This window comes from Marinobacter sp. Hex_13, from assembly GCF_001566815.1.
Taxonomy (GTDB): Bacteria; Pseudomonadota; Gammaproteobacteria; order Pseudomonadales; family Oleiphilaceae; genus Marinobacter; species Marinobacter salarius.
In genome coordinates this window covers 1-57,671 of the sequence record NZ_LSMM01000049.1, presented here as the reverse complement: position 1 = coordinate 57,671, position 57,671 = coordinate 1, and the positions used below count along the sequence as shown (strand labels likewise).

At 56.6% G+C, this 57,671-nt stretch carries 47 protein-coding genes and 4 tRNA genes; 17 read left to right on the top strand and 34 right to left on the bottom strand.

What is annotated here, in order from left to right:
* Positions 1-16: 16 nt before the first annotated feature.
* From AXW11_RS12785 to AXW11_RS12775, 3 genes are all read left to right on the top strand, one after another.
* Positions 17-1,225: an acyl-CoA dehydrogenase family protein gene (locus AXW11_RS12785; RefSeq protein WP_081899226.1), complete on the top strand. Its 1,209-nt coding sequence runs from the start codon at positions 17-19 to the stop codon at positions 1,223-1,225.
* Between the two features lie 224 nt (positions 1,226-1,449).
* Positions 1,450-2,457 carry a hypothetical protein gene (locus AXW11_RS12780; protein WP_091641039.1) on the top strand — a complete coding sequence of 336 codons (1,008 nt, stop codon included), beginning with the start codon at positions 1,450-1,452 and terminating at the stop codon, positions 2,455-2,457.
* Positions 2,458-2,487: 30 nt separating this feature from the next.
* The gene (locus tag AXW11_RS12775) at positions 2,488-3,969 is read left to right on the top strand and encodes an amidase (protein ID WP_091641035.1); all 1,482 of its coding nucleotides are present in this window, start codon (positions 2,488-2,490) and stop codon (positions 3,967-3,969) included.
* Here AXW11_RS12775 and nhaD read toward each other — a convergent pair.
* The 7 genes from nhaD to AXW11_RS12740 form a co-directional block, all read right to left on the bottom strand.
* Positions 3,959-5,374, bottom strand: a complete 1,416-nt coding sequence (gene nhaD, locus AXW11_RS12770; RefSeq protein WP_036204762.1) for a sodium:proton antiporter NhaD — start codon at positions 5,372-5,374, stop codon at positions 3,959-3,961. The genes AXW11_RS12775 and nhaD overlap by 11 nt on opposite strands.
* A gap of 59 nt (positions 5,375-5,433) precedes the next feature.
* Positions 5,434-7,230 (bottom strand): sodium-extruding oxaloacetate decarboxylase subunit alpha, encoded by a 1,797-nt coding sequence (gene oadA / locus AXW11_RS12765; protein ID WP_091641031.1) that lies wholly within the window; start codon positions 7,228-7,230, stop codon positions 5,434-5,436.
* Between the two features lie 20 nt (positions 7,231-7,250).
* Positions 7,251-8,672: an acetyl-CoA carboxylase biotin carboxylase subunit gene (locus AXW11_RS12760; protein WP_036204758.1), complete on the bottom strand. Its 1,422-nt coding sequence runs from the start codon at positions 8,670-8,672 to the stop codon at positions 7,251-7,253.
* A gap of 77 nt (positions 8,673-8,749) precedes the next feature.
* A complete protein-coding gene (locus AXW11_RS12755; protein WP_091641029.1) occupies positions 8,750-9,352 on the bottom strand; it encodes a CBS domain-containing protein in 603 nt (200 codons plus the stop codon).
* Between the two features lie 82 nt (positions 9,353-9,434).
* The gene (locus tag AXW11_RS12750; RefSeq protein ID WP_091641026.1) at positions 9,435-9,767 is read right to left on the bottom strand and encodes a hypothetical protein; all 333 of its coding nucleotides are present in this window, start codon (positions 9,765-9,767) and stop codon (positions 9,435-9,437) included.
* Between the two features lie 153 nt (positions 9,768-9,920).
* A tRNA-Met gene (locus AXW11_RS12745) sits at positions 9,921-9,997 on the bottom strand.
* Between the two features lie 101 nt (positions 9,998-10,098).
* Positions 10,099-11,436, bottom strand: a complete 1,338-nt coding sequence (locus AXW11_RS12740) for an acetyl-CoA C-acetyltransferase (RefSeq protein ID WP_075196447.1) — start codon at positions 11,434-11,436, stop codon at positions 10,099-10,101.
* A gap of 166 nt (positions 11,437-11,602) precedes the next feature.
* Here AXW11_RS12740 and AXW11_RS12735 point away from each other — a divergent pair, with 166 nt between their 5' ends.
* On the top strand, positions 11,603-13,009 hold the full coding sequence (locus tag AXW11_RS12735; RefSeq protein WP_091641023.1) for a 3-oxoacyl-ACP reductase: 1,407 nt from the start codon (positions 11,603-11,605) through the stop codon (positions 13,007-13,009).
* Positions 13,010-13,021: 12 nt separating this feature from the next.
* Here AXW11_RS12735 and AXW11_RS12730 read toward each other — a convergent pair.
* The 5 genes from AXW11_RS12730 to AXW11_RS12710 all read right to left on the bottom strand — a co-directional run bounded on the left by AXW11_RS12730 (position 13,022) and on the right by AXW11_RS12710 (position 15,841).
* Positions 13,022-13,097 (bottom strand) — tRNA-Val (locus tag AXW11_RS12730).
* 20 nt (positions 13,098-13,117) lie between these two features.
* Positions 13,118-13,194 (bottom strand) — tRNA-Asp (locus tag AXW11_RS12725).
* Between the two features lie 69 nt (positions 13,195-13,263).
* Positions 13,264-13,339: transfer RNA gene (locus tag AXW11_RS12720), tRNA-Val, on the bottom strand.
* A gap of 506 nt (positions 13,340-13,845) precedes the next feature.
* The gene (locus AXW11_RS12715) at positions 13,846-14,724 is read right to left on the bottom strand and encodes a DUF2846 domain-containing protein (RefSeq protein ID WP_036210128.1); all 879 of its coding nucleotides are present in this window, start codon (positions 14,722-14,724) and stop codon (positions 13,846-13,848) included.
* Between the two features lie 157 nt (positions 14,725-14,881).
* The gene (locus AXW11_RS12710; RefSeq protein WP_091641020.1) at positions 14,882-15,841 is read right to left on the bottom strand and encodes a hypothetical protein; all 960 of its coding nucleotides are present in this window, start codon (positions 15,839-15,841) and stop codon (positions 14,882-14,884) included.
* 179 nt (positions 15,842-16,020) lie between these two features.
* Here AXW11_RS12710 and purE point away from each other — a divergent pair, with 179 nt between their 5' ends.
* From purE to AXW11_RS12680, 6 genes are all read left to right on the top strand, one after another.
* Positions 16,021-16,512 (top strand): 5-(carboxyamino)imidazole ribonucleotide mutase, encoded by a 492-nt coding sequence (gene purE / locus AXW11_RS12705; protein WP_036210119.1) that lies wholly within the window; start codon positions 16,021-16,023, stop codon positions 16,510-16,512.
* 181 nt (positions 16,513-16,693) lie between these two features.
* On the top strand, positions 16,694-17,809 hold the full coding sequence (locus AXW11_RS12700; protein WP_041332467.1) for a 5-(carboxyamino)imidazole ribonucleotide synthase: 1,116 nt from the start codon (positions 16,694-16,696) through the stop codon (positions 17,807-17,809).
* Positions 17,810-17,907: 98 nt separating this feature from the next.
* Positions 17,908-18,486, top strand: a complete 579-nt coding sequence (gene sodB, locus AXW11_RS12695; protein ID WP_036210113.1) for a superoxide dismutase [Fe] — start codon at positions 17,908-17,910, stop codon at positions 18,484-18,486.
* A 258-nt stretch (positions 18,487-18,744) separates the two neighbouring features.
* Positions 18,745-20,805 (top strand): putative bifunctional diguanylate cyclase/phosphodiesterase, encoded by a 2,061-nt coding sequence (locus tag AXW11_RS12690; RefSeq protein ID WP_075196563.1) that lies wholly within the window; start codon positions 18,745-18,747, stop codon positions 20,803-20,805.
* A 38-nt stretch (positions 20,806-20,843) separates the two neighbouring features.
* Positions 20,844-21,431 carry a LemA family protein gene (locus tag AXW11_RS12685; RefSeq protein WP_041332466.1) on the top strand — a complete coding sequence of 196 codons (588 nt, stop codon included), beginning with the start codon at positions 20,844-20,846 and terminating at the stop codon, positions 21,429-21,431.
* Between the two features lie 11 nt (positions 21,432-21,442).
* Positions 21,443-23,419 carry a M48 family metallopeptidase gene (locus tag AXW11_RS12680; RefSeq protein ID WP_075196450.1) on the top strand — a complete coding sequence of 659 codons (1,977 nt, stop codon included), beginning with the start codon at positions 21,443-21,445 and terminating at the stop codon, positions 23,417-23,419.
* Positions 23,420-23,437: 18 nt separating this feature from the next.
* On the opposite strand, the gene gspD is transcribed toward AXW11_RS12680, so the two are convergent.
* The 6 genes from gspD to AXW11_RS12650 form a co-directional block, all read right to left on the bottom strand.
* Complete coding sequence (gspD, locus tag AXW11_RS12675) at positions 23,438-25,390, bottom strand: type II secretion system secretin GspD (protein WP_075196451.1); 1,953 nt, start codon at positions 25,388-25,390, stop codon at positions 23,438-23,440.
* A gap of 32 nt (positions 25,391-25,422) precedes the next feature.
* Complete coding sequence (locus AXW11_RS12670; protein ID WP_036210102.1) at positions 25,423-26,274, bottom strand: type II secretion system protein N; 852 nt, start codon at positions 26,272-26,274, stop codon at positions 25,423-25,425.
* A gap of 5 nt (positions 26,275-26,279) precedes the next feature.
* Complete coding sequence (gspN, locus tag AXW11_RS12665) at positions 26,280-27,074, bottom strand: type II secretion system protein N (protein WP_075196452.1); 795 nt, start codon at positions 27,072-27,074, stop codon at positions 26,280-26,282.
* 169 nt (positions 27,075-27,243) lie between these two features.
* Complete coding sequence (gene groL, locus AXW11_RS12660; RefSeq protein ID WP_036210097.1) at positions 27,244-28,896, bottom strand: chaperonin GroEL; 1,653 nt, start codon at positions 28,894-28,896, stop codon at positions 27,244-27,246.
* Positions 28,897-28,961: 65 nt separating this feature from the next.
* The gene (groES, locus tag AXW11_RS12655; protein ID WP_007155569.1) at positions 28,962-29,249 is read right to left on the bottom strand and encodes a co-chaperone GroES; all 288 of its coding nucleotides are present in this window, start codon (positions 29,247-29,249) and stop codon (positions 28,962-28,964) included.
* 162 nt (positions 29,250-29,411) lie between these two features.
* The gene (locus AXW11_RS12650; RefSeq protein ID WP_036210095.1) at positions 29,412-29,999 is read right to left on the bottom strand and encodes an FxsA family protein; all 588 of its coding nucleotides are present in this window, start codon (positions 29,997-29,999) and stop codon (positions 29,412-29,414) included.
* Between the two features lie 97 nt (positions 30,000-30,096).
* On the opposite strand from AXW11_RS12650, the gene AXW11_RS12645 reads away from it, so the two are divergent.
* Complete coding sequence (locus tag AXW11_RS12645) at positions 30,097-30,858, top strand: SDR family oxidoreductase (RefSeq protein ID WP_075196453.1); 762 nt, start codon at positions 30,097-30,099, stop codon at positions 30,856-30,858.
* Between the two features lie 194 nt (positions 30,859-31,052).
* On the opposite strand, the gene AXW11_RS12640 is transcribed toward AXW11_RS12645, so the two are convergent.
* From AXW11_RS12640 to AXW11_RS12630, 3 genes are read right to left on the bottom strand one after another with little or no spacing between them, the layout of a single operon-like run.
* Positions 31,053-31,364, bottom strand: coding sequence for an MGMT family protein (locus AXW11_RS12640; protein WP_075196454.1), 312 nt, complete (start codon positions 31,362-31,364; stop codon positions 31,053-31,055).
* Positions 31,361-32,734, bottom strand: a complete 1,374-nt coding sequence (locus tag AXW11_RS12635) for an AmpG family muropeptide MFS transporter (protein WP_414673591.1) — start codon at positions 32,732-32,734, stop codon at positions 31,361-31,363. The genes AXW11_RS12640 and AXW11_RS12635 overlap by 4 nt, the downstream gene beginning before the upstream one ends.
* A gap of 27 nt (positions 32,735-32,761) precedes the next feature.
* Positions 32,762-33,244 carry a YajQ family cyclic di-GMP-binding protein gene (locus tag AXW11_RS12630; RefSeq protein ID WP_075196455.1) on the bottom strand — a complete coding sequence of 161 codons (483 nt, stop codon included), beginning with the start codon at positions 33,242-33,244 and terminating at the stop codon, positions 32,762-32,764.
* Positions 33,245-33,390: 146 nt separating this feature from the next.
* Between AXW11_RS12630 and AXW11_RS12625 the strand changes: the two genes are divergently transcribed.
* Both AXW11_RS12625 and AXW11_RS12620 read left to right on the top strand, forming a co-directional pair.
* The gene (locus AXW11_RS12625; RefSeq protein WP_007155700.1) at positions 33,391-34,359 is read left to right on the top strand and encodes a response regulator; all 969 of its coding nucleotides are present in this window, start codon (positions 33,391-33,393) and stop codon (positions 34,357-34,359) included.
* A 283-nt stretch (positions 34,360-34,642) separates the two neighbouring features.
* On the top strand, positions 34,643-35,668 hold the full coding sequence (locus tag AXW11_RS12620) for an AraC family transcriptional regulator (protein WP_075196456.1): 1,026 nt from the start codon (positions 34,643-34,645) through the stop codon (positions 35,666-35,668).
* Here AXW11_RS12620 and AXW11_RS12615 read toward each other — a convergent pair.
* The 5 genes from AXW11_RS12615 to AXW11_RS12595 all read right to left on the bottom strand — a co-directional run bounded on the left by AXW11_RS12615 (position 35,665) and on the right by AXW11_RS12595 (position 41,684).
* The gene (locus tag AXW11_RS12615) at positions 35,665-36,876 is read right to left on the bottom strand and encodes an argininosuccinate synthase (protein ID WP_036210071.1); all 1,212 of its coding nucleotides are present in this window, start codon (positions 36,874-36,876) and stop codon (positions 35,665-35,667) included. The two genes, AXW11_RS12620 and AXW11_RS12615, sit on opposite strands and share 4 nt — an antisense overlap.
* A gap of 181 nt (positions 36,877-37,057) precedes the next feature.
* The gene (gene fliS, locus AXW11_RS12610) at positions 37,058-37,459 is read right to left on the bottom strand and encodes a flagellar export chaperone FliS (RefSeq protein WP_007154096.1); all 402 of its coding nucleotides are present in this window, start codon (positions 37,457-37,459) and stop codon (positions 37,058-37,060) included.
* Positions 37,460-37,495: 36 nt separating this feature from the next.
* Entirely contained in the window at positions 37,496-39,487 is a 1,992-nt protein-coding gene (gene fliD, locus AXW11_RS12605) for a flagellar filament capping protein FliD (protein ID WP_075196457.1), read from the bottom strand.
* A gap of 182 nt (positions 39,488-39,669) precedes the next feature.
* On the bottom strand, positions 39,670-40,110 hold the full coding sequence (locus AXW11_RS12600) for a flagellar protein FlaG (RefSeq protein ID WP_041332462.1): 441 nt from the start codon (positions 40,108-40,110) through the stop codon (positions 39,670-39,672).
* 71 nt (positions 40,111-40,181) lie between these two features.
* Complete coding sequence (locus AXW11_RS12595) at positions 40,182-41,684, bottom strand: flagellin N-terminal helical domain-containing protein (protein WP_007154099.1); 1,503 nt, start codon at positions 41,682-41,684, stop codon at positions 40,182-40,184.
* A 381-nt stretch (positions 41,685-42,065) separates the two neighbouring features.
* On the opposite strand from AXW11_RS12595, the gene AXW11_RS12590 reads away from it, so the two are divergent.
* Entirely contained in the window at positions 42,066-43,577 is a 1,512-nt protein-coding gene (locus AXW11_RS12590) for a flagellin N-terminal helical domain-containing protein (RefSeq protein ID WP_075196458.1), read from the top strand.
* A 34-nt stretch (positions 43,578-43,611) separates the two neighbouring features.
* Positions 43,612-45,609 (top strand): tetratricopeptide repeat protein, encoded by a 1,998-nt coding sequence (locus AXW11_RS12585; RefSeq protein ID WP_075196459.1) that lies wholly within the window; start codon positions 43,612-43,614, stop codon positions 45,607-45,609.
* On the opposite strand, the gene sbcB is transcribed toward AXW11_RS12585, so the two are convergent.
* Together sbcB and AXW11_RS12575 are read right to left on the bottom strand one after the other, a co-directional pair.
* Positions 45,606-47,051 carry an exodeoxyribonuclease I gene (sbcB, locus tag AXW11_RS12580; protein ID WP_075196460.1) on the bottom strand — a complete coding sequence of 482 codons (1,446 nt, stop codon included), beginning with the start codon at positions 47,049-47,051 and terminating at the stop codon, positions 45,606-45,608. The genes AXW11_RS12585 and sbcB overlap by 4 nt on opposite strands.
* Positions 47,052-47,100: 49 nt before the next feature.
* Entirely contained in the window at positions 47,101-47,961 is an 861-nt protein-coding gene (locus tag AXW11_RS12575) for a hypothetical protein (RefSeq protein ID WP_036210042.1), read from the bottom strand.
* Between the two features lie 146 nt (positions 47,962-48,107).
* On the opposite strand from AXW11_RS12575, the gene AXW11_RS12570 reads away from it, so the two are divergent.
* Complete coding sequence (locus tag AXW11_RS12570; RefSeq protein WP_041332458.1) at positions 48,108-49,136, top strand: response regulator; 1,029 nt, start codon at positions 48,108-48,110, stop codon at positions 49,134-49,136.
* Positions 49,137-49,138: 2 nt separating this feature from the next.
* Positions 49,139-50,104, top strand: coding sequence for a sensor domain-containing diguanylate cyclase (locus tag AXW11_RS12565; RefSeq protein WP_075196461.1), 966 nt, complete (start codon positions 49,139-49,141; stop codon positions 50,102-50,104).
* A 49-nt stretch (positions 50,105-50,153) separates the two neighbouring features.
* On the opposite strand, the gene AXW11_RS12560 is transcribed toward AXW11_RS12565, so the two are convergent.
* The 6 genes from AXW11_RS12560 to AXW11_RS12535 all read right to left on the bottom strand — a co-directional run.
* Positions 50,154-50,522: a histone-like nucleoid-structuring protein, MvaT/MvaU family gene (locus AXW11_RS12560; RefSeq protein WP_007154106.1), complete on the bottom strand. Its 369-nt coding sequence runs from the start codon at positions 50,520-50,522 to the stop codon at positions 50,154-50,156.
* Between the two features lie 241 nt (positions 50,523-50,763).
* Positions 50,764-52,026: a Vi polysaccharide biosynthesis UDP-N-acetylglucosamine C-6 dehydrogenase TviB gene (tviB, locus tag AXW11_RS12555; protein WP_075196462.1), complete on the bottom strand. Its 1,263-nt coding sequence runs from the start codon at positions 52,024-52,026 to the stop codon at positions 50,764-50,766.
* A 34-nt stretch (positions 52,027-52,060) separates the two neighbouring features.
* Positions 52,061-53,458: an MBL fold metallo-hydrolase RNA specificity domain-containing protein gene (locus tag AXW11_RS12550; RefSeq protein WP_075196463.1), complete on the bottom strand. Its 1,398-nt coding sequence runs from the start codon at positions 53,456-53,458 to the stop codon at positions 52,061-52,063.
* Positions 53,459-53,513: 55 nt separating this feature from the next.
* Complete coding sequence (locus AXW11_RS12545) at positions 53,514-55,283, bottom strand: SLC13 family permease (protein WP_075196464.1); 1,770 nt, start codon at positions 55,281-55,283, stop codon at positions 53,514-53,516.
* Positions 55,284-55,289: 6 nt separating this feature from the next.
* On the bottom strand, positions 55,290-55,910 hold the full coding sequence (gene cysC, locus AXW11_RS12540; protein ID WP_075196465.1) for an adenylyl-sulfate kinase: 621 nt from the start codon (positions 55,908-55,910) through the stop codon (positions 55,290-55,292).
* Between the two features lie 33 nt (positions 55,911-55,943).
* Positions 55,944-57,671, bottom strand: a 1,728-nt coding sequence (locus AXW11_RS12535; RefSeq protein ID WP_286792340.1) for a polysaccharide biosynthesis protein, incomplete at its 5' end; no start/stop codon positions are given.

Sequence of the window (57,671 nt, the reverse complement as noted above, 5' to 3'; positions counted from 1 at the left end):
CGTAAGGACACCTCTGATGAATCTCGAGATACCGAAGAAATTTTCGCCTCTGATCAATCAGGCACAACAAGTGGCCCGGGAGGTGTTTCGCCCAATATCCCGCAAATACGATCGGGCGGAACACGAATACCCCAAAGAACTCGACCTGTTTGCCTCCATCATGGACGGCATGAACGACGGCGCGGCCGACGGTGGCACCGGCGCCGGAAAACTGGCCCGCTCCGAAAGCAACGGCGGGGGCGGTAATCGTAACGGCACCAACATGAAAACCGTTCTGGGGCTGACCGAACTGTGCTGGGGCGACGTCGGCCTGGCCCTGTCCATCCCCCGACAGGGCCTCGGCAACTCAGCCATTGCCGCCGTTGCCAACGAAGAACAACTCGCCCGACTGGGCAACACCTGGGCCGCCATGGCCATCACCGAACCCGGCGCCGGCTCCGACTCCGCCGCCATCCGCACCACCGCTACCGAAGACGGCGACGGATACATCCTAAACGGCGAAAAAATCTACGTCACCGCCGGAGAACGCGCCGACGCCGTCGTGGTCTGGGCCACCCTTGATCGCAATAAAGGCCGCGCCGCCATCAAATCCTTCGTGGTGGAAAAAGGTACCGCCGGCATGACCGTCGAACGCCTGGAGAAAAAACTCGGCATCCGCGCTTCCGACACCGCCGCCATCCGCTTCGACAACTGCCGCATTCCCAAAGAAAACCTCCTGGGCGACCCCGACGTCAGCGTCGAAAAAGGCTTCGCCGGTGCCATGCAAACCTTCGACAACACCCGCCCCGTCGTCGCCGGCATGGCCATAGGCGTCGCCAGCGCTGCCCTGCAGAAAACCCGCGAACTCATCGCATTAACCGGCACCGACCTGGAATACCACCACCAGACCTGGACCCAACCCGCCGTCACCCGCGAACTGCAACTAATGGAAGCCGAACTCGAAGCAGCCCGGCTCCTAACCCTCCGCGCCGCCTGGATGGCCGACAACGGCCTGCCCAACTCCAAGGAAGCCTCCATCGCCAAAGCCAAAGCTGGCCGCGTGGGCAACATGGTCACCCTGCGCTGCGTCGAACTCTGCGGCAGCCTTGGCTACGGCGAAACTGAACTACTGGAAAAATGGGCCAGGGACTCAAAGATTCTCGACATCTTTGAAGGCACCCAACAGATCCAGCTACTGATCATCGCCAGGAGACTGCTCGGTAAGTCGTCGGCAGAGCTGAAATAAGCTAACCTGTACGAAAGCGTCGAAAAATCAGGCAGGTGCAACCCGTTTTTCTCAACAGGAGGGCGGGCATCTCAGAGCCTGATCGCAGCGGATGTATCGCTTCTCCCCAGACCGTGCATTGCCAAGGATGGCAATGCCGAGCCCCCATGGATGGGTTAACGGCGTGTCTGGGGAGAAGCGATACATCCGCTGCAGACTCCAAACTCGAAGTCCTGGATTGATGAATGCTGAAGATAAACCGAGAAAACCTGAAAACCAGCCACCAACTCATCTGGTTCATCATAGACTTCCTGATGCTAGGCCTGCTTATCATCAACCTGGCCTTCATCATCTTCGACTCCATCTACAACTTCACCGGTGTCCAAAACCTGCTGGCCGAAAATACCCCGGTCATCAAAGAACTCTACCACCCCATCCACGAAAACTTTCTGTTCTACGACCTCATCTTCGTCAGCATCTTCCTGACCGAGTTCGTCGTGCGCTGGGGCTACGCCATCAAGGCCAAAGTCTACGACCGCTGGTACTTCTACCCGTTCATCCACTGGTACGACATCATCGGCTGCATCCCCGTTGGCAGCTTCCGCTTCCTGCGGATACTGCGGGTTATCTCCATCATCTACCGGCTGCACCAGTACAAAGTGATCGACGTCACCCAGACGCGAGCCTTCCAGTTCTTCAACTTCTACTACGAAGCCTTCATGGAAGAGCTCTCCGACCGCATCGTCATCAAAGTGCTCACCGGTGCTCAAGACGAGATTCGCAAGGGCTCACCCTTGTTCGAGCGCATTCAGAACGACATCCTCTACCCAAGGCGGGAAATGCTATCCGACTGGGTATCACAACGGGTTGCGGAAGCAGCCCGGGAAGGGTACATCCCCAATCGCGGCGCCCTGCGAAGCTACCTGGAAACCCGCGTCGACAACGCCCTCAAACAGAACCTGGAGTTGTCGAGGCTGAAGTACCTGCCTGTCGTCGGCCCAACCATCCAGGAAACCCTGGAAGAAGCCGTGGGGGACATCGTCGCCAACGTGATTCACCAGATTCTGGAAGACCTTGCTTCCGCATCCAACCACGCGTTCATCGAAGACATCGTCAACGTATTCCTGCCATCGCCCGATAACGAAGACGAGAACGACGAACACAACGAAGCCCTGATCAACCTGATTGTCGAAGTGCTGGATGCCGTCAAAAGCCAGGTCAGGGTCAAACACTGGCGTAGCGAACTGACCTGAGCTGAACCTGCCAACAACATCGAGGTTTTCATGGAACCACTGCACTACCGTTCTGCCGCCGAATTGATTAGCGACCTTAAAAACGGGGAGCTAACCAGTGTGGACGTCACTCAGGCCTTCCTAAACAGAATTCGCCAGTGCAATGACACCATCAATGCCGTGGTGACGCTCGATGAAGAGAAAGCCCTGGAAAAAGCCCGGCAAGCCGATGAGGTACGGGCACAAGGTGAGACACTGGGCGCTTTGCATGGGCTGCCACTCACCCTGAAAGACACCTGGGAGGTTGCCGGCATGGCCTGTACCGCCGGTGCACCCGCGCTGAAAGACTACATCCCGACAAAACACGCCGACGTGGTCCGGCGCCTGGAAGACGCCGGTGCGATCATCCTGGGGAAGACCAACGTCCCCATTTACGCCACCGACCTCCAGAGCTACAACAAGCTCTTCGGTGTCACCAACAACCCCCACAATCTGGCCCATACCCCCGGCGGCTCATCCGGGGGCGCTGCCGCAGCGCTCGCGGCAGGCATGACACCGTTGGAAGTCGGCAGCGACCTCGCGGGTTCCATCCGCACACCGGCGCATTTCTGCGGCGTTTTCGGGCACAAGCCTTCCCGTGCCCTGGTCTCCTTCCGTGGTCACATTCCAGGGCCACCGGGCACAGAGTCACGGCCAGACCTAGCCGAAGGCGGGCCATTGGCGCGCTCGGCAAAGGATCTGGAACTGCTGCTGAACGTGATTGCCGGCCCCGCAGAGCGGGAACGCAACAGCTGGCAACTGGCCATGGCACCGGCCACCATTCATTCTCTGGAACAGACACGCGTGGGCCTTTGGCTGAAAGACCCGCTGTGCCCCATCGACGACGAATTACTGAACGGCTACCAACAGCTCGGGCGGACACTGGAAAGCAATGGAGCACTGGTTGCCGAAGCCCGGCATCAACTACTCAACCTGGAACACATCCTGCCTGCCTATTTCAACTTACTGGGTAGCCTTCTCAGCACGTCCATGAAACCGGCCCAACGCCGGCAAATGATGTGGATCTCCCGGCTTGAACGCTGGCTACACCTGTTTGGCCCTGTCACGGCCTTCATCGGAGAATACGGCCGCGGCGTGAACCAGCCGGTACACCAGTGGATGGCCTGGAGCGAAATGCGGGAGAAGATGAGGGCCGAAATCACTACCCTGTTCGACGAATTCGATGTGCTATTAACGCCGATCACCCCAACCACGGCCATTCGCCACGATCACAGCAATCCGGTGTTCAAGCGGCAGATCACCGTTGCAGGTCAGCCCAGGGCGTACATGGACCAGTTCTGCTGGATTGCCCTGGCTACCTTGCTCGGGCTGCCCGCTACCTCCGTTCCTATTGGAAAAACAGCGGATGGGTTGCCGTTCAATGTGCAGGTCATCGGTGCGCCGGGGATGGACCTGACGACGATCCGGTTCGCAGAGCTGCTGGAAGCCAGCGGACTTGCCGGCTTCCAGCAGCCGCCGGACCTCAGCCATTGACCAGAAAGTGCACCCAGATACTGGCCCCGTAACCCAGCGCAATCGCCGGTGTCCATTTCAGGTGACTGAGAAACGTATACTGCCCCCTGGCCTGTCCCATCAGTGCGACGCCCGCAGCAGAGCCTATGGACAAGAGGCTGCCACCAACCCCGGCCGTTAGCGTAACCAGCAACCACTGATAATCCGGCATGGCCGGGTTCATGGTCAGCACCGCAAACATCACCGGAATGTTGTCGACCAGCGCAGAGATCACTCCGATCATGACATTAGCAACGGTGGGCCCCAGATCGCCGTACAGCGTGGCCGATATCATGCCGAGATAACCAATGAAGCCCAGGCCGCCGACGGCCATAATCACCCCGTAGAAAAAGAACAGCGTGTCCCACTCCGACCGGGCAATATGGGAAAAAACATCAAAAGCACGACGCCCCTGGGCCCGGTCACCCGAGCTATCTCCCGGTGGGGACTCAAAGCCCTCGTTCCAGTGATATTCCTCATGGCGTTTGAGATAGAACCCAAAAATCTTCAGGTAACCGAGCCCCGTCATCATGCCGAACACCGGTGGAATGTGCAGGAACTGATGAAAACTGATGGCGGTGGCGATGGTCAGCAGGAACAGAGCGCAGATGACGAGCCCGCCCGGGCGAATAACGTTACCGAATGACTCGGGTGATGACGGCTGGCCCTTCGGCAAAGCCAGATGCATCAACGCCGCCGGCACCAGGAAGTTGACGATGGAAGGCAGCAACAGCTGGAAGAAGTCCTGGAACGGGAGTATGCCTTTCTGCCAGACCATCAGTGTGGTGATGTCGCCGAACGGGCTGAACGCCCCGCCCGCGTTGGCGCCCACCACAATATTGATACAGGACAGGGACACAAATTTGGCGCTGTCCCGGCCCACGGCCATCACCACGGCACACATGATCAGTGCCGTGGTCAGGTTGTCCGCGACCGGTGACAGACAGAACGCCAGGATACCGGTGATCCAGAACAGACGCCGGTAACCAAAGCCCTTGCCAAGCAGCCATATCCGCAACTGGTCGAAGACGCCTCGTTCCAGCATGGCGTTGATGTAGGTCATTGCCACCAGGAGGAAGAAGAACAGCTCCGCGTACTCCAGGAAGTTGTGCCGTATGGCCTCTTCGACTTCGCCATTGGCGCCCGCGGCGCGGTATGCCAGGGCCACGAGTATCCAGATCAACCCTGCCGCGATCAGCATCGGCTTGGATTTGGCCAGGTGAATCCGTTCTTCCAGAATGACCAATAGATACGCGACTACGAAAATCGCGATGGCAATGTAGCCCACAGGGTGGGAAATAAGATCCACGGCCCGGTCGGCATTTGCCCACACCGGTCCGGGCGCCAGCGATAACACGGCCGCTAACGACAGCAAGATCGACTTCATTCGAGGGGGTGCTCCCAACTGCGATGGAGTGCCCGGGACGATCGTCCCGGGGGGTTTGGTTATTCGATTTCGATCAGGCTCTCACCAGGCGCTACCCGGTCGCCTTTCGAGATATTCACCGCCTTGACGATACCAGACTTGGTGGCTTTAACCTCGGTTTCCATTTTCATGGCTTCGATGATCAGCACCGCGTCACCGGCGGATACCTCGTCACCCTCGCTCACCAGCACATCAACGATGTTGCCCGGCATGGTGGTGGTCACCTGGCCTTCTCCGGTGGCTCTGGCACGACCACCCTTGCGGGTATTTTCAGAAGCTTCGCCCTGGGATTCCAACTGAATTTCCTCGGGCACGCCGTCCACTGTCATGTAGAACCGGCGCTCGGTCTCGCTCACCGGATTGGCACCGGTCACATGAATATCGTAACTTTCACCGTGCACCGTGATCCGGAATTCGGTGGACACACTGCCGCCGGTCTTACCGTTGGCGATGGGCTCCAGGGCTTCCGGCTGCAAGGTGCCGTCGCGGCGTTGCTCCAGGTACGTGCGGGCCTGGTCCGGGAACATGGCGTAGGTCAGTACGTCTTCCTCGCTCTCGGCGAGATCACCCAGCTCCTTGCGCAGTTCGGAAAACTCCTTGGGAATCAGGTTGGCCGGGCGCTCTTCAATCAACTCTTCCTTGCCCACAGCGCGGCGTTGCAGCTGTGCGTCCACCTCTGCAGGCGCCTTGCCATACCAGCCCTGCATGTATTTCTTCACCTCATTGGTGATGGTGTCGTAACGCTTGCCGCCCAGCACATTGATCACTGCCTGGGTGCCAACGATCTGTGAAGTGGGCGTCACCAGCGGAGGGTATCCCAGGTCTTTACGCACCCGGGGGATTTCCTCGAACACATCCTGAATCCGGTCGAGGGCGCCCTGCTCTTTTAGCTGATTCGCCAGGTTGGACATCATGCCACCGGGCACCTGGGACAGGAGTACGGAAGTATCCACCCCATTGTAGTCACTCTCGAACTGATGGTATTTCTTGCGAACTTCGCGGAAATGGCGGGTGGCCTTGTCCAGCAACTCGAGGTTGAGGCCGGTTTCACAGCCAGCATCATGCAACGCAGCCACCAACGATTCGGTCGGCGGATGGCTGGTCCCGCCCGCAAACGCCGACAGCGCGGTATCGATATGATCCACACCGGCCTCCAATGCCGCCCACTGGCACATGGGCGCCATGCCCGACGTGGCATGGGAGTGCAGGAATACCGGCAGTTTGAGGTTCTTCTTCAGGCCGCTGACCAGCTCGGCGGTCACCGCTGGCGTCAGCAGGCCCGCCATATCCTTGATAGCGATACTGTCAGCACCCATGTCTGCCATGGTCTCGGCCTGAGCCAGGAAGGTTTTCACGTCGTGCACCGGGCTGACCGTGTAGCACAGCGTACCCTGTGCATGCTTGCCGACCTTCTTCACGGCTTTAATGCTGGTCTCCAGATTGCGCACGTCATTCAGCGCATCAAAAATACGGAACACATCGATGCCGTTTTCCGCGGCCTTTTCAACAAACGCCTCCACCACATCGTCGCCGTAGTGGCGGTACCCGAGCAGATTCTGACCGCGCAACAGCATTTGCAGACGGGTGTTGGGCAGAGCCTTACGCAGGGTACGCAGGCGCTCCCATGGGTCTTCCTTAAGGAATCGCACACAGGCATCAAACGTGGCGCCGCCCCAGCATTCCAGTGACCAGTAGCCGGCCTGATCCAGCCACTCACAGGCCGGCAGCATGTCCTCGGTGCGCATACGCGTGGCGATCAGGGACTGATGGGCATCCCGCAGGATGACGTCGGTGATGTGAATTTTTCTCTTACTCATGGTGCTCTCCAATATTCGTGTTACAGGCCAGCCTGGGCTGCGATGGCGGCAGCAACGGCCGTGGCAATGGATTCCGGTCGGGATTTGTCGCTGTACTCCAACAACTGCGGATTGCGCTCCACGAAACCGGTATTAAACGTGCCGGCCTGGAAATCCGGGTGGTTCAGGATCTGCTGGTAGTAAGGAATCGTGGTGTGTACCCCGTAGATAGCCATGTCGCTGAGCGCTCTGCGGGAACGGGCCACCAGTTCCGGCCATTCCCGCGCCCAGACAATCAGCTTGGCGCACATGGAATCGTAGTAAGGGGGAATCTCGTAGCCGGTGTACATGGCGGCATCTGTTCGCACACCCGGGCCGCCGGCGGAATAATAGCGACTGATGCGACCAAAGCTGGGCAGAAACCCGTTTTTCGGGTCTTCCGCGTTAATGCGAAATTGAGCGGCGAAACCGCGATAACTGATGTCGGCCTGGGAAAACTCCAGCGGCTCGCCCGCCGCGATTCGGATCTGCGATTTGATGATGTCGATGCCGGTGATTTCCTCGGTGATCGTGTGCTCCACCTGCACCCGCGTGTTCATCTCCATAAAATAGAAGCTGTCGTCGTGGTCGAGCAGGAACTCTACCGTGCCAGCATTCACGTAACCGCATTGGCGGGTAACCTGGATGGCCAGGTTACCAATAGTTTCTCGCTGCTCCTCACTTAACTGTGGCGATGGTGCCACTTCGATCAGCTTCTGGTTACGGCGCTGGATGGAGCAGTCTCGCTCATACAGGTGCACCACATTGCCGTGATGATCCGCTAATACCTGCACTTCAATATGACGAGGCTCAATGATGCACTTCTCCAGGAAAACCTCGGCACTGCCAAAGGCCTTGGTGGCCTCGGAAATCACTCGCTCGTAGTTCTGCCGCAATTCTTTCTCATTATCGCAACGACGAATGCCCCGGCCACCACCACCGGACGTGGCTTTGAGCATAACCGGGTAGCCAACGTCCTCCGCCTGGCGTACGGCATCTTCGACGTCATCCAGGTTGCCTTCCGAACCTGGTGTAACGGGGACACCTGCTGCAATGGCGGTCTTGCGGGCCTGGGTCTTGTCGCCCATGGCACTGATCGCCTCGGATGACGGGCCGACAAACGTTACCCCCCGCTGCTGGCAGATGGCTGCTAACTCGGCATTCTCGGAAAGAAAGCCGTAACCCGGATGCAGAGCATCACAGCCAGTTTCGACCGCCAGGTTCACGAGATGATGGGGATTCAGGTAACCGCTGAGCGGGTCCTTACTGATCTGATAGGACTCATCCGCTTTCTTGACATGCAAGGAGTACTGGTCCGCCTCTGAATAAACAGCGACAGACCGAATGCCCAACTCCTTGCAGGCCCGCGCAATGCGAACGGCAATTTCGCCGCGATTGGCGATGAGCACTTTTTTAATGGCCATGGAAGCTTCCTTCAAGTAATAGTCATTAACGGAAGAAAGCTGCAACCCGCAACGGCAGGCTGCAGCGTTGCGTTCTTCTACCCGGGGTTTTTCCGCACCGCATGAACGATATCGGAAAAAGATCCCGGGCCGGGATCAGGGGTCACTCGAATACCAAGGCGCCGGCTAAGCTCGTCAGCGGACAGCAGCCCGCAAATGACCTGCTCCTCTGCCCCAACGGCGACAGTGTCCATTACCAAAAGATAGTCCGAATGAAGCCCCTTGAAAATGGTGATTAATTCATCAATTTTCAGGTCCTGAAGCTTACCGAGCTCTATCGTTGGCAAGCGCCATACCGGCCGCATGATGTCCCGCGCAACAATGTCGGCGATGGTACTTCCACGCTGGTTGGCGAGACTCATGGGCCAGGAACCGATCAGATCCTTCAGGGTCAATATTCCGACCACCTCATCATTTCGATTGATAACCACACAAAAGGTTTCTCCGGAAACATCCAGTGTCTTCTTGACCTCCTGGATCTCTCGCGATGACCGGACGATCACCGGGGCTTGCCTGGTGAAGTCCTTCAACAGCTCCGACGCGGCGGCGTCATTGGTGAGGGTGTCCTCGTCTTCCGGTGAAACAAGCCGGTATCTGGCTCCGGCAGACAGGGGCGCTTGAACGCTTGATTGATTGCCCATGGCAATTCTCCTGGCTAAAGACCATTTCTCCAGGCGCGGGGCACCCACGCAGGGGCAGCAGCGCCTGAATCAGTTCGAATGTCTATAGCTGGGAGGGAGGCGCCTGTGACTGGCCTGGGTAACTGAGAATTCTTCTGGGGGGGCCGTCAAAGGCCAACTGGTGAAGGGCGCGGGACGTCAACGCCGACGGTGGATAAACGAATGTGGGCGATAAAGACAACACATCGCCGGGTGACGAGGCCCCTTCTGAGGATTCGGAACTGCCTTGCCAATCGCTCAGCGCGACAGTGGTGGCAACAGGATCATCCAGGGTGGGGAGCGCAACGGTAACCGATGTCCAGACAACAAATATCAGTGCCAGCAACGCAACGAGGTTGCCAGACAGACTGAATGTGTGTTCGGAGCGACGGGGCATCATTTCACCGTGTTAGTAGTTGCCTAACTAATGCAAAGGCGACGGCTAATGATAACCTCAGGGGATGGTGGCAATGCAAGCTTTCGTGGCCGATACGGGAAAAGCGTGTCCTGAAACGAATAAGGGCCGGTCAAAGACCGGCCCTTATTGATATGGTAGCGGGGGCAGGATTCGAACCTACGACCTTCGGGTTATGAGCCCGACGAGCTACCAGACTGCTCCACCCCGCATCAAACTGCTGGTTAACCGGGTAAGGCCCCGATCAACGAGGTGCGCATAGTACGGGGCGTTGATGCGTCTGTCAAAGGGAAAAATGAATTTTTTCGCCAACTTACCGCTCAAGTATGGCAGTCACCCCCTGTCCTCCTGCGGCGCAGATGGAGATCAGGCCACGGCCGCTGCCCTTCTCTTCCAGCAGCTTCGCCAGAGTGGCCACGATACGCCCACCGGTCGCCGCGAAGGGATGGCCGGTGGCCAGACTGCTGCCCTTGACGTTCAGTTTGTTTCGATCAATGCTCCCCAGCGGCTTTTCCAGACCCAACCGGTCCTTGCAGAACGCAGGGTCTTCCCAGGCCTTCAGGGTGGAGAGCACCTGGGCGGCGAACGCTTCATGGATTTCGTAGAAGTCGAAATCCTGCAGCGTCAGCCCGGCTTTTTCCAGCATGCGTGGCACGGCGTAAGCAGGTGCCATCAGCAGGCCCTCCTTCTTGTCGACGAAGTCCACTGCAGCCACCTCGGAGAACGTCAGGTACGCCTTGATCTCCATGTTGTTGGCTTTTGCCCACTCTTCGCTGGCCAGCAGCACACAGGAGGCACCATCCGTCAGCGCAGTGCTGTTGGCGGCGGTCATGGTGCCGTTCTCACGATCAAATACGGGCTTGAGCGTCGCCAGCTTTTCAAGGGTCGTGTCCGGGCGCAGAATGTTGTCTTTCTCCAGGCCTGCCAGTGGAGTCATCAGGTCCTTGAAAAAACCTTCATCATACGCGGATGCCAGTTTCTGATGGCTCTCATAGGCCAGCTTGTCCTGCTCGTCGCGGGGGATGGACCACTCGCGGGCGGTAATCTGACAGTGCCCCCCCATGGACAACCCCGTTCTGGGTTCGCCGTTTTGCGGAATTTCCGGTTTCAGATGGCTCGGACGAAAACGACTGAGCACTTTCAGGCGTTCTCCGGCTGTCTTGGCCCGATTCAGATCCAGAAGAATTTCACGCAGACCCTCGCCTACCCCAATCGGCGCATCCGAGGTGGTATCAGTGCCGCCAGCGATGCCGCACTCGATCTGCCCTAACGCAATCTTGTTGGCCACCAGAATGGCCGCTTCGAGGCCCGTACCGCAGGCCTGCTGGATATCGTAGGCGGGTGTTTCCGGCGCCAGGCCGCTACTCAGCGCGGATTCCCGGGTCAGGTTAAAATCCCTGGAGTGTTTGATAACCGCGCCAGCAACGACCTCTCCAAGGCGCTGCCCCTCCAGCCCGAAGCGATCAACCAGTCCTCGCAGCGCACTGGTCAGCAACTCCTGGTTGCTGACCTTGCTATACGCGGTATTGGAGCGGGCAAAAGGAACCCGGTTGCCACCAATAATGGCAACCCGGCGGATATCGCTTTTAGCGGCCGTGGTCTTCTTTGCCGTCGACGTTTTCTTTTGGGTGCTTTTCGGTGCCTGTGCCATGATGATGTCCTGTTTAAACGAGTGTATCCGTTGCGTTGCAGTCTAGCGCCAACCGGGCCCGGCTCATTGGCATCCCTGACAACCGTAACAGGGCATTGAGTCAATTCAAAAGCGGCCGGATTCTTTAACCTGTACGCCGATATTCGTTTCGCAAAAGGAAAATGCCATGTCTGATCGCTATCTCAAGTTCGTCAATACTCCGTTTGGCAAGACCGCCGCCCAGTCCCTGGGGCTGCCCGCCCCGGTTCCCCTGAAACGCTGGAAGCGCGCGGACCAGCCGTTTATTGAGGGCGACGTGCTGATCGGCGCTGCCAACAGCAGCAAAGCTATCTCGACGATTGGAAAGGTGCTGGGCGCCAGCGCCGCAAAACTCTTTCATGCCAGCGCCATAGACACTCTGAACGATTCTGCCAAAAGCGGCAACAAGGCCGAAGCCTTGCCCCTGAACGCGGACATTGATCGCAAATTCTCCGCCCTGGTGTTTGATGCCACGGGTATGAAAGACACCACCGATCTGAAAGCGGTTTACGATTTCTTTCACCCCACCATCCGCAAGCTGGCGGGCAACGGTCGAGTGCTGGTGATAGGCCAGGACCCAAGCACCTGTCGCCAACCCGCCAAGGCCGCTGCCCATCAGGCACTGGAAGGCTTCGTGCGCAGTGTCGGCAAGGAAGTCGGCAAGAAAGGAGCTACCGCGAACCTACTGTGGATGGCCCCCGGCGCCGAACAGCAACTGGAGTCCAGCATCCGGTTCTTTTTATCGCCCCGATCGGCCTATGTCTCTGGCCAGGTAACCCGCATCAGTAAGGGAGCGACCGCTCACGCCAGCAACCCTGTCGCGCCGCTGGCCGGAAAGATTGCACTGGTAACCGGTGCGTCCCGCGGCATTGGCGCGTCTATTGCCGAAACCCTGTCGCGGGATGGCGCCACGGTCATTGGCCTGGATATCCCACCGGCCCTTGAGGACCTGCAGAAAGTTATGGCCCCCATCAAGGGTAAGGCGATGGCGTGTGATATTACGGATGAGAAAGCGCCAAAACAGATTGCAGACTTTGTGAAGGAACATTTCGAAGGCATTGATCTGGTCATCCACAACGCCGGCATCACCCGTGACAAAACCCTGGGCAACATGCCCGAGCATTTCTGGGATATGACCATTGCCGTGAACCTGACCGCCGAGGAACTGATCGACGAAGAGCTGATGCACCAGGAGCTGCTGCGTGAAAACGGACGCATTGTCTGCATTTCCTCCATCAGCGGCATTGCTGGCAACTTTGGCCAGACCAATTACTCCACCGCCAAGTGCGGCGTGATCGGCTATGTAGAGGCGATGGCAAAACAGGTGAAAAACGGCGTGACCATCAACGCGATAGCGCCCGGGTTCATCGAAACCCAGATGACGGCCGCTATGCCGATTACCATTCGCGAGGCCGGCCGGCGCATGAACAGCTTGTCTCAGGGCGGTTTGCCAGTCGACGTGGCCGAGGCTATTGCGTGGTACTGCAATCCTGCATCAAACGGCGTGAACGGGAACGTTGTTCGGGTTTGCGGGCAATCGTTGATTGGAAAATAACGAGGGGGAAAATGGTGGGTGGTACTGGGATCGAACCAGTGACCCTCGCCTTGTAAGGGCGATGCTCTCCCAGCTGAGCTAACCACCCGGGATCTGGAAACAAAAAAATGGCGGAGCGGACGGGACTCGAACCCGCGACCCCCGGCGTGACAGGCCGGTATTCTAACCAGCTGAACTACCGCTCCGCATCAATCCCGGCCTGATCGGCCTTAGGGACCTGAAACCGGGCGGGGTGGCCCGGTGATGCTGAAAAGTGGTGGGCGGTACTGGGATCGAACCAGTGACCCTCGCCTTGTAAGGGCGATGCTCTCCCAGCTGAGCTAACCGCCCACTTTTACAGCACACTGGTGAGTCAGCGTTGCTGTCTCAACCAAGTGAGACGCGCATTTTAAGCATTTGTCTGGCGGTGTCAAATTTTTTCCGGAGTTTTTCTCAAAAAACCTGCAACTCGTTAAAAAATGTACAATTTTCAATCAAGCCTGTTTATCACTCCCGGTTTTCTTTGCCGCCTTCACAGACTTCAACCGAGTGGCTTTCTGTCCTGCCTTCCTCGCCTTGTGATCAAGTGACAGCTCGTTCACACGCGACTTTCGATCCGCAGGCAATGCCCGCTCCGCCAGCGAGCAATTGAGATGATCAAGACGTTTTCTGAGGCTAGCTATCCGGTGGCCTGCGTTTTCCAGTGCCTCGGGAAGCAATTCTCCGGAAAGCCGGCGAAACGTTAGTTGTAATGAATCTCTCAGCGACATGATCCGGCAACCCTCTGAATACGGACACCTCACAGTCTAGTAACCGAAACCGGAAACAACAATTCGCAGTACACCAGATCGGCGACGTTAGAATATCCACCAACCGCCACCGGATTCTGCCTCTTCCCGACGCTCCCGCTCCTGTTCCAACGCCGCATACTCCCGCTCCAGTTCCCGCAATCGACGATCGCTTTCAAGAGGCACCGTAGGGCCACCGCCAAAGGGCCAGTACCAAGGCGTTTCGTCATACTTCCCCTGTTCTCTCAGGCGCTCGATTTCAGCCGCTCGCTCCTCTTCCAGAAGAACCAGATTGCGCTCGTAGTCTGCGTCCTCATTCACCTCAACAATGGAGGTCGCAGCGTGATTAGGGGCAAGCAAATCACTATTCAGAAAACGCGTGGAGACAATTTCTTTGGCCTGCATGGCGTAGTCACGGGTCACGAGCTGCAAGTCGCCAGACCTCAGGGGGTGGTCCTCGGCGAGTTCCGGATGGTTACTCTCCGGCTCTTGCAACTCGTTATAGCGCAGGTAATACACCCTTCCGGGTTCGACCTTGAGCGTGGCGTCTGCAATCAGGCTCAGGCTGAACGAATTGAGCCCCTCAAGCCCCAGCAGTGGCCGGCGGATGGCGATATGCCGCTCGCCAGGGGCAACTTCAAGCCAGGTAAAACTGTCGTTTCGAATATTGAAATAGTGGTGGTCGTCTATGTAAACGCTTGGCGCCTCGATCTCGTCCGCAGCCCACTGGGAATGGGTGCGGTAGAAATAGAGAACCGCATTGCTGCGATCCCACTCATCATTGCCGATATGAACGAAATCGTGCCCGGATACCGGGTGCAAAAACGAGCCAACGCTTTTACCGATGGACTGGTACACCGTGCAGCCGGCACCAGAAACCAACAGCAAAGCCACAAATACGGCCGCCAGTGGCCGGGGAAAACCGGGAAAAAGAAATCGGGTTGTCATTGTTGTGCACTCTTCATCCTTTCGCGAGTTGTCCCGATCATAACAACTGCAATCTCGCGGAACTGAGAGCTACCGCAAGGGATGAATACAAACTGTTACAAAGCACAGCAGGCCCTGCCTGCCCTGCTGTGCCTGCTTACCCGTTCGCAGCCGCCTTCTATTGGCCGGACATCCGCGAGCGCAGATCATTGACCTCTTCCGACAGGCGAACCAGCCTTGAGGTTAATTGCGCCCGCGAAGAGTCAATCGAAGACACGGTTTCCCTCAGCCCCGCCAGATCTTTGCGAACGGCATCCAGCTGGCTGCCGCTGGACAGGTTATTGGTGGCCTTTTCCAACGCCGCAATACGGCTTTCCAGGCCATCAATGGTGAGGTTTTGCTCTCGCTCGAAACGCAACAGCTGGCGCTCCACCAGCTTGTCCACTCCGGCCAGGGATTCATCCAGCTTCGTCAATTGTGAGGCATTCTCCTGGCCAGTTTCGCGAACGGCGGTAAGCTGCCGCTCAAAGTCCGATTGAACCTTGTCCAGCCTGGAGGACACCGTTGCCTCCAGCTCCTTGACCGAGGCAGACAATGCTTCCCGCTGGCTGTTGCCGCTATCCACATCTGACCTCAAAGATTCCAACCTGGCCTGGTGGTCGTCGAGCCGCTTGCGGTTGCGGTCATTAGCAACCCCCCACAGCTTGGCGATCTCGCTGTCAGCCGTATTGAGGCGTTCCTTGTGGGACGCCAGCGTGTCTTCAATGGATTGCCCTTTCTCCTGCAGGTTCTCGCCGGTCTCGGAAAGCTCCCCCTCAAACCGGGCCAGCGCCAGTTTGCTTTGGCGCGCCCAGTAATCCGCTTCTTCCAGCTGACCTTCCAGTGCCTGTATACGCTGCTCTTGCTGATACCAGCCAGCGCCCGCCGCTCCGGCAACAATCAACAGCGCGATCAACAACACTGCACTGCGGCCCGAACCACCACCGCCAGATGTTTTCCGGCGTTTTCCAGCAGGTTTGCCCGGGCCGCCATTACCGGCCGACTCTGGCACGGGTGCTTGGCGTTTTTTGCGCTCTTCCACTTTATTGCCGGGCACGCCGGTACGTACTTCATCATCATCTGGACGGATTGGTTCCATAACAGCTCCGGTATATGGACGGTAACGTTAATAAAGCACGATAATACCCGTACCTTGCGACTCAGCAAAATGACGGCCAGGAGAGCTGACAGTATGCGCTCCTTGGCCATCGACTGTTTGCATGGCCACGGGGCCTTACATACAATGTCCGGCTTTCTCACATATCAGGACTGTTGCATATGCAGCCGCTTGTAGGACTCATCATGGGCTCGAAGTCTGACTGGCCCACCATGGAACACGCCGCCGAGATGCTGGACAAGCTGGGCGTGCCTTACGAGACGAAGGTTGTCTCTGCCCACCGTACGCCGGATTTGCTGTTTGATTATGCCAAGACTGCCTCTGATCGGGGCCTGAAGGTGATCATTGCAGGCGCGGGCGGTGCTGCTCACCTGCCTGGCATGGTCGCGTCACAAACGTCACTGCCGGTCCTTGGTGTTCCCGTCCAGTCCAAAGCACTCAACGGTCTTGATTCGCTGCTGTCCATCGTACAAATGCCCGGCGGCATTGCGGTTGGCACCCTGGCAATTGGTAAAGCCGGTGCCACTAACGCTGGCCTGCTGGCGGCTCAGATTATCGGTACATTCAAGGACGATGTCCGTATAGCGGTCGATGAGTTTCGCGCTACACAGACACAGACAATCCTGGATAATCCTGATCCCAGCGATCAATAATCAGGCATCGGACTTTGGTGTACGAGCGGGTGGGGGATGCTTTCCAAAACACGCTCCTTGCGGCACATCCATGTGGCGCTTGGGCTCCGCCATCCATGGCTCCACACAGTTTTGGAAAGCATCCCCCACCCACTCCCCGAACTAATGCAGATGCCTACTAATTAAAGGCAGGAGACAACGAATGAGAATTGGTGTTTTAGGGGCCGGTCAGCTTGGCCGGATGTTGGCTCTGGCTGGCTACCCGTTGGCCAAGACGTTTGTTTTCTATGATATGTCCGGTAATCCCAGTGCCGGGCTGGGTGAAGTGATTATTGATCGAGACGGTCAATACCTGGACGACCTCATTTCCCGGGTAGATCGGGTCACCTATGAGTTCGAACACTTGCCGGTGGACGTAGCAGAGCGAATTGCCAAAGAAAAGCCGGTTCACCCCTGCCCCCGAGCGCTGCAGGTTTGCCAGAATCGAGAAGCTGAAAAGACGCTCTTTGGCGAGCTTGGCATTCCCACACCAGAATGGAGAATTGCAGACAGCGCAGAGTCATTGCAGGCCGCTGCCGAAGAACTCGGTTGCCCGGTGGTTGCCAAATCCAACACCGAAGGTTATGACGGCAAGGGACAGGCAGTTCTTCGTTCACCGGAAGACGCAGCAGAGGCCTGGAAATCCATTGGTCATCCGCGTCTGATCGTCGAGAAATTCGTCGAGTTTCGCCGCGAAGTCTCCATTATTGCCGTGCGTGCCGAGGTTGGCGAACTGGCCTTCTATCCGATGGCGGAAAACGCTCATCACGAAGGCATCCTGCGTTATTCCATTGCTCCGGCACCAAAGCTGGAAAAACATGTCCGGGAAGACGCAGAACGTTACATCAAGGCGCTGCTGAACGAACTGAATTACGTCGGCGTACTAACGCTTGAACTCTTTGAAACCGCCGAAGGTCTGGTCGCCAACGAAATGGCACCGCGGGTCCACAACTCTGGGCACTGGACCATCGAGGGTGCCATGACCAGCCAGTTCGAGAACCACATCCGCGCCGTGAGCGGCCACCCCTTGGGAAGCACCGACGCTCGAGGTGTCAGCTGCATGATCAACATTATTGCCGAGCATGGCGACATTGAACGAATCCTTGAACTGCCTTACGCTCATGTACACCTCTACAATAAAGGCGAGCGCCCGGGCCGGAAACTTGGCCATGTGACCGTTCTGGCGGACAGCTACGAAGAATTGGTCTGGCGGGTAAAGAACTGCGCCCAGTTTTTACCCGGTTGTCCAGAGTTTAAGAGCACCCTGTCTGAGCAGTAGGCAGGGTGCACACAAGGGGTTGATATAACTCAAAGCGCCCCTATATTTAATAATGGCTTACATACACATAAACAGAGAGAATCAGGGAGAACGACCTCATGGCATTTGAACTTCCCGCACTGCCCTATGAAAAGAACGCACTGGAACCACACATCTCTCAGGAGACTCTTGAGTACCATTACGGCAAGCACCACAACACTTACGTAACCAAGCTCAACGGTCTGGTCGAAGGCACCGACAACGCCAACAAATCGCTCGAAGACATTATCAAGAGCGCCAGCGGCCCACTGTTCAACAACGCTGCCCAGGTCTGGAACCACACCTTTTACTGGCACTGCCTGAGCCCGAACGGTGGTGGTGAGCCTACGGGAGCGGCCAAGGACGCGATCGAAAAAGCCTTTGGTTCTTTCGAAGACTTCAAGAAAGAATTTAACGACAAGGCCGCCAACAACTTTGGTTCAGGCTGGACCTGGCTGGTGAAGAAGGCCGACGGCAGCGTTGCCATTGTTAATACCAGCAATGCCGAAACGCCGCTGACAACCGCCGACAAGCCGGTACTGACGGTCGACGTCTGGGAACACGCGTACTACATCGACTATCGCAATTCCCGTCCGAATTATCTGGAAGCGTTCTGGAAACTGGTTAACTGGGATTTCGTCAACGAAAACCTGGCATAACAGCGCTTCGGATACCTTGCAGGCCACAACCTGCACGCAAAAACGCCCGCACTTCGCGGGCGTTTTCGTATCTGTGATACAAACGATCTTACAAATTGATACACCCGTAGCCTGAATTATCTGGAAGAATTGCCGATACTGGGTACAGTAGGTAAAAACTGAACCATACTTGAAAAAGAATATGTCAGCCGAGAGCCCCTTTGCCCCAGGTGAGCGATACCGGGTCTCATTCAGTTGGAACGAATCAAACAGGCCTCCATGCAAAATTCTTATGAGGTAGAACATCGCCTGGGGTACCGGGTGCTGCGATGGGTACTCGCCGTGGCGTTAATTAGTGGGGTCATCGTCAGCACCGTGCAGGTCATCCTTGATGCCGGACGGGTATCGCAGTCTCTCGATGATCAGGCGCGGCAAACCATGGCACTGGTCAAGGACGCATCAACCCAGGCCGTTTTCAGTATCGATGCTGACCTTGCCCAACAGGTGGTCGACGGCCTGTTTGCTCAGGAAGCCATGCGTGTCGCACGCATTACCCACCCCGACGGCGAACCTCTCGGCAGCCGTGACCGCCCTTTGAAAGAAAGCGCCTCCCGCCGGATTACGGACCCGATTTTTGAATCTGAACGTTACTATCGCAAAGAGCTTTCCCGGGACACTGGCACCGGCAATGTTTACGGTTACCTTGAACTAAAGTACGACACCGGTCCGGCTGCCCGAACCTGGCTTGAGCGCGCTTCCATCACCTTCGCCTCCGGCATCGCTATTGCCGTCATTCTCGGAATGGTGCTGTTTGTGGTTTTCCATCTACTGCTGACGCGCCCACTGCTACGAATTGTACGCTCAGTTAAACAGGTCAACCCGGATCACCCCGATGACAATCTGATCCACCTGCCTCACGGCCATCAGAAAGATGAATTGGGCCTTTGGGTCAACGCCACCAACAACCTCCTGGTTGCGATTGGCGACAGCCAGACCCGCCACCGGGAAGCAGAAGATCGTGTTACCCGGCTCTCAAGGTACGATCAGCTAACCGGCCTGCCCAGCCGAGACACCTTCATGGAGTTGCTCCAGGCCGATATTGCAGACGCCAGTGATGACAACTTGGTCCTGTCACTGATCTGTTGTGGCATCGATGACTTCAAGTCCATCAACGAGCAGTGCGGTTTCCGCACCGGCGACATGATCCTGCAAACCGTGGCCGATCGCCTTACGCAGAAGCTCGGCGGTACGCGCTTTACCATCGCCCGACTGGGCAGCGACCAGTTTGTTGTGGTGGAGAAGGGATTGAGAGACGGATTTCAGGCCGCCGACACTGCCGACCGTATACTGGCCACCCTAAGCAGCCCGATGATCTTCGATGAGCAGACCATCACCATGACCGCCACCCTCGGCATCGCCCTATTTCCAGGAGACGCGAGTCAAGCCGACAGGTTGCTGCAAAACGCCGAACAAACCATGGCCCTGGCCAAGGAAGGCGGACACAATTATTTCCAGTTCTACGTTGCCAGCGTTGACCAGGAAATTCGTGAACGTAAACAGCTTGAGAAAGATCTCTCCATCGCGCTCCACAACCAGCAGTTCCACTTGGTTTACCAACCACAGATCAACCTGGAAACCCACCGGATTATCGGGGCGGAAGCTCTGATTCGCTGGGAACATCCAGAGAAGGGCCTTGTGCCACCGGATCACTTCATACCGGTGGCCGAGATGAACGGCAGTATCGTGGAAATCGGCCAGTGGGTTCTGGATCAGGCCTGCTGGCAGGCGGCGCGCTGGGCCAGAGACGGCATGCCCCTGCGCATTGCGATCAACCTTTCAGCGGTACAATTACGTCAGAACCACATCGTGGACGAGATTCTGGATACCCTGAAACGCCACAACATCCCCGCCGGACGTCTTGAACTGGAAGTGACCGAAACCAGTTTCATGACCAATCTGGAAGACGCCGTGAAGAAGCTGAAACGCCTGCATAAAGCGGGCATCAGCATAGCGGTGGATGATTTCGGTACCGGTTACTCTTCCCTGACCTACCTCAAGCGCATGCCGGTCCAGCATCTGAAAATCGACAAGCAGTTCATTCATGACCTGCTTGTCAACGAGGAAGACACCCGCATTGCCAACACCATCATCGACCTTGGCAAGAGCCTGAATCTGACGGTGGTGGCTGAAGGCGTTGAGACCGCGGAACAGGAATACTACCTCGCGCAGCGTGGCTGCAAACTGGCCCAGGGCTACTACTTCAGCAAGCCGCTCAAACCCCACGATTTCGAGGTATTTGTTGCTGGCTTTCACAACAAAATTGTCGAGAATAATGTCTGACCACTGAGTCACCCCACCAGGAACGCAAGGAGCCGCCCATGGGAACCACACTGATCGGCCTGATTGTTATTGCAGTCGTTGTTGTCTACATCGTGTTTATCTACAACCGCCTGGTATCCCTGAGAAACCAGTTCAAGAACGGATTTGCCCAGATTGATGTTCAACTCCAGCGCCGCCACGACCTGATTCCCAACCTGGTGGAATCGGCCAAGGCCTACCTTTCCCACGAGCGCAACACCCTTACCGAAGTGATGGAAGCCCGGAATAATGCGGTCAGCGCTCAGAAGGACGCTGCGGGCGACCCAGCAGATGGAGGCAAAATCCAGCGCCTGGGAAGCGCCGAGAACATGCTCTCTAAGGCGCTCGCCAACTTTTACGCCGTGGCGGAAAACTACCCAGAGCTTAAAGCCAACGAAACCATCCAGCAGTTGATGGAAGAGCTTTCCAGCACAGAGAACCGGGTTTCCTTTGCCCGCCAGGCCTACAACGATGGCGTCATGGGCTACAACATCTTCCGTGAACAGTTCCCCAACAACATCGTGGCCGGACTGTTCGCTTTCAAACCTTCCTCCCAGCTGGAGCTGGAATCTCCTGAGGCCCGTCAGGCGCCGAAAGTCGCCTTCTGAGGCCCGTTGCCATGGCACATCCCGGTTTTTTCCAGCGCCAGGCCAGCGCCCGTCGCAACACGGGCTTGCTGGTGGCTCTGTTTCTGGCCGCGGTCGTGATCATCACGCTCCTGGTTTGTCTGGTGGGTTATCTGGTAACCCGCAGCGAATACACCGGGCTGGCGTTTGCCGACTGGCTACTGAGCCGCCATGGGCTGTATACAGCGATAGCGGTCGTTGCCCTGATCGGTATTGGCTCTCTGATCCGCTGGGCGGACCTGTCGGGCGGTGGCGAGCGTGTTGCAAAAATGGTCGGCGCCCGTGCGATTGACCCCGCCACCAGGGACACCGACGAGCGTAGGCTTCGCAATATCGTGGAAGAAATGTCCATCGCCAGCGGCATCAGTGTGCCCGAGCTTTACGTGATGGACCACGAGACCGGCATCAACGCCTTTGTGGCCGGCTATACGCCCGGCGAGGCGGTCATGGTGGTGACCCATGGGGCCCTGACACAACTCACCCGTGATGAGCTCCAGGGCGTCGTTGGTCACGAGTTCAGCCATGTTCTCAACGGCGATATGCGTCTGAATGTCCGTTTGATCGCCATCCTGGCCGGCATCCTGATGATCGGACAGATCGGTGCCTTCCTGCTCAGGGCATCCTTCCACCGCTCCCATGTATCCAGCCACTCATCCCGTGACCGTCGGGGCCAGGCTGTTTTCGGGCTGGTAGGTTTGGCGCTGCTGGTAATCGGCTATGTGGGCGTATTCTTCGGAAGACTGATTCAGTCCGCGGTATCACGGCAACGGGAAATGCTGGCGGATGCCTCCTCGGTACAATTCACCCGTAACCCCGAAGGCATTGCCGGCGCGCTGTTCAAGATTGGCCTCAAAGGGGGCTATCTGGACACCACCAGCCATGCCAGTGACATGAACCACATGTGTTTTGGCGAAAGCGCACGCATGAAATTTGCAGCATTGCTGGCGTCCCACCCTCCGGTTCAGGAGCGTATCGAAGCCATCCAGCCGGGTATGTTTGCCCGCCTTCGCAGCAGGCTTAGAGACAGCGAACCGGGAAGTGCCCTTCGATCCATGGGCTCGCACCAAACCTCCGAAACCAGTGCAGATACGGCCCATGGAGCGGTTTCCGGCTTCAGCGCAGCCAGCCCTCGCGCCTCCACATCGCCCCTGAACACCCGGCCATCGGCAGATATCTCAACAACGGTAGGCACCGTCAACAAACGCAGCGAAGACTACGCCGTGGACCTTCTCAACCGACTGCCATCAACATTTCGCAACCTGCTTTACACCCGGGCCGGCGCCATTCAGCTGTGCTATGCGCTACTGATCTACCAGCTTCCTGAGTCATCGCAACAGAAACGGCTGGCGCTGGTCACCGCCAACGCCCTCTTTGCGCCCAACGCCGACCTGTTGAACAAACTGCTGCCCGCCCTTACCTCACTGGGCGAGGCAGTACGATTCCCGGCGCTGGAACTGGCCATGCCGGCCCTGAGAAAGCTCGATCCGGATGAGCGCAACCAGTTAATGTCGTGTACGGAGGTGTTGATCAGGGCAGACAACCGTCTGAGCCTCTACGAACTGGCCATGCATACCTTTCTTCGACGCCACCTGGCGGGAGACTCGGCCCGCCCGGTTCCGGTACGCCACCGCAGCTACCGGACAGTAACCGACGAGTTGCAAGTGCTGTTCAGCCTGATGGCCCGGGCGGGTGCTCGTCAGGGCATCGACAGCCAGGGACTGTTCACTGAGGCGATGGCAGGTTTTACCGACGGACGTAAGGAGCCGGAACTTCTGGAGACGGTGTCGATCAAGCATCTGCGGGATGCGCTTTTGGTGCTAAACACCCTGTCGCCGCTGCTAAAACCGGCAATTCTCGACGCTTGCGGCCATTGCGTGCTTGCGGATGGAGAGATCAAGACCACGGAATATGAGTTGATCCGCCTGGTGGCGGATCAACTGGACTGCCCGATGCCGCCACTGGCAGCCTGAGATCAGCCCCTTGGCCAATCAGTCAGGCTGAGGCCGGAACAGCGAGTCTTTCGTTGGCGGTCCTTCCGGGTCTGGCAGGCCCAGCTTCTTGCGCACACCGAGATTGATCTCCCACAAGCTCTGGAATTTCTCATCCGTGGCGGCTACAGCATCGGCCTTGCCAAGCATGATCGTCGGGCGCAGGAACACCAGCAGGTTACGTTTCACCCGGCGCTCGGATTCGGAGGAAAACAGACGCCCCAACACCGGGATGTCGCCCAGCAGGGGAACCTTACTCTTATTCACCTGCAAATCATCGGTCGTCAAACCACCCAGAACGATGGTTTCACCATCATCTGCCAGGACCGTAGTCTTGATTTCACGCTTGTTGGTAATGATATCGGAGGCGGACTCCACGCTGTCACCAATATTCTCGGTGGTCTGCTCCACCACCAACCGTACAAGACCATCGGCGCTGATAGTGGGTGTCACCTTCAGGGTGAGACCGATATCGCGACGCTCAATCGTGGTAAATGGGTTGGTTGTACCGTCACCTGTGACAGTGGACTGACCGGTACGGAAAGGTACGTTCTGGCCAACGATGATTTCGGATTCCTGGTTATCCAGGGTAATGATACTGGGAGTAGACAGCAGATTTGCCGCCGCCGAGGTCGACAGAGCCTGCAGCAGCACGCCCCAGGAAACGCCGTTTTCATTCCGCTGGCCTGCGCCAATGGTAATACCGCCGGTGGCCGGTGCAATCACCGAATCAGAAAGGATCGCACCCAATACGTCGCCCAGGCTTCGGCCGACGTTGTTGAAGTTGGTGCCGGCTATTGGCGTAGACTCGCCGGATTCATCACCCAGTGCCAACTGGACGCCCAGATCCTGCCCCAGCTCGTCGCTGATTTCGACGATGGCCGCCTCAATCATTACCTGGGCACGGCGAACATCCAGGGCCTTAACGATCATTTCAGCTTCCTGCATCATCGACGGTTCACCGCGTACCACAAGCGCGTTCAGCCCCTCGTCGGCGAAAACGGAAAAGTTGGTGTTACGTCCGCTTCCGGCACTGCCGCCAGCACCACCAGCCCCCCCGGAAGATTCCTTGGCCACCTCACCCATCACGCCCTTGAGAATCTCAGTAAGATTCTCCGCGTCCGCGTGGCTCAGGCGAATGACCTTGGTCGTACCGCCGGTGGCTGAGGGCTGGTCCAGCTTCCTGATCAGCTCCCTCATCTTGTCACGGAAGGTTTCATCACCCCTGAGAATAAGCCGGTTGCTGCGCTCATCGGCCGTTACGCTGTACTTGCGGGCAGCGTTATCGCCACCACCCTGGCCCAATTCCGCCGGAGCCAGTTCCTGCAGCAACTCGACCATATCGCCCACCCAGGCCTCTTCGAGCTGGATCACCTCCACCTCGTATTTGGACGGACTGTCGAGCTCTCTCACAATCTGTTCGATGCGCTGGATATTGGAAGAGTGGTCGCTGACGATCAGGGCGTTGGCGGCCGCCACCCCCGCCAGGTGGCCATACTTGGCCACGAGCGGGCGCAGGATGGGCACCAGTTCGAGGGCATTGGCGTTATCGATCTGAATAACACGGGTAATCAGCTGCTCTGAGGGCACCTCCGTAAACCGCTCCAGCGACTCAGCGGATTGTTTGGCGTCCACCTGCTGAACCACCTTGATCACTTCCTCGCCGGGAATGGCGGTGAAGCCATGCACCTGCAACACGGCCAGGAACAGGTCGTAAATCTCGTCCTTGTTCATGGGGGCGCTGGACAGGACGGTCACCTTTCCCTTTACCCGTGGATCCACAACAAAGCTGTAGCCGGTGATATCGGCCACCTGGGTCACAAAGGCGCGAATGTCGGCGTCCTTGAGGTTCAGTCGCCAGGTCTCCGTTTCCTGCCCGTAAGCAACAGACATCAGGGGCATCAGCAGGGCCAGAACAAAGGCCCGGAATAATTTGGATCTGTGGTTAAGCATCTGGCGTTATTGTCCTGTATCGTTAAATCCGTTCATCGCCACTGTTCAGGTATGGCATAGCTCACGGTCAGAATGGATCCGTCCCGTTCAATTTCTATTTCCAATTGCGGCTCAGACCGCCAATTCTCAAAAAGCATCATATCCTGCTCAAGATCCCCCAGCCGCTGGCCATTGACGGCAGTGATGACGTCACCGGCCCTGAGGTTGACAGCATTGAGCATGGCATTGGAACCATCGTACACATAACCGGACGTACCTCCCTCCCCGGTCGGGCTAAGCCCGTATGGTGCAAGCGCCGCAACTCCCTGGGAATCAAGCTGTTCCCGTGCCTCACTCAGGAACTGCTCCGGCGAAGACGCCGGTTCCGCCAAATCTTCTTCCACGCCCTCAACCAGGCCAGTGGAAAGCTGTTCTTCAAACGTCAGGGTTTCGTATTGCCCATTCCTGCGAATCAGCACCCGGCCTGGTTCCACTTCCGCCAGTTCGGCGTTACCGGGCAAGACCTCACCCACACGATAGTGCTCAGTTACTCCATTGCTTCCCGCAACTATAGCACCGGAGTCCTCCGGGCGCTCTGCCACCAGCACACCTTCAAGCCTGAGGTTGAGCCTGGTTTCCGGTGCCGACCGGCGTACCACTTCTGCGACACGGGTTTGCTCTTCCGCCCTGCCAAACACCTGATGGGCCGCCAGTGGCTGTAATCGGCCGCCACCTGAAGCGCTCGCGCGGCTGTCAGAGGCGGGTGCCATGGCCACCGGGCGGTCATCCCAGGCGATGAGCCAGGTTGTCTGCGCCAGTACCAGGGCAACATAAACCACGAGGCCCGCCAGTAACAAATTGGCCAGCAACCGGGGCAGTCGCCGGCTACCGATAACAGCCGCCATTGCTGTCACAGAGCACCTCCTGGAATCAAGGGCTGCTTGACCCTGAAGACGACATCACTGGGGTTAGCAGAATCTGGCCAGGGTTGGTCGGCCAGGTCGATCATGCGTTTATAGACTCGCAACTCCATCATACCGTTCCAGCGAATCTCGGCATCCGCCGCGGGGCCATCGCCGCCCTGCTCCGAGATGACCAGCGCAACGCCATCGGCCGTACTGTCCATCGTCGCCAGCATGGGCGGGAAATCTGCCTGGCCAATATTATTCCCCATGGGCCAGGTAACCTGGCCTCCTGCCCAGCGGCCAACGCCGTCGGCCTGGGTCACGCGGTTGTCCTGCCACGACAACACCAATCGATCAATGGTGACGTCACCTTCGATGACTGCTCCACCGCTGCGTCGGATCAGGTCCTCAAATTCAGCGACTGCCAGATGGCCACTGGCGTTGAGGGTGCCTGCCCCCTGCCACCCGAGACTAACATTGCCATCCACGGAAGACTGTGACGACGACACTGAAAAATCGACGGGTAACGATAATCCAGAAACGGACGGCATGCCCAGCCGCCACTCAAGCCTCACAGGATAACCGGCGACCACCACGCCGGCAGCGCCTGACCAGACCCTGCCAGACACCTGACTGACCTGGACTTCCGGCGGAAGCGCAACATAGGCAGACGCCTGATGCCAAAGCCATCCGGCCGGTACGAGAACCACCAGCGCCACCAGATAAACCAGCACACCGGCCAAGGTCAGCAGGAACACTTTGCCGGGTCTGAGAAAGGCTTTTGCTGGGGTTTCGCTCATACAGTGTCACAAAGATAAATGGCCGGTTGCCGAGTCTAGCAAAGCCATTTCGCAAGTTCATGACAAAAAAACAAAAAACCCCGCATCGGTGTGAACCAATGCGGGGTTTTCCGGGTTTATGGGGCCATTCCTCAGAAATTGAGAATTGGTCCGGGTCCGGTCGGCATTACTACATCATGCCGCCCATGCCTCCCATTCCGCCCATGCCACCCATGTCCGGCATACCGCCGCCGGCGCCTTCTTCTTCCGGCTCGTCCGCAATCATCGCCTCAGTGGTGATGATCAGGGAAGCCACGGAAGCGGCTGCCTGCAGCGCGGAACGGGTCACTTTGGCCGGGTCAAGGATACCCATTTCCAGCATGTCACCGAACGCTTCGGTAGAGGCGTTATAGCCATAGGCACCTTCGCCTTCCATGATCTTGTTCACAACAACGGAGGCTTCACCACCGGCGTTGGTCACGATCTGGCGCAGCGGAGCTTCCATGGCACGGCGCAGGATGTTAACGCCCGCCTTTTGCTCTTCGTTGATGGCGTCAACCTTGTCCAGAGCCGCAATGGCGCGAATCAGGGTGACACCGCCGCCCGGCACAATGCCCTCTTCAACCGCAGCGCGGGTGGAGTGCAGAGCGTCTTCAACGCGGGCCTTCTTCTCTTTCATTTCCACTTCAGAACCGGCGCCAACCTTGATGACGGCTACACCGCCAGCCAGCTTGGCCACGCGCTCCTGGAGCTTTTCCTTGTCGTAGTCGGAAGAGCTGTCCTCAATCTGCTTACGGATCTGCTCAACGCGGGCTTCGATATCACCCTGAGCACCAGCACCGCCAATAATGGTGGTGTTTTCCTTGGTGACGTTGACACGCTTGGCAGTACCCAGGTCATCAATGGTGGTGTTTTCCAGAGACAGGCCGACTTCTTCGGAAATAACAGTGCCGCCAGTCAGAATAGCGATGTCCTGCAGCATTTCCTTGCGGCGGTCACCGAAGCCGGGTGCTTTTACAGCATTTACTTTCACAATGCCGCGCATGTTGTTCACGACCAGGGTCGCCAACGCTTCACCTTCGATGTCTTCAGCAATAATCTGCAAAGGCTTACCAGCCTTGGCCACAGATTCCAGAACGGGCAGAAGCTCACGGATGTTGGAGATCTTCTTGTCAACCAGCAGGATGTACGGGTCATCCAGTTCGGTGGACATGTTTTCCTGGTTGTTGATGAAGTACGGAGACAGGAAGCCACGGTCAAACTGCATGCCTTCCACTACGTCCAGCTCGTCTTCCAGGCCACGGCCTTCCTCAACGGTGATAACGCCTTCCTTACCCACTTTCTCCATCGCGTCTGCGATAAGCTGGCCGATGGTCTCGTCGCCGTTGGCGGAGATCGTGCCTACCTGGGCAATGTTGCGGCTGTCGTCACAGGGCTTGGACAGGTCACGGATGGCCTGTACTGCTGCGATTGTCGCCTTGTCGATGCCACGTTTGAGGTCCATCGGGTTCATGCCGGCAGTAACGGCCTTGATGCCCTCACGAACAATGGCCTGTGCCAGAACGGTCGCCGTGGTGGTGCCGTCACCGGCGGTATCATTGGCCTGGGAAGCAACTTCCTTGACCATCTGGGCACCCATGTTCTCGAACTTGTCTTTCAGCTCGATTTCCTTGGCGACGGATACGCCGTCCTTGGTGACGGTTGGTGCGCCGAAGGACTTGTCCAGAACAACGTTGCGGCCTTTCGGGCCCAAGGTTACCTTAACTGCGTCCGCCAGGATGTTAACACCCTGAACCATGCGTTTACGGGCGCTGTCACCGAATCTAACGTCTTTTGCTGCCATGTCATCTATTCCTGTTCGTTAAACCCAATTCAATCGTTCAATCGGATTGCTGCGTAACCGAGCGTTTACTCGAGAACGCCGAAAATGTCGTTTTCGCTCATGATGAGCAGGTCTTCGCCGTCAACCTTTACGGTGTTACCGGCGTACTGGCCAAAGACCACGGTGTCACCCACCTTTACCGCCAGCGCACGGGTTTCGCCATTGTCGAGAATACGGCCATTTCCTACGGCGATAACTTCACCCTGGGACGGCTTCTCTTTGGCATTACCCGGCAGTACGATGCCACCAGCTGTTTTCTCTTCTTCTTCCTTACGGCGCACGACAACACGATCGTGTAGCGGACGAATTTTCATTGCTCGATATCTCCAATGTCAGGTTAGGTTTGGCAATGATGGTTGCGTTAAAAGCCGGGGCTTTTAACCAACTGTTTTACAGCGGTTATTAGCCCGCAGCGAACTTGTGAAACCTATGTGGGGGTGGCCGATGCGTTTTCAACACTTCCCCTGAAAAATTTTTCAGTTTTTTTTCGGACCGCCATCGCCGTGATCACTATCCTCTCGGCCTTCGGTATTCCGGTTCAGGCGATCGTAGTCGCGCTCGGTTTCGTCGCGGTATTCCCCTTCAATAATGTCATCGTTCCTGTCGAAAGGATTTTGACGCCCGAACGGCCCTTCGCGGCCACCAAAGGGCCCCTGCCCCTGGAAAGGCCCCTGCTGGCCTGCGGTAAATGTGAAACCGCCGGACTGGCCGGCCACCACCATTCGCTTCAGGGCCTGGGCGGCGAACCAGTGGCGGGTGCCCGGAATCAGGCAAAGGAAGCCAATGGTGTCGGTGACGAATCCCGGCGTCAGCAGCAGGGCGCCGCCCACGGCCAGAATCAGGCCTTCCGCCACTTCCTTCGCTGGCAACTCACCACTATTGAGCCTCTGATTGGCTTTCAACAAGGTGGCGAGCCCTTGCTGCCTCAGCAGCGCGGCACCAATGATGGCCGTCAAGAGGACAAGGCCAATGGTATTCAGGGCGCCAATCATGGTGCCAACTTTGATCAATATCGTCATTTCGACGATGGGCATGACAATGAATAAAAACAGAAAAATGCCCAAGGGAGCCTCCGTGGATGAGCGTTGGTCTGGTTGCTGCGACCGTAAAAACCTCTGATATACTCGCCGCTTCCGCTAATGCTTAACCTTAGGGCAAAACATGAAACTTCAAGATTCCGTGATCGCAATTACTGGCGGCGGCCAGGGTTTGGGCCGAGCCATGGCTGAGTATCTGGCAGCCAAAGGGGCTCGTCTGGCGCTGATTGATCTGATGCCGGAGAAGCTGGAAGAGGCTGCAGCCGCCTGTAAGAAAGCCGGTGGCGATGCCAGAACCTATATCTGCAATGTTGCCAAGGAAGACGATGTCGAGCAGACATTTGAGGCTATCGTAGCGGATTTTGGTCAGCTTAATGGGTTGATTAACAACGCTGGCATCCTTCGGGATGGGCTGATGGTGAAGGTTAAGGACGGCCAGGTTGAGAAGCGCATGGAGCTGTCGCAGTGGCAGTCGGTGATTGATGTGAATCTGACGGGGGTTTTCCTGTGCGGCCGTGAGGCGTCTACGCAGATGATCAAGAATGGCGATCAGGGTGCGATTATCAACATTGCGTCGATTTCCCGTGCGGGGAATATGGGCCAGAGCAATTATTCTGCCGCCAAGGCGGGGGTTTCGGCATTGGTGCCGGTGTGGGCCAAAGAGCTTGCCCGTTATGGCATTCGGTGCATGGGCATTGCGCCTGGCTTTATCGAGACTGAGATGACGGCTTCGATGAAACCGGAAGCCCTTGAGAAGATGACCGCTGGCATTCCCCTGAAGCGTATGGGTAAGCCGGAGGAAATTGCGTCTGCGGCGGCGTTTATTTTTGAGAATGACTATATGTCGGGGCGGATGATTGAGGTTGACGGGGCTTTGCGGCTCTAGGGTTTGAGCTTTGCTCCCTGTTCCCTAGCCTTAAGGGTTTGGGGCTGGCTAGGGGGTGGTGCCAGATTTTTCTTGGAAAAAGAACTCGCTTTGCTCGGACATCTTTTTCTGGCAGAAAAATTTGGCACCGCCCCCTGCCCGACTTAACTTCTGGTGGGATCGCTACGTGACTCCAAGCTACACCACACTAGAAGTCACGGGCGCCACTGAAATTGCTTCATCGAAATCCTGCCATCAACCACCAGAACGCCTTCTTCCCGCAGGCTTTGGGCCTGTTTCTCATACGCCTCGCTGCCGATGGGGAATGCGATCTGGCCATTGCTTCTGATCACGCGATACCAGGGAATGGCGTGCCCTTCTGGGAGTTTTCCCAAAGCTTTACCGATGTACCGGGCCTGCCGGCCCAGGCCGGCCATATCTGCGATCTGGCCGTAGCTGGCTACGCAGCCAGGGGGGATAGCGGCAACAACCTGCCAGATTTTCTGGTCTTTGGTGGGTTCGGTCATGATGACTCGGCCGTCTCGTTGCGAGGCGCCAAGGCGTCCAGGCGTTCGCCTTTTTGCATCATGTAGATGGCGAGCAGTATGGCGGGGACGCCCATCAGCCCGGCCAGCAGGAAGAATTCCGCGTACCCATAACCGGCCACGACAATGCCGGAAAAGCCACCGAGGAATTTTCCGGGCAACGTCATCAAGGAACTGAACAGAGCGTACTGCGTGGCAGTGAACGAAGCACTGGTCATGCTGGATAGCCAAGCTATCAGGGCCACGTTGGCGATGCCGCCGCTGAGGTTGTCAGCACTGACCACGAGCGCCAGGGTGCCCAGGTCCGGGGGGTACTGAGCGAGTACCACGAACAGCAAGTTGGTCGCGGCGGTCATGACGGCGCCGGTCAGCAGCATGCGGCGAACGCCATAACGCACAACGAGCACGCCACCCAGAAGCGACCCGGCGATTGTCATGAAGAAGCCGAAGACTTTGGTAACGTCCGCCACTTCGGTCTTGGAGAACCCCATGAAATCGAGGTAGAACGGATTGGCCATCACGCCCATGGCGATGTCCGATATTCGGTAGACCGCCACGGTGATCAGGATCAGGATGGCCAGTTCCCGGTAGCGCCGGAAAAAATCCAGGAACGGCCCGGCGACCGCCGCGTAAAACCACCCGACAAACCTCGCCAGGCGTGGGTTCAGGTGGGTGCGCTTCGCCGCTTCCTGCTCAATTTTTCCGGCAATGTCCTGCGCAGCGGCAAAGTGATTGACCTCAGGCTCCCTTACGATCAGCACGGTGGCCATGCCCACACCAACCAGCAAAGCCATCACCTCGTAAGACACCTGCCAGGACCAGAACTCTGCCAAGTACAAGGCTCCCGCACCAGCCACCAACAATGCCAACCGGTAGCCGAAGATATAGGTAGCTGCCAATGCCGCCTGGAGCCGCTCTTCGGCAATTTCAATCCGATAGGCATCAATGGCCACATCTTGCGTAGCGGAGGAAAAGGCCACCAGCAGTCCGCACCAGGCCATCATCTCAGGCGCTGCCGTGGCGTCCACGTGAGCCATCAGATAAAGGCCGCTGGCAATGCCCGTCTGGGCGAGCAAAATCCAGCTTCGGCGTTTTCCCAACAGTCTGTCGAGAATCGGCAACTTCAGCCGGTCGACAATTGGCGCCCAGAACACTTTGATGGAGTAGGTAATCCCAAGCCAGCTGAAGAACCCAATGGTGGCGGTCTCCACACCGACATCCGCAAGCCTTGCGTTCAGGGTGGAGAACACCAGCAGGAATGGCAGCCCCGCCGAGAAGCCCAGAAACAGAAGCGCAATAACCTGCCACCGGGTGTAGGTGTCGAGTGTTTCTTTCAGCAGGGTCCGGTTCAAGCCGTATAAAATGGTGCTGCTCCCCGATCAGTCGCGGAAGTTGTTGAACTGGAGAGGAATATCGAGCTCTGCTTCCTTCAAAAGGGCAATGGCTGTCTGCAGGTCATCACGTTTTTTCCCTTTCACCCGCACTTTGTCACCTTCGATGCTGGCCTGGACCTTGAGCTTGCCGTCCTTGATCATCTTGACGATCTTCTTGGCCATGTCGGTTTCGATTCCCTGCTTCAATTGCAGATGCTGCTTGACCAGTTTGCCGGCTTTGCTTTCTCCGTCTTCGGACAGCGCCCGGGAATCGATATTGCGCTTGGCGAAGGCCATGCGCAGCATGTCCATCAACTGCTCCAACTGGAATTCCTGCTCGGCGCTGATGGTGATGCCTTTGTCGTCCAGTTCGATGTCCGCTTCCACGTTCTTGAAGTCCCAGCGATTGCCCAGCTCGCGCTTGGCCTGGTCCACGGCGTTGGTCACTTCGTGCATGTCGATTTCAGAAACGATGTCAAAAGAAGGCATGATGTGTTCTCACTTTTTACAATTATCCACGTCAGGGCACGTACAAAACGCTATACTGGTGCCCTTCTGGTTGCGCAAGGTGCCAAAGCATACCAAGACCGGGCCGGCACCGCATCTGACAATGGACTGGTGAGTAGTAGTTAACAATGCCAAATCTTGATCTTCCCATCCTCGTGGTAGACGACGCCAAATTCAGCAGTATGGTGGTGGGCCGAACCCTCCGCAATGCAGGGTACCGCGACGTGCGAATCGCCAACAATGCCCCTGCCGCGCTTGAGTTTATTGACCAACGCCCAGTCAGTGTGTTGATTGCCGACTGGTTGATGCCGGAGATGGACGGGCTGGAGCTGACCGATCAGGTCCGCCAGCAGGATGAGCAGAACAACCACTACACCTACGTGATCCTGCTCACCGCCCGGGAGAGTGTGGAGGCCCTGTCAGAAGCATTCGACCGGGGCGTCGACGATTTCATCTATAAATCGGACATGACCAAGCAGCTGATCCCAAGGATTTTCGCGGCCGACCGCATGGCGGACCGCCAGAACACCCTGCTGCGCGCCAATTCCCTGTTGATCGAGAACAACCGCGAACTGGAAAGCAGCAACATCATTGATCTTGAAACGGGCCTCTGCAACAACCGTTATGCCCGGAATAAGCTGGGCAAATGCCTGCGGCAGGCGGAATCCCGAGGCGGTGCTTCTGCCTATGTGCTCTGCGGCATTCGCAACTGGCAGGAACTCAAGCGTAAGCACGCTCCCTCGGTGATGAGTGAGCTGGCCGTTGGCATCGCCCGCCGCCTGAGCCACCTGATCCGGCCCATGGACTCCCTGTGCCGCGTGGGCGACAACCAGTACGCGATTATCGCTCACTTCCCAAACAGCGATCATTGCTCCACAACAGCTTTTCGCCGCGTATTCGACGGCATTAACCACAAAGCTCTGAAGACCACGGCGGGTTACATCTCGGTTGAGGCAGGCATGGTGCTTTGCAGGGCGGATGCCCAAAACGGCACCCCCTCGGTTCAGGAGATGGAGCGTGCAGCAGTTCAAGGCTTGGTTGATGCCTATGAGACCCGGCGGTTTACCGAGACCAGGCCAGAGCTTGAGAAAGCCTGAAGGAAGAGTGTCGGATTACGCTACGTAACACTGCGACACACATCACAAACAGACTTCCATGAGCGAAAACCCTATTCTGAAATTGTGGATTTAAGCAGTATCCCCCATGGCGGAGGAGCCGAGTAGTACCTCCGCCGCCAAATGGGGAAAGTCCGCAGAATTAACGAATTTTTCAGGCACTTTCGTTCTTTCCTTGTTTTTAAGCCAGCTTCTTAGCTGGCTTTTTTCTTTTCTGCTTCCGTTATACTGATGGCAACAATAACCCCAAGACGTTGCCGTAATCATGAAGACCCTCGGAACCGCCTCCGTAGCAGCCCTAAGACAATATGTCCGCGCCGCCAATGCCCAAGGCCTGGATACCTCAGCACTGTTCAGCAACGCCGGGCTTGATGCGTCGATTCTCCAGACCGACGACGAGCGTATAAACGGCGAGCAGTTCCAGGCATTCATACGGCTGCTTTGTGAACAAAGCAATAACCCCATCCTCGGCCTTGAAACCGGTGACTTCGTGCAACCGGGGTCCTACAGTGTTCTCGGGTATATCACCATGAGCTCCGCCACGCTGGGAGAAGCAGTAGCTCGTATAGCCCCGTTCGAGAAACTGGTCGGCGACATGGGAACGACGCAAATTGCGGGTAGCGGCGATCACATCAAACTGATCTGGGCCTGCAACTACACCGACCCGGTCGTTCGCCCCCAGATGGTGGACAACGTCTTCGCCTCCTGGATCAACTACGCCCGCTGGCTGGCCGACAACAACGCCGCCTCGCCAGTGGAAGTACACCTCGAACACCCTTCCCCCGGGCCGGAGTTGGAGAGCGCCTACACGGAACGCTGGGGCTGCCCGGTACGTTTTCGTTCCAACGAAGATGCCATTGTTCTGCACAAAGACCTGCTGGGCACTCCCCTACGCCAGCCTGACCCACTGCTGCGAAAAACCCTTGAAGCCCACGCCCTCAGCCAACTGGCCACGCTGGAAACCGACACAGCCCTCACCAACCGGGTTAAACACAGCATTCGCAAACAGTTGATGCACGGCATCACCCGCCAGGACATGGTCGCAGACCATCTGGGCATGACCAGCCGAACGCTGCAGAGAAAACTTAGCCAGGAAGGTGTTTCGTATCAGCAGTTGCTGGACGAGGTAAGACAGGCAATGGCGGAAGATTTTCTGACGAACAGCGAACTGGGCATTCCGGAGATAGCGTTGAGGCTGGGGTACAGCGAAACAACGTCGTTTCACCGAAAGTTCAAAGCAGAGACGGGGAAGACGCCCGGAGAGTTCCGGGCGTCACGGGAGGCCACTTAAAGCTTGCGACCCTTGCCAGCCGCAATCCTCAACCGAAGCGCATTCAGCTTGATAAAGCCTTCAGCATCCTTCTGATCGTAGGCGCCCTGGTCTTCCTCGAAGGTCGCAATCTTCTCATCGAACAGCGAATCGTCAGACTTACGCCCAACCACATCCACGTTGCCCTTGTAGAGCTTCAGGCGCACGGTACCGTTTACATAAGTCTGGGTCTGATCGATCAGCGCCTGCAGCGCTTCCCGCTCAGGGGACCACCAGTAACCGTTGTAAATCACCTCCGCATAACGCGGCATGATGCTGTCCTTCAGGTGCGCCACTTCGCGGTCCAGGGTGATGGACTCAATCGCACGGTGGGCGCGCAGCATGATGGTGCCGCCCGGAGTTTCGTAACAACCGCGGGATTTCATACCCACATAACGGTTCTCAACAATGTCCAGACGACCAATCCCGTTCTCGCCGGCGACCTTGTTCAGGTGTTCAAGCACCTCGTGAGGCTTCATGGCCTGGCCATCAATCGCCACGATATCGCCTTTCTCATAGGTCACTTCGATATAGGAAGGCGTGTCGGGCGCTGCTTCCGGAGACACACTCCAGCGCCACATATCTTCCTCGGCTTCCGCCCAGGGATCCTCCAGGTTGATGCCTTCATAAGAGATATGCAGCAAGTTGGCATCCATGGAGTATGGGCTCTTGCCCTTCTTCTTCTCCACCGGAATGTTGCGCTCGTCGCAATAAGCCAGCAGCTTCTCACGGGAATTCAGATCCCACTCACGCCAGGGTGCAATCACCTTCACACCTGGCTTCAGCGCGTAGGCACCTAACTCGAAACGAACCTGATCATTGCCCTTGCCGGTAGCGCCGTGGGAAATCGCGTCCGCACCGGTTTCGTTGGCAATCTCAATCAAACGACGGGAGATCAGCGGGCGTGCGATGGAGGTACCCAGCAGGTACTCCCCTTCGTAGATGGTGTTGGCGCGGAACATCGGGAACACGTAGTCACGAACGAATTCCTCGCGCAGGTCCTCAATGTAGATTTCCTTCACGCCGAGCGCTTTCGCTTTCTCACGCGCCGGCTCAACTTCCTCGCCCTGGCCGATGTCGGCGGTGAACGTCACCACCTCACACTCATAGGTATCCTGCAACCAGCGAACGATTACCGAGGTATCCAGGCCACCGGAATACGCCAGAACCACCTTTTTAATATCAGACATGCCCTTGCTCCAGACTGAACAGAATGGATGTATTAAAAATAAGGGGCGTATTGTACGGGACAGCGGGGGGAATGGCTATTGGGGCAAGAGGGCGACCTCGTTACTGGCCGCGGATGCCCCCGGCAGGGCACCAGGTGGCATCTTGGATAGAATGCACGGTATTCACACCAGAACGTCGTATTCAGACAGCCTGCTGTTGCTTGGAGGTAGCCTCTTCGCGGATGCCATCCCAGCCGTCTTTGATTGAGCGCAGAAGGTCCGCGACTTCATCAAGCTTAGCGACGTCATTCTTGGCATTCGCTTCAAAAAGGGTCCGCTCCATGTAGTCATAAAGCGATTCCAGGCGCACGGCCAGATCGCCACCCTTCTCGAAATCCAGAAAGCCACGGAGGCCACCGATGATTTCAATCGCTTTGGAAATCAATCGGCCTTTGCCCTCAAAATCCTTCGCCTGCATCCTGGCTTTGGCCATGTTAATGCGTTCCAACGCTCCGTTGTAAAGAAGCTGGATCAGCTTGTGAGGATCGGCATCCGTAATGCTGGTTTGGGCGTTTACGCGCTGGTAAGCCTGTAAACCGTTCATAAGTGACCTCTTTATTCGCTTTTCGTGCAATAAACATCAATTGTTATTGCGATTATTCTGTGGTGCCAGCGCAGCAAGCTGCTGGCTCACAAAGTCCTGTGTACTGTTCAGTTGCGAGATCAATGAATCCGCAGCTGTGAATTGACTCACCAAGCGCTCTCGATAGGCTGTAATTCTCTCTTCCAGCCGAATCTGATTTTCCTGAATTCGCTCCAGATCGCGGTTCAGGCTCTCGGTTCTGGTATCAATTGCACCATCGGCACCGACAAAGTTGGTGATCAGATCAACCGTACGTTCGCCAACACCTTCAATAAATTGTATCGAGCCTCGACTTCCAGTCTGATCGCCCAATATTTGTACCTGGAGCCCAGACGCAGCACCGCTGTTTTCGCCCAGAAACAGTGTTTGCCCTTCGCCTTCAGCTGTTCTTCCGTCAATGGTACCCGCAACATCGAGGCCATCCGTGCTTGTGGCGGCATCCAATCCAAACGTAGCCGCGCTTTCAGCGGACGACAAGGTGACCGAAGACTCGCTGCCGTAGGTGGAGGAAGAGAAAACCAGCTCACCCCCAGCCCCCAGGCTCACCTGAACGGACCCATCTGACGCGTTCAGCGCGTTGTTGCTATTAAGCTGAGCCTGAATCTCGTCAACCAGATCCTGTGCACTGTTGTAAGTCTGCTGTGTAAGCTGAAGGTTAACGGAGGTATCACCATTAACCAGCAGTGAAAACTCATCATTTGTTCCGTCAATAGTAACGGGAAAAGTGGCTGCGGCATTCCCGGCAAGCGTGCCTTGGGTCGCAGCCTGGGTCACGTTGATATCATAGGTTCCAGGTTCGGTGTTTACACCACTGCGAACAAACTCTACCTGGCTGTCGGTAGCCCTGCCCTGTTCGGCAAACAAGGCCGTGACATCGTCCGGATTAGCCTTTAACTGCGCCATGAACTCTTCGCGGTCAAATTCCAGAGAGCCAGTCTCGAAATTTGTGGTAATACCCACATCCGCCAGACTTCGGACACTTGCGTCTTCAAGCCCGGGAACAACGCGGGTCAGCACTTGGCGGAGTTGGTTCTGAATACCCCGAATAACGCTATCGCCAGTCAGAAGGCTTCCGCTACCGCTCTCTGCATTGAATCCTGCCAGCGCATCAATGGTTTCCTGCAGGCCATTAAATTTCTCGACAAAGCCCTGGACACGGTCTGCTACCGCTCCGAGATCCTGTTCAACCTTAACCGTGGACGTACCAGTGGCAGTCAGATCAAATGTCAAACCATCAATGACGTTCTCAAAACTATTGGTAGAACGGGTAACCTCTACGCCATTGATACTCATCACGGCGTCCGACGCGGCGATTGTCTCATTGAGACCGGCGCCCGCATCCATTGATGTGTTAAACGCAAAACGGGAAAGCCCCTGGGCATCGGTATCCGTGCCGGCGCTGTCGCCCGATACGGAAATACTAACGGCGTTTGCCGTACCGGTTTCGTCTGCCGATAGCACGAGCTGGAAACCACTACCGGTATCGATTACGCCCGCTGAAACCCCTGCATCAGAATCGTTGATTGCGTTTGCCAGGCCCTGCAACGTGTCGTTACTGCTGTCTATAACAATATTGGTGGTGTTGTCACCAACAGAAAGCGTCATTGTTCCCTGGCCAACACTGGTCTTGTCGCGATCCGCGAATACATCACGCGACGCGAGCGCCTGAGCGCTGGCGAGACTTGTCACATCGACACTGTAAGTACCGCGGTTAGCCTTGGAGCTGTCCACAGACACAGCAACGTCTTCGTTGGACGACGTTGCAGAAAAGGCTTTGAGATTATCTGGAGCACTCAATTGCCGCATTGGAAGGCGCAGCTCTGTTACTGCACTGCGAAGCGTGCCATAGGCAGAAATCAGCGCCTGGGTGCGCTCGGTTTTCTGAGCCAAACGATTTTCCGTCGGTGCCCGTTCCGCTTGCACCAACTGATCGACCAACTCGGAGGTCAGAACACCAGACCCGATACCCAACGATGATATATTTGCCATAGTATGTGCCTCCTCAGGAGGGCAATTTCCAATGCTATTCCATATATCGGCCTGAAGCGGCAAAACTTTGCCTTTTCTACCGACCAATTTTGTAACCACATGTAAGCAAAACACCGCCGGCCCCTTTCGGGTGCGGCGGTGCTGAACAACCGTTTTCAACGTCAGGCCAAGAGCGGCAAACTCTAGACCTTCGTGTTGAATAACGTCAGCGGTTCATCCTGCTGCAAGTTTTCTGCCAACCTCAACGCAACTTCATCCGGAATTTGCCGAATAACCTCTTGGGTGGACTGATCGACGACCTTGACGATCGTCTGTCCCCGCTCGTTATCCACTTCAAACTGCAAATCCCTCTGGACCGTCTGAACGAAATCGTTCAGTTGAGACACGGCATCATCCAATTTCTCTTTCTGTGCCTCACTGCGCCTTTCGAGCCTCTCAGCTTTCGAAAGTTCCTGAGCCCCGGACAACAACTCCGAACGCTCAGCAAGACCAGGTGATGAAGGTGCAGTCAGGGCGGAGGCATTCCTGCCTTCGGCCTGAGATGACGAAATTGCCCGAGCCGGAGCTTGCTCGCTGGAACGAATCAGCTTCAAATCCGGGCCATTCAGGTTAACGCCATTCATAGCTCACCTCGCTATCCTCATACAGCAGTAAACCGGGGCCCAAAGACCCCGGCCTTGCCGTTATGCCCCTGTTACTGCAGGAGGGACAGAACCTGCTGCGGGCGGGCATTCGCCTGCGCCAGTACAGAGATACCAGCCTGCTGGAGAACCTGCGCCTTGGACAGCTTAGCAGTTTCAGATGCGAAGTCTGCATCCAGAATCCGGCTGTTAGCGGCCGACAGGTTTTCGGCAGTTGTGCTCAGGTTGGCGATTGTGGATTCAAACCGGTTCTGGGCAGCACCCAGGTCGGCGCGGATACCACTGATCTGCTCAAGAGCCGCATCTGCAATCTCGATTGCGCTGTTAGCGCCTGCAACAGTACCGATGTCGATAGAAGACACTGACTGGAGGTTAGAACCAACCACGGTGTCTGCTGCAACGTTCAGAATGCTACCAGCGGTTTCCGCAACCGAGGAACTGACTGAGAACGCGCCGGATGAAGCGAACTCAACAGAACCAGAAGCAATCGTGCTGTCAGTGCTGCCAGCGGTCAAAGTAACCGCACTTGGATCACCACTGCCCTGCAGCGTGGCGGTACCGGTAGCGTTACCTGAGTTGGCAAAGTCCTGCAGACGGATGTCTTTACCATCAGCCTGGGTCAGTGTGATTTCGCCACCGTTTGCTTCAGCCGTAACACCAGTGGTGCCTGAGGTATCGTTGATCGCTTTGGCCAGCGCACCCAGGTCAGTGGTAGTTACCGCTGCGGAGATGGTCGCTGTATCGCCACCACTACCAAGCGTGAAGGAAACCGTACCATCGTCAGACAGACCAGCGAGGGTTGCCGTGGTCGATGCGGTGGCCGTTACACCAGTCGTGCCGGTTTCAGCGTTAACAGCAGCTGCAATCGCTTCTGCAGTATCGCCTTGGGTAATACCAATGACCTCAGAGCCTTCAGTTCCAGAAACGGTGATGTTCTGTGTAGCAATGGTGTTGTTGGCAACCGTTGCCACATCAGCCGCAGCTACCGCAACAGAACCTGTGCCCTGGCTGACAGTGGTATCACTTTCACCGGATACGGTGTTGTTACCAAGGTCGGCACCACGAGCACCGGTCACGGATACTGAGATGGTCTGGTTAGCGTTGGCACCAACCTGGAATGACTGAGCAGTGAAGCTGCCATCCAGAAGGTTGAGGCCGTTGAACTGGGTAGTACCGGCAATACGGTCAAGCTCTTGCTTCAGCTGGTTTACTTCGCCCTGAAGTGCAGAGCGGTCAGAAGAAGAGTTGGTAGAGTTGGCCGACTGAACAGACAGCTCACGGATACGCTGCAGGATGTTGGTGGTTTCTTCCAGAGCACCTTCAGCAGTCTGAGCCAGAGAAATACCGTCGTTGGCGTTACGCTGCGCAACGTTCAGACCAGAGATCTGGGACTGAAAACGGGTCGAAATTGCAAGGCCAGCAGCATCGTCCTTGGCGGAGTTGATACGCAGGCCGGAAGACAGACGCTCCAGAGCTTGGTTAGAAAGCTCCTGGGATTTGTTCAGCTGGTTCTGAGCTGACAGTGACGCAACGTTAGTGTTAATACCGAGAGCCATATTGCTTCTCCTTCGACATATGTCGTTATTTCATGGAAAAGGAATGGCGCCCATTTTCAGTTTGGGAGCGCCTCCCTGTTATTGCGCTTAACGGCGCCCCCGTCCGTACCTTTAGAAAAAATTAACGGTATTTTGTAAGGGAATGTAAAAGCGGCAATAGTCTTCCTTATACCGCTATATGCTGACGATTGGATTCATGCCCCAAACATCAAAACGACCAATAAAACCAATACTAATCAATATCTTAAAAACAAAACTCCGAAACTGGCACAACCTTCGCTTACCTCCCTGCAAAACGGCAATTAAATGAACTTCCGCCGGCAAGGCGTCCATTTTGATCGGGCACCGGGTTACCGGCATCTCTGAGCAGGGAGAAATGTTATGCCTCAGATCATCAACACCAATATCGCGTCGCTGAATGCTCAGCGAAACCTGAACACTTCACAGGAAGACTCCAACGTTGCCCTGCAGCGGCTGTCATCCGGCCTGCGCATCAACTCCGCCAAGGACGACGCTGCCGGGCTTGCCATCTCTGAGCGATTCACATCGCAGATCAAAGGCCTCAACCAGGCCATTCGAAACGCCAACGACGGTATTTCTCTGGCTCAGACTGCTGAAGGCGCGCTGGGCGAATCCGGGAACATCCTGCAGCGCATTCGGGAACTGGCGGTACAATCCGCCAACGCAACGAACTCCGCATCTGACAGGAAGGCCCTGCAGTCCGAAGTAAACCAGCTAAAAGGCGAGCTGGAGCGCATTGCCACTACCACCGAGTTCAACGGGCTGAAACTCCTGGACGGCACCTTCCAGGCCCAAAAATTCCAGGCTGGCGCCAATGAAAACCAGAGCATCGCCGTTTCCATCGAAGGCGCCCGAACCGCCGACCTGGCCAACAACACGCTCGACGCGGCCAACGCAACCCTGAACCAGGGCACCGGTTCAACAACCGCAGCGAATGCGACGTTACCCGCACAAAACACGATCGCCACGCAGAATCTCACCATTTCCAGCTCGTTGGACAGCCAGGTGGTGCCCATTACAGCAGGTGACACGGCAGAAGACATCGCCGCAGCCATCAACGACATCGGTGCCACGACGGGTGTGAACGCGACGGCAAGAACATCGGCGACCCTGAGCAACACCGCTACCACGCCAATCGCCGTGCCTCAAACCGTGTCGCTCACCCTTTCCAATGGGAGCAGCTCAGCGACCATTTCCGCGCAGATCACCGATGCAAACGACCTCTCAGCGATTGCACGTGAGGTGAACGCCGCGTCTGGTAAGACCGGCATTACCGCGGAAGTTGCTAACGACGGCAGTATCACGCTGATTCAGGAACAGGGTAAAGACATCACTATCGAAGACTTTACCGCTGCCGGCTCTCAACAGTTGGCGGTACAGGGTAGCGGCGACCCGAGCGCCATCGAACTGACAAGTGGTGGCGCTAATGCCACACGGATTGCCGGTGAGTTGACGCTGGACTCGTCCGTTAGCTTCGCCGCGACGTCTGACGCCACCCTGGCCGCAGGCAGCGTCCTGAACAGTGCACAGAATACCGCCGCCGGCTCTACGCCTGAAGAAGTGGCAGGTATCGATATAAGCACCGTTGACGGCGCAACCAGCGCACTCGCAGTTGTGGATGCGGCATTGGAAACCATCAGTGGCATTCGTGCCGACCTGGGCGCTGCCCAGAATCGACTCGAGTCGACCATTGCCAACCTGAGCACGACCTCTGAGAACCTGTCGGCCGCGCGTTCACGGATTCGTGATGCAGACTTTGCCGCCGAATCCGCAGAACTCGCCCGCACCCAGGTGCTGCAGCAGGCCGGCTTGTCGGTATTGGCCCAGGCCAACGCAAGGCCACAGCAGGTTCTGCAGTTGCTGCAGGGTTAATCGGGTTTCGTCACAGAGTCAAAGGGGTAGCCCCATGCAAGCACAGCACAACATCCATGCCACAGACGCACAAAAAGCCCACATTGCACGGCTACTGCTGCAGGCAAACCTGGCTTATGCCGAGTCAAACAGCCCGACATCGCTGGTTCAGCGTCTCAAGGCGCGGCAGGAATGCCGTGACTACCTGAATGAGGTTCTGGCGCAGGAACCCGGTAACGCAGGCGCGCTGGGCTTGATGGGGCGTGTGGAAATGGACGAAGGGGCACTTGATAAGGCACACACCCTGTTCACGGACAGCTTGAGCCATGACCCGGCACAGCCCCAGCAGTTCACCAACCTGGGCTACTGGGCAATCAAGTCCGAGCGCCCGGCCCTGGCGGAGCAGTATTTCATCCAGGCCCTGGAAATGGACCGGCAATCCGCCGCCGCTTTCGGCGGAGTCGCCCATGCCAAGCGCCTTCAGGGCCAGTTCGACGTAGCCTACCTGCACTACCGCAAACTGCTGGAAATGGGCCTGGAATGGCCGTCTATCTATAGTGGCATGCTGACCTGTGCGGAGCATCTGGATGTGAAAAGGGCTGACACCAAACTGGCCCGCGACGCTATCCTTTTGCTGCGACATGACGGCCTGCCCCACCAGGAAATCGGCCGTTTCGTAGGCGCCATCATCCGCCAGCAATACGATCTGGAAAACCCGAATGCTCAAGTCGCTCTGGACGCCGCCAGCGAGGACGAACTGCTGATCCTGGCACTGGAAAAAACCCTGATGCCAGACCCAGCCGTGGAAGAGCTGGCCACCCTGCTGCGCCGGGCGATTATCGCGGAAGTCGCACAGACTGTTGAACTGCGGGACGAACTTCAACCGCTGGCACTGGCCCTGGCGGTCTACGCCGATCGCACCGGTTACGCCCTGACCGCGGAGGACGACGAAGAACGGCTGGCCTCAGCCATCAACGACAGCATTTGCGCCCAACTTGCCATGGGCGAGCAACAGGATGGCATGATCGGTTCGCTGATCATCAGTGCCATGTACGGCGCTCTGTTCCATCAGAAGTATGCTGTACACCTTGGCCGCTGGAACCTGGTGGACTGGCCGGTTGCCATGCAGGGGATGATGGCCGCGAGCTACTATAACCGCGCGTCGGAAGAGGCCATCAAACAGAATTTCGACGAGAAATCAGCCGAGCTTTGTCTGGAGAAAACCGATGTGCCCCAGGCCTGGCCCAACTGGTCGAAACTTGCCTATCGCTCCGAAACCAGCCTGAAAGCCATAATGGCGACCGAGCTGGGCATGAGTACCGAGCAATTGCCGGAAACGATCCGAATCATGGTGTGTGGCGCCCAGTCCGGCCAGCGCGCCATGGAACTGGCGCACTACCTGAAAGACGTGGAAGTAATCGCCGTGGATGAATCCCTGGCCAACGTTGCCAAGGCAACGCGACTCGCGGGCGAGATGGGCATCAGCAACATCGTGTTCTGGCCCTGGTCCATCGCCCAGCAATTCGTCGCCGATGACCACAAGGTGCACTGGATCGAAATCGGGCGCCTGCCGTCAACAAGCATGACCGAGGTGTCCCTCGCAGCCCTGGTGAGTTCAGCGACCGGCAACGGTGCTGTTGTCCATATGCACACCGCCGTCAACGAACAGACCGATGGCGACAAACAGATCCGCCGCCTGATCTCCCAACACGACCTCAAACCGACACGTACGGCCCTGCGTCAACTCCGACGGATGGTACTGACCAATCGGCAGGATCCGATGTGGCAATCCTTGGTTGCCGAAACCGACTTCTACGGCCTGGGTGGCTGCCGCGACCGTTGGTTCAGTGAGCAGGATTCCAGGCAGCTAAAAGAGCTGATGGCGCTGCTCAGCAACGAAGTGGACTGGAAACTGGCAAAAGCCCGGGACACCGACGGCCACAGCCTCGCCACCAAGCCTGTACAGAAACAGATCCAGGCTGAGGCTCTGGGAAGCGAGGTGCAAAGCTTGATGGGTCAAGGCCTGTCCGTGTACTTCCAGCGCCGGCGCTAGACGTAAGGAATCAGGGATTCACCATAGAGGTGAAGCTCTTCCAGAACATGCCGCTTTTCCGGCGTAAGCTCCGGATCAGCGGCAAGATTCTGCAAAATCTTGAAGAACTCCTCCAGAGACCGCCACCCTTTCTTGGGCTGCATCAGCCGCTGCTGACGAAAGACTTCCCACTTCTCCTGCTCTTCGGATATCAGCGTATTGGGGTAATTCCTGGCGCGATAGCGAAACACCATTTCTTCCAGACGACCATCCTCAAACCGTACTTCCTGCTCTCCCAGGGTTTCTACCGGCTGTTGCAATAGCCAGTTGAGCTTCTCGCGGTCGGTTTTGCTGATAAAACCGCCAGCGTAAAGCTGTTCGTCCGGATCCGTCAGGTCACCTTCATGGGGGTGATCGAAGGCCTGAGCGATTCGGGCTGGCAGATCCGGCGCCTTGCGCAAAATGGCCAGGTGCTCACGCAGCTTGTCGCCGTCCAGTTCCAGCTCGGCAAGCCGCTCCTCAGAGAGGGATTTCAGCATGGTGGCGGGGGCCAGTACCGGGCACTTGTTCAGTTGCACGCCTTTGAGTGGAAAACGGCTGGTGCCCTCCCCTAACTCCGCCTGGGAAGTAAATACCCGCTCACGGATCTGCTCAGGCGTAGCGTAAATCAACTCGCTTGGGTCTTCGCGCAGGTCGTACACGATCACCAGGTTCTTGTTGGTGGGGTGATCAGCCAATGGCGCCACCATTGCGCAGCAACCACGGGTGGCCGGGTACTTTGCGGAAATGTGGAACACTGGCTTCATACTGGCAGTATCCAGCATGGCGCGGGCGGAGTGCTTGTCCTTGTTTTGCAGCACAAACTCAAACAGCTTTGGCTGCTTTTCCTTGATCAGCTTTGCCACCGCGATGGTAGCCTCTACATCCGACAGAGCATCGTGAGCGGCTTCATGGGCAATGCCGTTGGCGACCGTGAGTTCTTCCAACTTGAAACTGGGGCTGCCGTCTTCCTTCTTTGGCCATTGAATACCCTCTGGTCGCAACGCGTAGGTCAGGCGCACCATGTCGATGATATCCCAGCGGGAATTGCCGTTCTGCCATTCTCTGGCATAAGGGTCACGAAGGTTACGGTACAGGGTATGGCGGGACACTTCGTCATCGAAGCGCAGGCTATTGTAACCCACGGCGCAAGTGCCGGGCTGGCTGAAGGCCTCGTTGACCTGTGCGATAAACTCCGCCTCGGGAAAACCGTCTTCCAATGCCTTTTGTGGGGTAATGCCGGTAATCAGGCAGGCTTCTGGCGAGGGCACGTAGTCGTCAGCCGGTGCGCAGTAGATAATCAGCGGGTCTTCGATGATGTTCAGATCTGCATCGGTGCGCACCCCGGCAAACTGGGAGGGACGATCGTGTACGGGGTCGACACCAAAGGTTTCGTAGTCGTGCCAGTAGAAAGAACGGATCACCGAGAGAACTCCTGCATTGCGTGAATCGGTCGAATGCAGGGTAGTGTAATCAAAACATCCCGGTACCGCGATCCACGTAATGCGTGCGCTCCCGCTGAACACCGTTCTGCAGTGTCTGCATGTCCAGCGTCATGCTGGTGGGCAGATTCAGGAACACGCCTTCAGGCCCCTGAATGGCGCCAGGGCCTCCCAGGTCCTGCCAGTCCACAGACTCACGCTGGAACGCCAGGAACAGGTCTTCCGTAAAGCCAACCGTGCCATCGCCATTGTCCACACCAATATCCATGGACAGCAGATTGGTCAGCGGCACACATTGACTGCAGGTTCCGTCTTCACCCGCCAGACCGATCTGGGTTGCTCGGTGATTGGTGGCCACTCCTGCATCATCGAACAGCATGGCGTCCACCGGGTTGCCGTCTGCATCGTTGATTTTCAGGTTCAGGTTGCCACTGAAGCTGGCGATCTCGCCAGAAAGCGTGCCCCGAGCCTGGTTCAGACCAAAGCGGAAACCGGAGAGCTGACCATCCCGTTCAGCCAGTTCAAGATAGGGTTCAACACCCTCAAACGGAACCACCTCGTCCACGTTGTAGGTGTTGCCGTCGATCTGGACACGAGTGTCGTCGCGCACGTAGTGGCCGAGCGCGAAATTCTTGATATCGAGATCGGCGCCAGAATCATCCCCGCCCATCACCACACCATCGGCGTTCAGCCGGGTTTCTGCGTCCACGCCCAGTGTCACGCGGGTAAACCGGTGGTTTACTCCATCCACATGATCCACCGTCATCATTGCCTGCCCTTGCACCTGGCTCATTTCCTGTTCGGAAATAGGCTCCAACTCTGCCAGGGCAACAGGCGACATACCCAGACAGATGGTGAGAGGGACAGCATACCAACAAGCATCCTGTCTCATAGTGTTGTGTCTCTGAATCAATTCTTATTATGACTGCAGGAGCACTATATCCCAGGCTGCCGAGCCAATAGAGTGAGATAGTTCACAGGGCATAGAATTCACTTCAGGCACTGCTATACTGGGGTTAAATAATAAACGGAGCCCCCATGACCACCCGCGTTCTTATCTGCGACGATTCCTCTCTCGCCCGAAAACAAATGGCGCGCGCTTTACCCAAAAACTGGAACGCTGAAGTTACCTTCGCATTTGATGGCCGCAATGCTCTGGAAAAGCTCCGCGCCGGTGCCGGCGAATTGCTGTTTCTGGACCTCAATATGCCGGAAATGGATGGCTACGAGGTTCTGGACGCCATCAGGAAAGAGGATCTCCCCGTGTTGACGATCGTCGTTTCCGGCGACATCCAACCAGAAGCGCGGGCTCGAGTCCGCAAGCTCGGCGCCATCGAATTCATAAAAAAGCCTACGGACACCGACCTGGTTTTAAAGCTGCTGCAGGACTACGGTTTTCTGCGCCCTGAGGATCTGGTTGAAGAACACGAGCAGAGCGCTGCGTCCGATACGACCAACACCACTTCAACCAGCGCACCGATTAGCCTGAACGACTATCTCCAGGAGATCGCCAACGTTGCCATGGGCCGTTCGTCCGACTTGCTGGCAAGACTGCTGCGGGTATTCGTCAAACAGCCCATCCCCCGGGTGGAAATGATTGCTCGCTCGGAGCTCAGCATGGCGATTTCGGCCGCCCAGGCCGACAGCAGCTACTCCGCTGTCTGCCAGGGATTCACCGGCGCAGGCGTTGCAGGTGAAGCACTTCTGTTGTTTGCTGACGCCAGCTTCAATGACATGGCCGAACTGCTCCATTACGAGGACATGGACACCGAAAGCATTCAGGTAGAGGTGCTCATGGACATGTCCAGCATCCTGTTTGGCGCCTTCCTCAAAGGCATTGGCGACCAGCTGGATCTTAAACTCGGTCTTGGTCACCCAACCGTCCTGGGCCAGCATCGACAGATCGGAGACCTGCTGGAACACCACAGTACTCGCCACGAAAAGCTGCTGTGTATTGAAATCAGCTATGAACTGGAAGACCGGGAGATCAGTTGCGACATGCTGGTACTGCTGACAGAAGATTCAGTGCCCTTCCTTGAACAACGACTACAGTACCTGGTGGATTAACCATGGCCATTAAAGAGATCGGAGCAAGCACCTTCCACTGGCTGGTGGACATGCTGGAATCGGTGGAAGTCGGCCTGGTGGTTCTGGACCTGGACTTCCGCGTGCAGGCCTGGAATGGTTTCATGGAACACCATAGCGGCATCACCGCCAGCAAGATTCGCGAGCAGGTTCTGTTTGACGTGTTCCCGGACATCCCCAAAGCATGGCTGACCCGCAAGGTCGACTCAGTCGCCATGCTAAACACCCGGGCATTCACCTCCTGGGAACAGCGCCCTTACCTGTTCCGCTTTCGCAACACACGCCCGATAACCGGCACCGAAGACTTCATGTACCAGAATCTGACCATCAGCCCCCTCTCCGGGCCAGACGGCCAGGTCGAGAAAATCTGCCTGATGGTCTACGACGTCACCGACATCGCCACCAGCAAACGGGCACTGGAAACCGCCAACGAACAACTGGCCAAGCTGAGCATGACCGACCGCCTGACCGGTCTGCTCAACCGTGGTACCTGGGAAAACCTGATCGACGCCGAATACGAACGCTACCGTCGTTATGGTCACAACACCTGCCTGATCATGTTCGACATAGACCACTTCAAAGCGGTGAACGATACCTACGGCCACCTGGCGGGTGACGAAGTCATCAAGTACACCGCCAAGGTTATGAAAGACAACCTGCGCCAGTCAGACAGCCCCGGCCGCTACGGTGGCGAGGAGTTCGGCATCATCCTGCCGGAAACCGATGCCGAAGGCGCCAGGGTGATTTGCGAACGCATAAGGGAGGCCATACAGAACAGCACGGTTCAAACCACGGCAGCACCGATCCAGTACACCGTCAGCATTGGCATCGCCCCCTTAACGGATAGGCCGGAGAATCATATGCAGTGGTTACAGCAGGCGGATGAAGCGTTGTACGCCGCCAAGGAAGGAGGAAGAAACCGTGTGGTGGTATTCGGGGAGCAATCGTAGGTCGGATTACGCAAAGCCGTAATCCGACACCACGTTAAAAACGACTCAATCAGTCCTGCTGCCAGCTCTGCACAGTTTCTTTTCCATGCTTCTGGCGCCACTCGTTCAATACCTTGTGGTTCCCACCACGCGTCTTGACCACTTCACCGGTGTTCGGGTTCTTGTAGGTCTTCATGGGGCGTTTGGGGCGGCTGCCGCTGGCTGTGTCGGCCTTAGCGCCTGAAATGGACGGATCAATGGCGCCCAGAATCTGCAGAACGTCTTTTGGCGACTTGTCATACTTCTTCATCAGGTCGCGAACCTTGTTTTCAAACTCAAGCTCGCTTTTCAGCGCCTGGTCCTGCTCCAGTTTCGCCAGTTCTTCAGAGAGCTTTTCCATAAGCTGTTTTTTCTGGTAGTAATCGTTAATCTTTGCCATGGATACAAACCCTTATTTAAATAACTGCTATTGATTTGCCGATATTCGAAGACCGCAATTAGTTCAGACAACCAAGCACGGAACCTGCGAATGGATAATTTTTGAATATGACGGTTATGACTGAAAGTCACGGGAAATAGTAATCCATAAAACAGGCCATGGCAAAATAATTCATTTACGGAAAAGTAACCCAAAAAAAACCAGCCCGCAGGCTGGTTTTTTATTTAAATAGCCAAAGCGTTTATAAACGCAAATCAGCTTCACCCAGTGGCAATACACCTTTCAGATCAAACAAAACCCCATTGTCCTTCATATATTCGCGTAAATCATGGGACGATCTCGCCACATACTCTCTATGCGGAACCGCTAGAAGTAACGCATCGTACTGGGCTTTCTCCGGATTCTGGTTCAATGTAATTCCGTATTCATGCTCAGCCTCTTCATTGTCGGCCCAGCAATCCGTTACATCCACCTTGCAGCCAAACTCAGACAACTCCTTAACCACATCAATAACGCGAGTATTACGTAAATCGGGGCAGTTCTCCTTAAACGTAAAGCCCATGATCAACACCCGAGCGTTGGCAACCGTATGCCCGGCCTTGATCATCGCCTTAACCAATTCAGACGCCGCATACGGGCCCATGTTGTCGTTAACGCGGCGGCCAGACAGGATAATTTCCGGATGATAGCCAATGGCCTGGGCCTTGTGAGTCAGGTAGTAAGGGTCCACGCCAATACAATGCCCGCCAACCAATCCCGGTTTGAACGGGAGGAAATTCCACTTGGTCGATGCGGCAGCAATCACTTCGTGAGTATCAATTTTAAGCTTGGAAAAAATCATTGATAACTCATTCATTAGCGCAATATTCAAATCACGCTGGGTATTCTCAATCACCTTGGCGGCCTCGGCCACCTTAATGGAACTGGCCTTGTGAGTACCAGCGGTAATAATACCGGCATAAAGCGCGTCCACTTCATCGGCGATGGCCGGCGTGGAGCCAGAAGTTACCTTCTTAATCGTGGCAATACGATGTTCTTTATCACCCGGGTTAATCCGCTCGGGGCTGTAACCGGCGTGGAAGTCCTGATTGAAAGCAAGGCCGGATACTTTTTCCAGAATAGGGACACAGACTTCTTCCGTGGCACCGGGGTAAACCGTGGACTCATAAATAACAATATCGCCGCGTTTGAGGACGCTACCCACGCTCTCACTGGCCTTGACCAGCGGTGTTAAATCCGGGGATTTGAATTCATCAATTGGTGTGGGAACCGTCACAATATAGATCTGACAATCGCGAATGCCGTCCAGGGAGTCGGCAAACGACAACCCTTTTGAAGCAGCCAGCTCTTCGCGGGAAACCTCACGGGTAAAATCCACGCCATCTTTTAGTTCGGCTATTCGCTTTACGTTGATATCAAAACCAACAACGTCCCGCTTTTCCCCAAATGCGGCGGCCAAAGGCAAACCGACATATCCCAGGCCGACGACGGCGATCTTTTTCATGATTCCAACAATCCTTTTTTTACAAATAACTGGTTTACGCCAAACCAGGGATCATTATCCCCGTTAGTCCGGCGGAATGAAATTGGCTTTTCAACGATTCTTTGGCTTTCGCATCACCATGCACAATCCTGATCTCCGTTGGTGGCGACTCAATTCCGCTTACGAACCGCAGCAAATCGGATTGCCCCGCATGGGCGGAGTAACCACCCACTTGATGAACCCGGGCGCGAATCTCGTAACGCTGGTCGTCAAACTCCACCCAGCCACCACGAGGCCCACAGGCGAGAATATCCCTGCCCGGCGTGCCCTTGGCCTGATAGCCCACGAACAACACATCGTTGCGTTCATCCGCCAGCATAGCCTTCAGGTAGTTCACCACCCTGCCCCCTGCACACATGCCAGAGCCAGCAAGCACCACGCAGGGGCGGTGTGACTTTGCCAGATAATCCACGGCATTGAGGTGGTCTTCATGGCTGTTGATCAGCGTAAGTTGTTCGAACGAGAGCGGGTGCCTGCCCTGACTGACCAATTCGGTGGCTTCAGCGTCCCAGAAAGGCTTGAGGTCCCGGTAGATACGGGTAAAATTGGCGGCCAGAGGCGAGTCCACAACGATCTCGAGATCCCGCCAAGGCAAGTCCGGCCCGACTTCATCGCTGCCGAACTCATGAATCAGACTTTCAATTTCATACAGCAGATCCTGAGTACGCCCAATACTGAACGCCGGCACCAGAACCGTCCCGCCGTCCTCAAGGGCGTGCTCCAGCACCGCCTTGAGACGATAACGACGCTCTTCCCGGCTCTCGTGGTCCTTATCGCCGTAGGTGCTTTCAATCACCAACCTGTCAGCACGCTCCGGCGGCTGTGGCTCAGGCAACAGTGGCGCATGGGAAGCCCCAAGATCACCACTGAACACGACACGCTCGAACTCACCATCGCTCTCCGCTTCGCACTCCACATAAGCCGAACCAAGAATATGCCCGGCCCTCTGCAACCGAACGGAAAGCGACTCATCCTTGCCATCGAACACCGAATGCCATTGCTCGTAGGGCACCGGCACAAGACGGGATCGAATCAACCCAAGCACCTTCTCAATCAGGGACCGGTCCCGGGTGAAGCCAATCTTCAGGGCATCCTCAAGAATCTCCGGCAACATAATGGCCGATGGCTCCGAACAGATAATCGGCCCGTCAAACCCGGCAGCCAGAAGATAGGGAATGCGACCGACGTGGTCGATGTGCACATGGGTAACCACCAGCGCACGGATATGGCTAATGGAGAAATCAATGGCGAGATTCGACGCACTCGCGCCGTTACCGGCTTCCGCACCCTGGAACAGGCCGCAATCAATCAGAATACCGGAACTGCCAACGACCAACTCGTGGCAAGAACCGGTTACACCTGACACCGCTCCGTGGTGTTTTATATCGATCATTCAACACATCCTTGTTATTCACAATTCGCTTTCTGCCAGTATATTCCCAAACAGCTCAAAATCCCCAGACAAACGGGATCAAACCGATAGCGGTTGAGCCTACGAGCAGGCTCAACGGAAAGCCCAAACGCACGTAATCCATAAACTGGTAGCGGCCGGGGCCATAAACCATGAGATTGGTCTGATAACCCAGAGGCGTAATAAACGACGCCGAAGCAGCGAACATTACGGCCACGGCAAACGGCAGGAAATGAACGCCTAATTGTTCAGACACCGCCAACGCAATCGGAAACATAAGCACCGCTGCCGCGTTGTTGGTGATAGCTTCGGTAAAGGCAGCGGTGAGGATATACACCAACGCCAGAGCGAGCCAGGGCGTGAGCGGGCCGAACAGGCCCAGCAGGCTGGAGGCTACCCACTCGGCCCCACCGGTTTCCGTCATGGCATTGCCTAGCGCAAAAGAGGCCGAAATCACCACCAGTACTGGCAAATCCACACTACGGCGGGCACGGCTGGCCGTAATGCACCCAGTGACAATCATTGCGCCCGCGGCCAGGAAGGCCGCCTCTATAATCTGTAATAGCCCGGTAGCACTGGCCACAACCATCAACAACAAAATTCCCAGCGCCCGGGGCGCCCGGTGAAAATCCGGTGGCGTGGAATCGTTCAGGGCGCTGACCAACAAAAAGTCCCGGCGGAAGCGGTACTGTTCTACAAATTGGTGACTGGCCTCCAATAAAAGGGTATCGCCCATCCGGAAGGTGATATCCCCCAGTTTACCAGGCACCCTACTCCCCTCACGCGAAACTGAGAGAATCGCGGCGTTAAAGCGAGTACGGAAACGGCTTTCCCGCACGGTCTTCCCCAGAGCCGTGAATTCCTGTCCCAGCACCACTTCCACCAGGCAGCGCTGATGGTTCGCCAGATCCAGCTTCTGGATACTGGCATGGGCTGGTTTCAGGCCTTGAATCCGACGCAACTCACTGGCGCATTCCGGCGCGCCCACAAAATACAACCTATCCCCCGGTTGCAGCATCCGATCCGGCTCCACCGCCGTAATCAGCCGGCCACCCCGGTCGATCTCCGTCAGGTAACCGTAATTCAGTGCGCGCAAACCAGCCTGAGCCACGGTTTTGCCCACCAACGGGCCAGCGGCGTCCACTTCCACCTCTACGCCGTATTCCCGAACCTGCTCCAGTTCCTCCCGCATGCCTCCCCGGTCCGGCAATATGCGAGATGCCACCAGCACCAAATAGCATCCACCCACCAACAACAGCGGCACGCCCACCCAGGCCAACTCAAACAACCCCAGATTAATACCCAGGCGCGCCTGCAGCATGCCATCCACCACCAGGTTGGTGCTGGTACCAATCAACGTGCAGGTGCCGCCCAGAATGGCGGCGTAGCTCAAGGGTAAGAGAAGGCGTGAGGATGGAATACCCAGACGCTGGGCCCAGTCCTGAATGGCGGGGATGAACATCGCCACAACGGCCGTATTGTTCATGAAGCCGCTGAGGATACCAGTCGGCGCGAGCATCCGAAGCTGCGCGCCTTTCTCGGTTTTCGGATGCCCGAGTAGCAAACGGGCAATCCACTGAACGGCCCCGGTTTCTTTCAGGCCGGCGGCTACCACATAGAGCGTTGCAATGGTAATCACGCCCGGGTTTGCAAACCCTGCCAACGCGTCAGCGGGCCCCAGGATGCCGGTAATCAACAGGAACGCCAGGGCCGCCATCAGCACCAGATCGGCCGACACCCGTGTAATCACCAATGCTGCCAGAACCGAGAACAAGGTAAGCAGGGTAACAATGGCTTCCCACGCCATAGGCGCTTACGCTCCGGTGGCTTGTGGCGACGTAAAGATCAACTGCCGGTCCAGCAGGTAGCTGATCAAGCGGTTCACACATTCATCCACCGACATCTGCGAGGTATCCAGGCGCACTTCCGGTCGCTCAGGCGCCTCATAGGGGGAATCGATACCCGTAAAGTGTTTGATCTTTCCCGCCCTGGCCTTTTCATAAAGCCCCTTTGGATCCCGCTCTTCACACGTCTGAAGCGGGGTATCCATGAACACCTCAATGAACTCACCCGCCGGGAACAGGTTACGCACCAAGCGCCTATCACTGGTGAAGGGTGAGATAAACGCACTGAGAACAATCACGCCGGAATCGGTGAACAACTTACTCACCTCGCCAATACGGCGAATGTTCTCAACACGGTCTTCATCAGAAAACCCCAGATCCCTGTTCAGGCCATGGCGGACATTGTCACCATCCAACAGGAAGGTGTGATAGCCACGCTCAAACAAGGCCACATCCAGCGCATTAGCAATGGTGGACTTACCGGAACCACTCAGCCCGGTAAACCACAACAGGCACGGGCTCTGGTTCTTGATGGAAGCACGGTCCGCCCGGGTGACTTTCTGGTGATGCCAGACGATATTTTCAGACATGAAACAGCAACCTTGCTCTTGAAACGTATTTTCTTACACAGACAACCGGTGCACTTTATCGCCCTGGCGATCCGCAGCCACAACATCGGACTGCCCGTTACACCACACCAGGTCCTCCAGGTTGCCGTTGGGCGCGTAACCCGTTTTGGCATTCTTAAGTACTTCGATAATCGCGCTGCAATCGAATGCCTGGCTCGCTCGCTGCAACTGACTGAGGAAGTCTTCTACCTGCTCCCAGGGAAGATAAACTTCCCGTGCCATCATGATTCGTGGGTGCGAAGTACCTTGCGGATCGTCACCAATCAACAGTTCTTCATACAGCTTTTCCCCAGGGCGAAGGCCGCTAAAGGTCACCTCAATATCACCTGCGGGATGGCTTTCCGTTTTCTCTTCCAGCCCCATGAGGTGAATCATCTTGCGAGCCAGGTCCGCAATCTTCACCGGCTCGCCCATATCAAGCACAAACACCTCGCCACCCAAGCCAATACTGCCGGCCTGGAGAACCAGTTGGCTGGCTTCAGGAATGGTCATGAAGTACCGGATAATGTCCGGATGGGTAACGGTAACCGGGCCACCATCGCGAATCTGATCCCGGAAAAGCGGCACTACAGAACCGGAAGAGCCGAGTACGTTGCCGAAACGCACCATGGAGAACACCGTCTTTTTCTGCCGCTGTGCCAAAGCCTGCAGCACCAGTTCCGCCAGCCGCTTGCTGGCCCCCATCACGTTGGTGGGGCGAACCGCCTTGTCCGTGGAAATCAGCACAAAACGCTCAACACCGGCTGCAATAGCGGCTTCAGCCGTGTGCCAGGTGCCAAACACGTTATTCTGTACGCCTTCTATCACGTTGTGTTCAACCAAGGGTACGTGCTTATAGGCGGCTGCGTGGTAGACCGTCTGCACACCAAACGCCCTCATGGCAGACTCGCAGCGGCGCCGATGCCCCACATTACCGAGTAAGGGATGCAACTCTACTCCTAGTCCCTCCACCCGATTGATGGAACTCAGCTCACGCTCAATGGCGTACAGGGAAAATTCAGACTGCTCGAACAGTACCAACGCGCGCGGACGATGACGAATAATCTGGCGGCACAACTCTGAGCCAATCGAACCGCCCGCGCCAGTGACCATCACGGATTTTTGGTACAGACTCTTGGCTACAACGGCAGAGTCCGGCCGAACCGGGTCTCGCCCCAGCAGGTCTTCTATCTCCAGATCCCGGATGTCATTAATCCGCGCCTGGCCCGCCACCAGTTCCGACATGGACGGAACAGTCTGGACCGGGATCGACAAAGGCTCGAGCTGCTTCAGCAGTTTCTTGCGATCAATCTGTGTACCTTCGTCCAGCGCCAGCAATATCCGCTGCACATGGTGCTTCGGCATATGCTTGGCGATGTGGTTAATGCTGACGACGGGCAAGCCATTGATCATGGACTTGTGATTGGCGCGGTCAAATGACACAAAAACAACCGGTCGATACTCGGTGCCTTGCTCAAGAGCCGATGCCAGTTGCATGCCTGTTTCGCCAGCACCCACGATGGCAACCGCTTCTTTCGCCATCTGCTTGGGATGGTTCACGATCATCCGCACACCCAGACGGGTGCCGCTCACAAACAGGAATGCCAAAGCCCCATAGATGATGGGAACCGAACGGGGCACAAACACCTGCAATAGGTAGCCCAGAATGATCAGAGATACGCTGGAGGCAATGACCCCATAGATAATGGTGAGGAATGCTCTATCACCCAAATAACGAATGAC

What these genes read in the sequence shown, in the direction of transcription:
- AXW11_RS12760 (WP_036204758.1), bottom strand. Translation starts at nt 8,672, where the DNA reads ATGGCCATTAAAAAAGTGCTCATCGCCAATCGCGGCGAAATTGCCGTT.
- AXW11_RS12595 (WP_007154099.1), bottom strand. Translation starts at nt 41,684, where the DNA reads ATGGCTCTCGGTATTAACACTAACGTTGCGTCACTGTCAGCTCAGAAC.
- AXW11_RS12600 (WP_041332462.1), bottom strand. Translation starts at nt 40,110, where the DNA reads ATGAATGGCGTTAACCTGAATGGCCCGGATTTGAAGCTGATTCGTTCC.
- AXW11_RS12585 (WP_075196459.1), top strand. Translation starts at nt 43,612, where the DNA reads ATGCAAGCACAGCACAACATCCATGCCACAGACGCACAAAAAGCCCAC.
- AXW11_RS12590 (WP_075196458.1), top strand. Translation starts at nt 42,066, where the DNA reads ATGCCTCAGATCATCAACACCAATATCGCGTCGCTGAATGCTCAGCGA.
- AXW11_RS12750 (WP_091641026.1), bottom strand. Translation starts at nt 9,767, where the DNA reads ATGCCCCGTCGCTCCGAACACACATTCAGTCTGTCTGGCAACCTCGTT.
- fliS (WP_007154096.1), bottom strand. Translation starts at nt 37,459, where the DNA reads ATGAACGGTTTACAGGCTTACCAGCGCGTAAACGCCCAAACCAGCATT.
- AXW11_RS12570 (WP_041332458.1), top strand. Translation starts at nt 48,108, where the DNA reads ATGACCACCCGCGTTCTTATCTGCGACGATTCCTCTCTCGCCCGAAAA.
- AXW11_RS12550 (WP_075196463.1), bottom strand. Translation starts at nt 53,458, where the DNA reads ATGATCGATATAAAACACCACGGAGCGGTGTCAGGTGTAACCGGTTCT.
- gspD (WP_075196451.1), bottom strand. Translation starts at nt 25,390, where the DNA reads ATGCTTAACCACAGATCCAAATTATTCCGGGCCTTTGTTCTGGCCCTG.
- AXW11_RS12630 (WP_075196455.1), bottom strand. Translation starts at nt 33,244, where the DNA reads ATGCCTTCTTTTGACATCGTTTCTGAAATCGACATGCACGAAGTGACC.
- purE (WP_036210119.1), top strand. Translation starts at nt 16,021, where the DNA reads ATGCAGCCGCTTGTAGGACTCATCATGGGCTCGAAGTCTGACTGGCCC.
- AXW11_RS12620 (WP_075196456.1), top strand. Translation starts at nt 34,643, where the DNA reads ATGAAGACCCTCGGAACCGCCTCCGTAGCAGCCCTAAGACAATATGTC.
- nhaD (WP_036204762.1), bottom strand. Translation starts at nt 5,374, where the DNA reads ATGAAGTCGATCTTGCTGTCGTTAGCGGCCGTGTTATCGCTGGCGCCC.
- AXW11_RS12755 (WP_091641029.1), bottom strand. Translation starts at nt 9,352, where the DNA reads ATGGGCAATCAATCAAGCGTTCAAGCGCCCCTGTCTGCCGGAGCCAGA.
- AXW11_RS12715 (WP_036210128.1), bottom strand. Translation starts at nt 14,724, where the DNA reads ATGACAACCCGATTTCTTTTTCCCGGTTTTCCCCGGCCACTGGCGGCC.
- AXW11_RS12640 (WP_075196454.1), bottom strand. Translation starts at nt 31,364, where the DNA reads ATGACCGAACCCACCAAAGACCAGAAAATCTGGCAGGTTGTTGCCGCT.
- AXW11_RS12545 (WP_075196464.1), bottom strand. Translation starts at nt 55,283, where the DNA reads ATGGCGTGGGAAGCCATTGTTACCCTGCTTACCTTGTTCTCGGTTCTG.
- groL (WP_036210097.1), bottom strand. Translation starts at nt 28,896, where the DNA reads ATGGCAGCAAAAGACGTTAGATTCGGTGACAGCGCCCGTAAACGCATG.
- AXW11_RS12785 (WP_081899226.1), top strand. Translation starts at nt 17, where the DNA reads ATGAATCTCGAGATACCGAAGAAATTTTCGCCTCTGATCAATCAGGCA.
- AXW11_RS12710 (WP_091641020.1), bottom strand. Translation starts at nt 15,841, where the DNA reads ATGGAACCAATCCGTCCAGATGATGATGAAGTACGTACCGGCGTGCCC.
- AXW11_RS12700 (WP_041332467.1), top strand. Translation starts at nt 16,694, where the DNA reads ATGAGAATTGGTGTTTTAGGGGCCGGTCAGCTTGGCCGGATGTTGGCT.
- AXW11_RS12735 (WP_091641023.1), top strand. Translation starts at nt 11,603, where the DNA reads ATGTCTGATCGCTATCTCAAGTTCGTCAATACTCCGTTTGGCAAGACC.
- tviB (WP_075196462.1), bottom strand. Translation starts at nt 52,026, where the DNA reads ATGAAAAAGATCGCCGTCGTCGGCCTGGGATATGTCGGTTTGCCTTTG.
- gspN (WP_075196452.1), bottom strand. Translation starts at nt 27,074, where the DNA reads ATGAGCGAAACCCCAGCAAAAGCCTTTCTCAGACCCGGCAAAGTGTTC.
- AXW11_RS12560 (WP_007154106.1), bottom strand. Translation starts at nt 50,522, where the DNA reads ATGGCAAAGATTAACGATTACTACCAGAAAAAACAGCTTATGGAAAAG.
- oadA (WP_091641031.1), bottom strand. Translation starts at nt 7,230, where the DNA reads ATGAGTAAGAGAAAAATTCACATCACCGACGTCATCCTGCGGGATGCC.
- AXW11_RS12690 (WP_075196563.1), top strand. Translation starts at nt 18,745, where the DNA reads ATGCAAAATTCTTATGAGGTAGAACATCGCCTGGGGTACCGGGTGCTG.
- AXW11_RS12685 (WP_041332466.1), top strand. Translation starts at nt 20,844, where the DNA reads ATGGGAACCACACTGATCGGCCTGATTGTTATTGCAGTCGTTGTTGTC.
- AXW11_RS12670 (WP_036210102.1), bottom strand. Translation starts at nt 26,274, where the DNA reads ATGGCGGCTGTTATCGGTAGCCGGCGACTGCCCCGGTTGCTGGCCAAT.
- AXW11_RS12780 (WP_091641039.1), top strand. Translation starts at nt 1,450, where the DNA reads ATGCTGAAGATAAACCGAGAAAACCTGAAAACCAGCCACCAACTCATC.
- fliD (WP_075196457.1), bottom strand. Translation starts at nt 39,487, where the DNA reads ATGGCAAATATATCATCGTTGGGTATCGGGTCTGGTGTTCTGACCTCC.
- AXW11_RS12625 (WP_007155700.1), top strand. Translation starts at nt 33,391, where the DNA reads ATGCCAAATCTTGATCTTCCCATCCTCGTGGTAGACGACGCCAAATTC.
- AXW11_RS12680 (WP_075196450.1), top strand. Translation starts at nt 21,443, where the DNA reads ATGGCACATCCCGGTTTTTTCCAGCGCCAGGCCAGCGCCCGTCGCAAC.
- groES (WP_007155569.1), bottom strand. Translation starts at nt 29,249, where the DNA reads ATGAAAATTCGTCCGCTACACGATCGTGTTGTCGTGCGCCGTAAGGAA.
- AXW11_RS12645 (WP_075196453.1), top strand. Translation starts at nt 30,097, where the DNA reads ATGAAACTTCAAGATTCCGTGATCGCAATTACTGGCGGCGGCCAGGGT.
- AXW11_RS12775 (WP_091641035.1), top strand. Translation starts at nt 2,488, where the DNA reads ATGGAACCACTGCACTACCGTTCTGCCGCCGAATTGATTAGCGACCTT.
- AXW11_RS12575 (WP_036210042.1), bottom strand. Translation starts at nt 47,961, where the DNA reads ATGAGACAGGATGCTTGTTGGTATGCTGTCCCTCTCACCATCTGTCTG.
- cysC (WP_075196465.1), bottom strand. Translation starts at nt 55,910, where the DNA reads ATGTCTGAAAATATCGTCTGGCATCACCAGAAAGTCACCCGGGCGGAC.
- AXW11_RS12565 (WP_075196461.1), top strand. Translation starts at nt 49,139, where the DNA reads ATGGCCATTAAAGAGATCGGAGCAAGCACCTTCCACTGGCTGGTGGAC.
- sodB (WP_036210113.1), top strand. Translation starts at nt 17,908, where the DNA reads ATGGCATTTGAACTTCCCGCACTGCCCTATGAAAAGAACGCACTGGAA.
- AXW11_RS12740 (WP_075196447.1), bottom strand. Translation starts at nt 11,436, where the DNA reads ATGGCACAGGCACCGAAAAGCACCCAAAAGAAAACGTCGACGGCAAAG.
- AXW11_RS12615 (WP_036210071.1), bottom strand. Translation starts at nt 36,876, where the DNA reads ATGTCTGATATTAAAAAGGTGGTTCTGGCGTATTCCGGTGGCCTGGAT.